We start from the raw sequence: 55,848 nt of genomic DNA, 5'->3' as shown, positions 1-55,848 counted from the left end.
GCCGCGGTGGCATACGCACCCGACCCGCCGGTCCGGGCGGCGCGCGAACACCGTAAGCCGGTGGCGCGCAACCCTGTCGCACCGGCATCCGAGGCCACCGCACCCGGCGTCGAGGCCGGCGCCACACCGGCCACCGGCACCACCGAGTAGAGGAGACCTCCGATGTTCAAGACCCTCATGAGCGTGACAATCGGCGTGCTGCTGGCCATGGGCGCGCCAAAGGCCTGGCGCCTACTCGCCGCGCGCACCAATACCCAGGTGCACCAGGTCAACCCGTGACCGTCGGCGCCGATCCGCTCGCCGGTCTCGACGAGACTCGGCGGCGGTGGACCGAGCAGGCGTGGGCTCGAATCGACCGGAAACGGCTGCGCGACCTGATCGCCGCCATGGTGGACATCGCGAGCCCCACCGGTGATGAAGCGCCGCTCGCGCGGCACATCACCCGGACCCTCGCGGAGCGCGGCATCGAGTCGCACACGATGTATCTCGATGACCGGCAAGCCAATTCGTGGGGGCGACTGCGCGGCGACGGCACCGGACCCGACCTGTTGCTGTACGCGCCGATCGACACCGTCACAAGCGGGAACGTCGAAGAAGACCTGCCATGGGCCGCGGACACGCTGCGACCGGACCTCACCGCGCGAGCGGTGGCCGACGACGACTACGTGATCGGTCTCGGCGCGTCCAACCCCAAGGGCCACGCAGCGTGCGTGCAGGCGGCCGTCGAAGCGATCCGCGCCGCCGAGCTGCCCCTGACCGGGGACCTGCTGGTCGGATTCGGTGCCGGCGGGATGCCGACCAACGCGCGCCCCGGTGTCGGCAACCCGCGCCGCAATACCGGTCAGGGAGTCGGCTGCTCCTTCCTGCTCGAGCAGGGCGTCTGGGCGGATTTCGCGCTCATCGCCAAACCCGGGTGGACGGTGTCGTGGGAGGAGGTCGGTCTGAGCTGGTTCGAAATCACCGTGTACGGCAGCCATACCTATGTCGGGTCGCGGCATCGACTTCCATACCGCAACTCGGTGGCGCTCGCCGGGGAGGTTGCGCTGCGACTGGAGCGCTGGTTTCCGGAGTACTCGGCCGCGCACCGCGACGGGCTGGTGTCGCCGCAAGGCATGGTCGCCAACATTCGCGGCGGTTGGGAGCGCACCGCGTCGTTCACCCCGCAATTGGTGCGGATGATGGTGGATCTGCGGCTGAGTCCGCGCACGACGCCGACAGCGGCGAAACGTGAAATTGTCGCGGCGGTGCGTTCGATTGCCGCCGAACTCGATGCCCGCGTCGATGTCGAACAGATCGTCGCCATTCGAGGTGAGTCATCTGACCCTCGAATGTGGTTGTGCCGCAGCGCTGTTCAAGCATGGGAGGCGGCGGACGGCGGCCCGCACCGCGAGGTACGCGACGGCAGCGGCGCCACCGACGCGAACATCCTGCGCGGCCGCGGCATCCCCACCGTGCGGGTCGGCATGCCCAAGGTCCTCGACGCGCCCTTCGAGGTGGATTTCGCGATGGGCATGAACACGGTGGAGCTACGCGAAGCGGAGCGGCTGACCCGATATCTCGTCCGCGTCGCCGTCGACACAGTCACCCGGACACTCGAGGAAGTAGGAATCAACTGATGGCGAAGATCGTGCTCGGTGTCGGCGCCTCGCACAGCACCCTGATGAACACGCACTGGGAGGAGACCACCCACAAGGCCGAGGCCGAGCGTTTCCGAGACGCACTGTACGCGACCCGCGAGCGCATCGCCGCGGCACGACCGGACGCGGTGATTCTGCTCGGCTCCAACCACTTTCGCGGATTCTGGCTCGACTTGATTCCGCCGTTCACGCTCGGTGTCGGCGAATGCAATGCCAGCGGCGAATCGGGCACGCCCGCCGGACCACAGCAGGTCGATGTGGCACTCGCACAGCACCTGGCGGCCGAGGTCATCGAGGGCGGTCGGTTCGACCTCGCCTTCTCCGCCAGGCTGCAGATCGACCACGGCCAGTCGCACGCCATCCAATACCTGCTCGCGGGACTGGATGTCCCGATCGTGCCCCTGGTGGTCAATGTGTTCGCGCCACCGCTGCCGACGTTCAAGCGGTGCGAAGAACTCGCTCTCGCGCTCGGTGCGGCGATCGAATCCTTTCCGGAAGACAGGCGGGTGGTGGTGATCGCCTCCGGCGGGCTCTCCCATCAGCTGCCGTGGCCGGACTGGCGTGATCCACACGGCGAGGACGAGGACTTCATGGTCCAGGCCTGGCTCGACGGCAGGGAGAATTGGGCCGACTACGACGTTCGCCGCCGCCAGATCATCCGGGCAGCCGAAGCCGCTATCTCCCCGGAGTTCGACAACCGAATCCTCGACCTGTTCGAAACGGGCAAGGCGGCCGAACTGGCCGAGTACACCACCAGCGAGCTGGAGGAAGCGGCCGGAAACGGCGCCCAGGAATTGCGCACCTGGCTGATGATGGCGGCGATCATGAAATACATTCCCGCGCAACGGCTTGCCTACGAAGCGATTCCGGAATGGTTGACCGGTATGGGCGTCGCAGTCCTCGATCCTGCCACGCGGCCGACGCATTGATTCGCTAGCTTTCCCACCCACCATTCGTAAAGGAACAACGCATGACAATCTGGAATGAACTGGCCGGACTCGACTTCACGGTGCGGACCGTCGACGCGGGCGGCGTCCCCACCCGCGCGCTGCAGGCCGGCTCCGGGGACGAGGCGGTGGTGTTCCTGCACGGAACCAGCGGTCACCTCGAAGCCTTCGCCCGCAATATCGCCGCTCACGCCCGGTCCTACGAGTGCCACGCCATCGACATGCTCGGGCACGGTTACACCGGAAAGCCCGACTACCGCTACGAAATTCCGCGCTACGTGGAGCATCTGGTGAATTACCTCGACGCGGTCGGGCTGGCCGAGGTTCACCTGGTGGGCGAGTCGCTCGGCGGTTGGGTGGCGGCACAGCTGGCCAGCGAGCAGCCCGAGCGGGTTCGCTCGCTGCAATTGCTCGCCGCCGGCGGCACGGTCGCCAACCCCGAGATCATGCAGCGCATCAAGACCTCGACCACCAACGCGGTGCGCAACGATGACATCGAGTTGACCCGCGCCCGGCTGCGGTTGCTCATGCACGATCCGGTGCACGCGACCGAGGAACTGGTCGCAGCCAGGCATCGCATCTACCATCAGCCCGATTTCGTGGCGAACATCCACAACCTGCTTTCCTTGCAGGAGATGGAGATCCGGCAGCGCAACCTGCTGCGTCCGGACCGGCTCGCGCGCATCAAGGCGCCCACGCTGGTGGTGTGGGGCCACGAGAATCCCTTCGGCGACGTACCGGAAGCCAAGAAGATGGCCGAGGACATTCCCGGGGCACGGCTGCGGCTGTTCACCGAATGCGGCCACTGGCCCCAGCATGAGCAGGCCGCACTGTACAACCCGCTGAGTCTGGAATTCCTTGCCGAGGCGTCGGCGCGCGCGAAGAGTGTCGCCTGAGGCTGCGGGTGAAATGTTGCCGACCGGTAAGTTTTCGCGAGCGGTCCGCTCGGTGGACCGGATTGGTATTCGTGCCACGGCGGTGCGTTTAGTTTTCTTCATCACACCCCGCGAGTGCGGAACAGATAAGAAATAGCGAAGGTGGGCACATATGGCCTGGCGATCGAAATTCGGCAAGGTAGCCCTTGCCTCAGCAGCGTTGGTTCTCGCGATTACCGCGGTGGCCTGTACCCGGCCGGCTACCAAGACCACCGCGAACGGCAGTGGTGGCGCCCTGCGAATCGCGGTCGGAATCGACGCGTCGTATGCGCCGTTCTTCCTCGCCGACCAGGAGGGCATGTTCGCCGATGCGGGTCTGGACGTCCAACTGGTCCAGTTCGGTCGCGGCGGCGAGGCCGTCGACGCGCTGGCAACCGGACAGGTGCAGGTCGCGGGCAGCTCCGACACCACAACCATCGCGCAGCTGCGCCAGAATCCCTCGCTGCGGGCGATGTATTCCTACGAGGTGTCCGGCGACTACATCAAAGTGGTCCTGCGCAACGGCGTCGACTCCGCCGCGGGCATCAAGAAGATGGGCGTCGTGGCGGGGTTGAGCCAGATCTCCACCACCAAGTACCTCGAGGCAAACCACGTGCCGGCGGGGTCGGTGAAGATGATCGACGCGACGCCCACCGATATGCCCGCGCTGCTGAGCCGCGGCGACATCGACGGCTATGTGCTGTGGGAGCCGTGGCCTGCCGCGGCGCTGTCGCAGGGCACCGGTCACGTTGCCGCCGTCACCGGCGACTACGACTGGTTCTACCACCACTGGGCGATCACCACCGAGCCATGGTTGCGGGCCAACGACGCCACCGCCCGTTCGATCGCCAAGGTGCTCGACGAGGCGACCAAGCGGGTCGAAGCCGACCCGCAGCTCGCGGCCACCACCACCAAGAAGGCGGTCAACGTCGAAGAGGACCAGACCGTCGCCGCGACCGGCGAAATCGACTTCGGCGTCCACAATCTGACCGACAAGGACGTCGCGTCCGCACAGTCGGTTGTCGACTTCTACAAGACGATCGGCGTTCTGTCCGAGCAGCCGGACCTGACCTCCGCGCTCCTGCTCGACTGGTATCAGGAGGGCAAGCCATGACTGCCACCACCACGACCGGTGTACCCATCGATCTGCGCGAGCTCGGCATCAGTTTCGGCGACGCCGAAATAGTCTCGGAAATCAACCTGCGGGTGCGCCCCGGCGAGTTCGTCTGCCTGCTCGGGCCGAGTGGCTGCGGCAAGTCGACCCTGCTCTCGGCCATGGCCGGTTTCGTCAAGCCGAGTGTGGGCGAGATCGTCTGTGCCGGAGACGAGGTCGCGGGCGGGAATCCGCACGCGGGCATGGTCTTCCAGAGCTCCGAGGCGTTGTTCGAATGGATGACGGTGAGCCGCAACGTCAGCTACGGACCGCGGATGAACGGCGCGAACAAGGCCGAGCAGGCCCGCATCGCCGCCGAGTATCTGGCGATGGTCGGGCTGCCGCACTCGGGCAAGAAATTCCCGGCGCAGCTGTCGGGCGGTATGCGCCAGCGCGTCCAGATCGCGCGCGTGCTCGCGAACCAGCCATCGCTCGTGTTGATGGACGAACCATTCGGCGCACTCGACGCACAGACCCGGCAGGTCCTGCAGATCGAGCTCGACAGGATCTGGCGGCACACCGGCTGCACAGTTGTCTTCGTCACCCATGACATCGACGAGGCACTCACCCTCGCCGATCGGGTGGTGGTGATGTCAGCCGGTCCGAAGGCCGGCATCAAGAGCATCTATGAGGTGCATGCGGCGCGACCACGCGACCGTGCCGACCCCGGCGTGATCGAACTGTACGAACAGCTCCGTGACGATATCCGCGCCGAGGTCGTCGCGTCGCTGCGCAATCAGGGCATCGAAGAGGAGCAGCTATGACCGCCGTCGTGCAGACCCCCGCCCCGGTGCGTCCGGCCTCGGCTCGGCGCACCCGCACGAAGAACCGAAGCACCGGCCGTGCAGTGCTGCATACGGCCGTGCTGTGGACGGCCTCGGCGGCCATCGGCCTCGCTATCTGGTCGTTCCTCGCCTGGTGGTACGGGCCGACGACTATCGCGTCTCCGGTCGAAGTGTGGTCGGCCGCACGCGAACTCGCCGCGAGCGGGGTGCTGTGGACCTCGATCTCGGCGTCCGCGCAGCGCATCCTGATCGGCTGGGCTCTCGGCGTGGTGATCGGTGCGCCGATCGGCATCCTGATGGGCCGGGTCAACCTCGTCCGTCAACTGCTCGACCCCTACATCGAGTTCTTCCGGTTCATTCCACCGATCGCGTTCGTGACCCTGGCGGTGGTGTGGTTCGGGATCGGCGAGACGTCCAAGATTGTGCTGATCTTCTACACCTCGGTGTTCATCGTGACCGTCAGCACCATCGCGGCGACCGTGGCGATCAGCGAAAGCAAGCTGCAGGCCGCGACCAACCTCGGTGCGAACAAGCTGCAGATCATGCAAACCGTGGTGCTGCCGTCCTCGGTGCCGGGCATCGTCACCGGCGCCCGCCTCGCCATGGGCAACAGCTTCCTGACCATCGTCTCCGCCGAGATCGTCGCCGCCGACCACGGCATCGGCTCGATGATCTGGCAGGCCCGCAACTACGGGCGTATCGACTGGACCTTCGTCGGCATCATCGTGCTCGGCATCATGGGCTTCCTGTTCGATCGGGTGCTGCGAGTGTTGTCCACCCACTACCTGTCGCGCTACGGCGTCAAGTAGCCGCCAGGTACGTCGAAATAGAAGGGACGCAATGACTTCCGCACCGAATATCGCCGAACTCGCCGGCATCCCCGGCCGGCCCGAATACTCGGATGTCGACGACGAACGCCGCCGCCGCAAACTGGCGGTCGTCGGTGGCTACCGGATCCTGTCGCGCTTCGGGCTCGACGAGGGCATCTCCGGACATATCACCGCCCGCGACCCCGAGCGCCCCGACACATTCTGGACCGCGCCATTCGGCAGGCACTTCGCCTGCGTACGGCCCGAGGAGCTCTTACACGTCGGCTCCGACGGGACCGTCCTATCCGGCGACGGCCCACTCAACCGTGCCGCGTTCGTCATCCATTCGAAGGTGCACGAGGCCCGGCCCGACGTAATCGGTGCCGTGCACGCGCACGGACTGCACGGCAAGGCGTTCGCCGCACTGCATCGGCCGCTGCGCCCGATCACCCAGGACGCCTGCGCGTTTTACCACGATCACTCCGTTTACGAGGAGTACCACGGGGTGGCGCTCGACGAGGAGGAAGGACTGCGGATCGCCGCGGCGCTCGGTGACAACAAGGCCGTCATCCTCGCCAATCACGGGCACCTGACCGTCGGAACCTCGGTGGAGAGCGCGGTGTGGTGGTACGTCTCGATGGAGCGTTCGATGCAGGCCGAGCTCGCCGCGCTGGCCGCGGGTGACCCGGTCGTCCTGCACGACAAGATCTCCGCACAGACCTACGAGGCAGTGGGTACCGAGAAGGTCGGATGGTTCGCGTATTCGACCATTATTCAGAAAATCGCCTCGGATGAGCCGGGGGTGTTCGGCTGACGCGTAGCGGCGACCGGACTGCGACGGCGGGTCCGTCGGCACCTGCCGGGGTGTCGATGGACCCGCCGTTCTTTCGGTCCGGCGGATCCGGTGCGCCTGGTCTGCCCAGCGGACCGATTTCATTTATCAAGCGCCACACCGTTATTACCGTTGCCGACATGAACGGATCGCGCCAAGCCTCGACAGACACCGAACTCGATGTCGACATACTGATCGTCGGGGCAGGCCCTGCTGGGCTCTACGCCGCGTACTACGCCGGGTTCCGAGGGTTGAAGGTGGCCGTGATCGACTCGCTGTCGGAGGCCGGCGGTCAGGTCAGCGCAATGTATCCCGAAAAGGCTATCCTCGATATCGCCGGATTTCCGTCGGTACGTGGGCGCGATCTCATCAGCGGGCTGCTCGAACAAGCCGCCCCCTACGACCCGGCCTACCTGCTCGGCGAGCAGGCACAGAGCCTCATCCATCGCACCGACGGCCGAGTCGTGATCACCACGAGCAAGGACCGCACCATTACCGCCGGTGCCGTAGTGATCACCGGTGGGATCGGGATATTCACGCCGCGACCGCTGACCAAGGGGCTCGACTTCATCGATCGCGGCCTGAGCTACTTCGTGCCCGACCTATCCGCGCACGCGGACAAGGATGTGGTCATCGTCGGCGGTGGCGACAGCGCCTTCGACTGGGCGGTGCACCTCGAGTCGATCGCCGCGTCGGTGACCCTGGTGCACCGACGTGACAAGTTCCGCGCGCATGCCGCGACCGTCACCAAAGTGCGCGACAGCGGCGTACGGATGCTCGTCAACGCCGACATCGCCGCGATACGCGGCAATGGCTGGATCACCGAGGTCGACGTCGCGCACCAGGTCGACAAGACCACCACCACGCTTCCCGCACAGTCGGTGATCGCGGCACTCGGCTTCACCGCCGACCTCGGCCCGATGACGCGGTGGGGCATCGAGATCGACTCGCGCCACATCGTCGTCAACACCCGCATGGAGACCACCGCACCGCGGATATACGCCGCCGGTGACATCACCGACTACCCGGGCAAGGTCCGGCTGATCGCCGTGGGATTCGGCGAGGCGGCGACCGCGATCAACAACGCGGCCGCGGCACTCGACCCGGATGCCGAGATCTTCCCCGGTCATTCCACCGAACAGGAGGGCTGAACAATGGCTTTCGTCATCGGCGAAGCATGCGTCGACTACACCGACCGCTCGTGCATGGAGGAGTGCCCCGTCGACTGCATATACGAGGGTGAACGCAAGCTATACATCAACCCGACCGAGTGCATCGACTGCGGCGCTTGCGAACTCGCCTGCCCCGTCGAGGCGATTACGGTGGATCGCAAGGCCGACCCGGATTTCAAGGAGGACGCCAAGCGGTTCTTCCTCGAGATCCTGCCGACCCGTTCCGAGCCACTCGGCAATCCCGGTGGCGCGGCGAAAATCGACGTGGTCGGCGTCGACACCCCGATGGTGGCGGCGCTGTGACCGGTATCAGCACTGGGACCGGCAGCGGCACTGGGACTTTGGGAGGCACCGAGAGCTCGGATGACACTGGGACACGAGTGCGATTCGGGTACGCCGACACCTCTTTCGGTCAGCTGCACTACGCCGAGCAGGGCAGCGGTCCAGCATTACTGCTTTTGCACCAGACCCCGCGATCCTGGGACGAGTTCCGGGAACTGATTCCGTTGCTCGCCAATGAGTTTCGGGTGATCGCGATGGACATGCCGGGGTTCGGCGCCAGCGCCGCGCTGCCAGCGCCCCAGACGATCGAGGCGTACGCCGGTGCGGCATGGGAACTGCTCGACGCGCTCGGCATCGAGCGAGCCACGGCGTTCGGCCATCACACCGGCGCCGCGGTAGCGATGGAGATGGCGGCCGAGCGGAGTGCGTGCCTCGACGCTGTCGTGTTGTCGTCGTGTCCGTGGGTGGACGCGGCCTATCGGGCCGGACACTCGGGCTCCGGCGGCGTCGACCGCGCCGACCACACACCCGACGGCGAGCACCTACGGACACTGTGGGAGCTGCGCCGGCCCTACTATCCGGAACCGGTGACCGAGCTACTCGACCGGTTCGTTCACGACGCGCTCTCCTTCGGCATCGACCCGGCCGAGGGGCATCGAGCCTGCGGCCGATACCGGATGGAGGAACGGATCGGGGCGGTGACCGTGCCGGTGCTGTTGATGGCCGGGGGCGCGGATCCGTTCGCGCTGCCGAACCAGCCACATTTGCGCAAGCACCTGACCGCAGCGCCGAACGTGGACGAAACGGTCATCGACGACGGCACCGTAGCACTGATCGAAACGCAGGCCGTGCGGGTGGCCGACGCGGTACGCGCGTTCCTGAGCTCGCAGGTAAACAATGTGGAACCGATCCACTGAACGGACCATCGGAAGTGCGCCCCGTCACGGCGACGCCTATAGTCGCATGGGTTGAAGGCATCGTGCTTCAACGTCAGGAGGCACCCCGTGACTCGAGCAGCCGCGCAGCAATCAGCCGATCTCGGTTCGGTGATGCCGATCGACCCCGCCCACGCGCCCGGATCAGACCTGTCCTCGGTCCTCGGCAAGGCCAGGTTGATCCTGGAGGCTTTCGACACCGACCACAGCGACCTCTCGCTCACCGAGCTGGCCCGCCGCAGCGGCGTCGCGAAGGCGTCCGTGCACCGGCTGGCCAGCGAGTTGGTCGAGTGGGGTCTACTCGAGCGAGCGGGCACGAAGTACCGGCTCGGCCTGAGACTCTTCGAGCTCGGCCAGTTGGTGCCACGGCAGCGGATCCTGCGCAGCGCCGCACTGCCCTATATGGAAGACCTCCTGCTCGCCACGCAGGAGACCGTGCACTTCGCGGTCCGCGACGGCATCGACGTGTTGTATGTCGAAAAGATCATCGGGCACCGTGGCCTCAACCAGCAATCACGGGTGGCCGGCCGATTGCCGCTGTACTGTACGGCAACCGGCAAGATGATCCTCGCCTTCTCCCCGCCATCGGTGTTCGACCAAGTGGTCGAACAGGGCTTTACCGCACTGACGACCCGGACCACCATGTCGGTCTCGCTACTGCGTCAGCAGCTCGAGCGGATGCGCAAGGAACAGTTGGCCGTCGAGGTAGAGGAAACCCGCCTCGGCTACATGAGCGTCGCGGTTCCGGTCTTCAGCGGCCCCGCGACCCTCGCCGGCGCGCTATCGGTAACGGGCCCCACCGCCCGGCTCAACGTCAGCCGGGTGACCGGAGCACTGCGCACCGCAGGAGTGGGGATCAGCCGCGCCCTACAGGCGATGAAGTGCACGCATACGGCAAACGGCCCGGCCACTCGCGCACCGTCGTGCAGCCCGACGATGTGCTCGTTCAACGGCTGCGGCAACTAGTTTCGCTGAGGCGCCGTATCACCACGATCACGTCCAAGGTGCTGCCCCAGCGGCTCGCCCACGGCGGGCTCGGTCGCAACGCATTGCCGGGAGTCATCGGCGCCGCGCTCGGACATCGGCGACGGGAAGGTTGATCTAGTCGAGTCGCTCAGCGGAAGTACCGGTTTGCGATTGCTCGGCATCCCAAGTATTCGGGCCGATACCGCGCGCCCGAAGCTCCGATTTGCGGACCTTTCCGGTCTCGGTGAGTGGTAGCGCGTCGACGGTTTCGAAATATCGTGGCACCGCGAACACGGCCAAACGGTCGCCAGCGAACCGGCGTAATTCGTCGGGATCGATCGGTATGCCGTTGTGTGGCACGATCGCGGCCATCACCTCGTCCTCGGCCAGGTCCGACGGCACCGGGAATACCGCTACGTGCTCGACGGTCGGATGCCGGGCGAGCACCTCCTCGACCTCGGCCGCGGAAATATTCTCACCGCGGCGACGGATGATGTCCTTGATACGGTCGACGAAGCGAAACCAGCCGTCGGACTCGCGGACTACCCGGTCTCCGGTGCGCAGCCAGGCATTCGGCGGCTGCGGTGGCTCCCCGATGTAGCCGAGCGCGAAACCGCCGGGCAGTGTGGTGCGGACCGCAAGTTCACCCGCCGTGCCATCCGGAACTGCCCGGCCCGCATCGTCGATCACCTGGGCGTCGTAGCCCGGCATTACGGTGCCGAGATAGCCGGGGCGGCGATCGCCGGGCAGCGTTCCGAGGACGAGATTGGTTTCGGTGCTGGCGAATCCGTCGACCAGTTCGACGCCGAAACGTGCGCGGAACGGGGCCAACAGCTGCTTCGGCGTGGCAGGGGAAAGCGCTCGGGTGACGCGATGGTCGCGGTCGCTGGGCGCGGACGGTGCTGCGGCGAGCATCGCGACCATGGCGCCGAGCAGGTACACCACGGTCGCGTCCGCGTCCGACACTCGACGCCAGTGCTCCCGCACCGAGAAGTGTTGTCCGAGTACGAAGGTGGCGCCGGCGACGAGAGCCTGGAACAGGGCGTTGATGGCGTTGGTGTGGAACAGCGGTAAGCCGTTGTAGAGCACGTCGTCGGGGCCGAGCCCGAGGGAGGCGCCGACTCCGTACCCCCACCAGAGAAATTGGGCGTGCGGGCAGCGCACCCCCTTCGGCGGACCGGTGGTGCCCGAAGTGAACAGGATCGCGGCAGTATCGAGGGCCGACACCGCGTCCGCGGGGTCGGGGGCGGATGGGAAATTCGGTCGGGGCACGGTGTCAGTGCCCAAAACCCAACGGTCGCCGGTGAATCCGGTCCCGTCGAGCCGGTCCAGGAACACCGGCTCGACCAGCACATGACGGGCACCCGAAGCGGTGAGCACATGGGCAAGCGCGTCGGCGCGCAGTGCGGTGTTCAGCGGTACCGCGACCGCACCCAACCATCCACAGCCGAGAATCAGGTCGAGCAACTCGATCCGATTGGCGGACATCGCGGCCACCGCGTCGGTGGCGCGCACGCCGCGAGCCGCCATCGACGCCGCCATCGACGCGGCGCGCTGCGCGAGATCGGCGTAACTCAGGCATAAGTCGCCGACCCGCAGCGCCGGGTGGGCGCCACGACTCTCGGCGCGGTCGATCAGTAGCGCCGGAATGGTCATGGCCACCGGCAACCGCGGTCGATCGGATGCGGGGACGGTGTTGCTGCTGGTCTTCTGTGCACTCATGTGGTGTTCAGGGAACCACAACCGCGCGGCCGGTGACTTTCCCCTCCCGCATCAACCGCAAGGCGTCGGCGATGTCGTCGAGCGGAAACTGTTGCACGGCGAGCCGGATCTCGCCTGCCACGAGCCGATCGATGAGCTGCGGGGCGAGCTCGATTTGGCGGTCGGTGCGGCGCATCATGTTGACCGGCAGGATCGCCACGTCGTTGAGCAGCCAATTGGGCAGGTCGATCCGAAGTTCGGTGCCGAGCGTGTAGCCGATCAGCGCGGCGCGCCCACCCGGCACCACCCATTCCAGCAGCGGTGGCAGACAGTCACCGCCGAGGGTATCGATCAGCACCTCGGCCCCAGGCTCCGACCCGAGCGCCGCGGCCAGCTCCGGCCCGCGTCCGACGACCGGGCGCACGCCGGGCGGCAGCAATGCCGCCTGCTCCTCGCGAGGCACGACACCGATCACCTCGGACGCGCCCGCGAGCAGCGCGAACTGGGCGGCCATAGATCCCACCGCGCCCGACGCGCCGGACACCACGACTCGCTCGCCGGCGGTCACCCGGGCCACGTCGTTGACCGCGACGAAACCGGTCGTGCTCGGCAGGAAGAAGGTGGCGGCAACCTGCGGTTCGAGCCCGGAGTCGAACGGGGTGAACGCCTTGTCGGCGGCAACCAGGTATTCCGCCCAACAGCCGGGCTTGAACAGCCCGATCCCGCCGCCGCGCACGAGAACCCTGGTGCCGGGCGCCAATGTGTCGGACTCGATGACAGTGCCCGCACCGTCGGTCCCGCCGATGTGCGGCAGCGTCGGACGGATATTGAAGGTTCCGCTGGCGACGGTGATGTCGAGGTGACCCAGCGCCGCCGCGTCGATGCGAACCAGCGTCTGTCCCGCGCTCCTGGCCGGGGTCTCGATCTCGTCGATGATCGGGGCCTGGTCGTAGTTGTGCAGTCGCGCAGCGCGCATTGTGTTCTCCTCCAAGGACTTTCGGGTGCGGGTCAGGACAGGACCGAGTCGGCGCGCAGTCGCGCGATGGTCTCCGGCGAGTATCCGGCGACATCGCCCAGCACCGCGTCGGTGTCGGCACCGAGCAGCGGCGCGGCCCGGCGCACCGCGACCGGTTCGCCGATCCGGATGGGTGCGCCCTCGTGCAGGAAGGGGCCGACGCGCGGGTGGACGCCACGCACGTAGTAGCCGCGCGCCCGGAGCTGCGGGTCCGCTTCGACCAGGTCGCGTCCGTTCTGCACCGCGCCCGCCGGGACTCCCACGCTCTGCAGCTGCTCGGCGGCGAGGTCGGCCGACATGGACACAGTCCACGCGCTGACTACAGTGGCGATCTCGTCCTCGTGCTCGCGTCGGGCCTCGGCGGTTCGGAAGCGTTCGTCAACAACCCATTCGGGCCGTTCGATCACCACACACAGCCGCTCCCAATCGTCCTGGTCGCGTACCGCGATCGCGCACCAACGGTCCGGTCCGAGACAGCGGAACACACCGTGCGGGGACATGGTGGGATGCGCGTTACCCATCGGGACCGGAGCCCGTCCGGTACCGGCGGCCCGCACGACACTGGTGCCCATATGCGAGGCCATCGCCTCGTACTGGGACAGGTCGACGTGCTGGCCTCGGCCAGTGCGGTCCCGGTGGCCGAGGGCGGCGAGAACTGCCGTGGCGGCCTGTAATCCGGCCACGATGTCGCCGTGCCCGTAAATCACCCCGACCACTTCGTCGGCGCTCCAACCGGTCATAGCCGTCAAACCCGCTGCCGCGGAGACGATATCGGCGTAGGACACCCAGCCGCGCAGCGGCCCGGTGTGGCCCATCCCGGACATCGACACATACACGATGTCCGCACGCAGCTCGCGCATCCTTTCGTAGCCGAGGCCCATCTTGTCCATGACGGCCGAGCTGAAGTTCTCGATCACCACGTCGCTGTGCGCAATCAGGTCCGCGAGCACGGCCAGTCCCGCCGGGGAGCGGGTATCGAGGGTGATGCTGCGTTTATTGCGGTTGACGTCGTTGAAGTAGCCGCTGGTGTCCGGATCGTCGTGCGGTCCGCGCGACAGATGCATAGCGGGGGCGAAGCGGGTCGGATCCGGCCGCCCGAGCGACTCCACTTTGACGACATCGGCGCCGTGGTCGGCGAGGATACGGGTGCAATAGGGGCCGGCGAGTACCCAGGTGAGGTCGAGCACGCGGATTCCGTCGAGCGGCATCCGGCCGCTGCCCGTGGCTGTGGCCGCATGCCGTGCCGCGCTCTGCGCTCGGCGCGGACCCAGCAGCGCCTGATGCGCACCGAGTTCGGGCACGATCAGCGCACGGACTCGCTCGCCCTCGGGGAAAGCGAATCCGAAACCGAGGTCGCGGGTGACGGATTCGCCGGACAGCACGTCGAGAAAGAAGTCCCGATCGTTGAGCTGCGGGTTGAGTAGCAGTTCGTCGGGGCGGTCCACCGCGGCCCACGGCAGTTTGCGTGCTTGGGCCGCGACCGCGAATTCCTGCTTGGTCCACTTGCCGAGGAAGCGCTGCACAACCTCGAAGACGTGGTCCTGGTGGATCTTTCGTTCCACCGGATCGTGCCAGCGCGGATCGTCGAGGTCCTCGGCGGCACCCTCCTCGATCAGCCAGGCCAGTAGTGCGTCCCACATGCGTGGGCTGCCGCCGAGCCCGCCGCCGAGGTATCCGTCGGCGGCACGGAACAGCCCATGCGGCACCAGCGGATGCACCCGGCCCGGGCGTGGCGGCACCCGATCCTCATGCAGGTAGGCGAGGGCGCCTGCCTCGAGGGCGGCCGCCACGCACTCCTGCGCGGCGATGTCCACCCTTGGGACCGGGCCGTGCGCGCGCATTCGGAGTCCTAGCAGGGCTCCGATCGCGGCGTTCACCCCAGCGAGCTGTTCGGCCTGCCCCTCGGGCAGCGCGAGCGGTGGACCATCCGGATCGCCGACCTGTCCGAGCATGCCGCCGAGCGCCGCGACGACGAGGTCGGTTGCGGCCCAGCGTCGGCGCGGACCGTCCGACCCGAACGGCGTCACTCGGACATGGACGGTCGAACCATGCTGCGGCACAACGGGTTCGGTGCCGACGTCGCTACCGTCGAGGAAGATGTCGGCCTCGGAGACCAGACGGGACAGGTTGCGCCGTCCTGCCTCGGTCGCGAGGTCGATGACCACCGACTTCTTGCCGGCGTGCCAGTGCGCGAAGGCGTGCCCGTCGAACTCGCGGCGGGCCGGGTCACCTTCGGGCGGCTCGACGAGGATGACGTCGTATCCGAGCCCGACGAGAATGCGCCCGGCGGATCGGATGAACGGGCTCGACAGCTCCACAACCCGACCAGCAGATTCGACCATCGCTACTCCGTTCTCTTTGTGTTGTCCCGGTCCGCGTGTTCCCGGCGGCCGAGTTGGCCCGAACCTACGTTCGGTGACGTCGCCGGGAAAGCGTTTTGTTCTGCTGAACGGACCGAACCGGTCGATGATGCAGCAGACTCAGCCCTCAAGCCGGTGGGCCCGCGACATGCTTGCTCACCCAACCGCGCAGCAGCCCGGTGTCGGTGTCGACAGGCCCAGAGATCTTGTTCTGGCCCTGAAAGAACTCCACGAGGGAATCGGCGCGGGTGAGGTCGTCTTCGGTGAAATCCCGTACACCGAAGTCGATCTGGGTGACGGTACGTTTCGCCGCAGCCGGGTCCATTTGGATGGCGGCCGAGACGGCCTTCGCCGCCCTTTCCGGATCGGATTGCACGATGGCGGCAGCGTCGGCGACGACCCGGAATACGCGTGCGGCGGTGTCCTCGTGCTTCGCGAGCCAGGATTGCGAGGCGAGCAACCACTGTGCGTACTTTGCGCCGAAGTCACCGCTCGTCGCGACGACCTTGCCGCCGGTGCCGACGGCCTGGGCGATCCACGGGTCGAACGAGACGAAAGCGTCGATGTCGCCACGCGCGAGCAGCGCGGGCTGTTCCGGCGGGCCGGTATTCACCAGTTTGGTGCTCGCCGGATCGATCCCGAGGCTGCGCAGGTAGATGTCGGTGAAGTACAGACTGATGCCCGGAAACACCCCCATCGTCTTGATCGACTGCGGAGTAACCCCTTGGCGCAGCACCACTTGGAAGTACCGCTGTGAATCCTCGTAAACACCGAGTGCCCGCAAGCCAGGGTTGGCGGCCATGACGGTCAGGGCGGTCGAGTCCGCGTTGCCCGACATTTCGGAGGTGCCGGCGACGACGTTCTGCGCGCTCGCCGCACCACCCTCGGTCTGGACGATCTGCACGTCCAGACCGGCAGTCTTGAACATGCCCTCCTTGTCGGCAAGGAAGAACGGGGCGTAGGAGGGATCGACGCCGACCGAGATGCGGATCGGGCCGTCCCCGGACGCCGCCTCGGTCGCCGGGCGTGAGCAGGCGGTGGCGGCGAGGGCGACCGCAGCGAGCGCGGCGACGGCGACACACGCGGGTCGCCAAAATCTTTGTGTCATAAGTGTTTTCTCCACGGTAGTCGGGACGACGATTCGATTCGGCTAGCGGCCGGTGAACAACGGGGCCCGCTTGTCCAGAAACGCCTGCAAGCCCTCGGCGGTGTCTGCGGTCGTTATCAGTTCCAGGACGGCGGTGAACTCCACGTCCAGCGCTTGCTCGATAGGCAACTCACGTCCCTGCTCGACAATGCGCTTGAGCAGCCCGATCGTTCGGGTCGGCTTGGCCGCAAATGATCGAGCGAGTTCGGCTATGCGGGAATCGAATTCGGCGTCCGGCACGACCTCGTCGACCAACCCGATCCGCAGCGCCCGCTCGGCCGGGAGCCGGTCGCCGTTGATCATGAGCAGCTTCGCTCGGTGCGCGCCGAGCAGTCGGGGCAGGCGTTGGCTCCCACCCGCGCCGGGAAACAGTCCGAGGCCCATCTCCGGGAACCCGATGGTCGCCGAGGACGTCATCACCCGCATGTCGCAGGCCAGTGCCAGCTCGGCGCCGCCGCCGAGCGCGTGGCCGTTGATCGCGGCGAGCACCGGTTTCGGAGCCGTCTCCAGCAGCCGCGCCACCTCGACCCACGGTCGCATCGCATGCTGGGTCTGCTCGGTGAGCTCGCGCATCACGGCGATGTCGGCCCCGGCGACAAAAAATCGTCCGGTGCCGCGGATAACGATGCAGCGGACGTCGGGATCGGTCCGCAGCGGTTCGAGCGCGCCCAGTAACTCGGTGATCAGGGCGGGGTCGAAGGCGTTGGCCGGCGGCCGGTCGATCCGAACAGTGGCCACTGCATCGGAGATGCTCACCCGCACTCGCGGTGCGGTAGTGGGCGGGTTGGACGTCATCACTGGCTCCGAAAGGTCGGGAAACGTCGGATCATCTGGCAGGTCTCGAGTATCGCCTGCAGCGGGGACGTTGGATATCGACCGGGTCCGGTAGGCGAACCGGAAGTCCGTGGTCAGCTCAGCGGACCGAGTGCGTTGACCGGCCGTTCGGGTGCGCGGCAGGCTGCGGTCGACGCCTGCGCGCTGACCGTGCGGGCCCGGAGTACTTATGGAAGGCGCATCCGATGACCAGATCCTCGACAGTGCAGTCCGCGCGCACCGACGCGGCCCAACGGTTGCTGCGGGCCGAACGTGATCGTGTGCCGTGCAATCCTGTTCGTGAACTCATCGGGTCGGCAGACGTGGTCGCGGCATACGCGGTGCAGTCGGCGGTAGTGGCGGATTCGGTGGCGCGGGGACGGGTGCCGACGGGTCGGAAGATCGGGTTGACCTCGCCCGCGGTGCAGGCGCAGTTGGGTGTCGATCAACCGGATTTCGGAGTGCTGTTCGCGGACATGGACCGTTCCACCGACGACGTGGTGCGGATGAATTTGCTCATGCAACCGAAGGTGGAGGCGGAGGTGGCGTTCGTGCTCGGCGCCGACATCGACATCGACGTGGACGCGGACGCGGAGTCGGTGCGTCGGTTCGTGGCGCTCGGGTTCGCGGCGATCGAGATTGTCGATTCTCGGATCGCGGGCTGGGATATCACCCTGGGTGACACCGTCGCGGACAACGCCTCATCCGGGCTGTATGTACTCGGCGACCAGCTGGCGATCGGGGACCTACCGGACTTGGCGGCGATAACTATGTCGATGAGCGAGAACGGCACCGAGGTCTCCACCGGGGTCGGGTCGGATTGCCTGAGCAGCCCGTGGGCCGCGCTGGCCTGGCTGGCGAACACCGCTCGCGAGTTCGGATCACCGCTGCGGGCCGGTGAGGTGGTGCTTTCGGGAGCGCTCGGGCCGATGGTCCCGGTGCGACCGGGCGGGACCTATACCGCGACCGTCAGCGGAATCGGTTCGGTATCGGTGACTTTCGCGGGAGCCGACGCATGAGTGTGCGGGTGGCGATCATCGGGCCGGGCAATATCGGCACCGATCTGCTGATCAAGATCAAACGGTTGGCCGGGTCCGAGCTGGAGACGGTCGCATTGGTCGGCATCGACCCCGCCTCGGACGGGTTGGCGCGAGCACAGCGGTTGGGGATCAACGCGATCGCCACCGGAGTGCAAGGGTTGATCGACCATCCGCGCTTCGCCGAGATCGATATCGTGTTCGACGCGACATCGGCGAAAGCACATGAGCACAACGAGCGACTGCTGCGTCCATTCGGGAAACGACTGATCGACCTGACCCCGGCGGCGATCGGACCGTATGTAGTGCCGCCGGTGAATCTACATGAGCACCTGGACGCACCGAATGTGAACATGGTGACCTGCGGCGGGCAGGCCACCATCCCGATCGTCGCGGCGATCTCCTCGATCACCACGGTGTACTGGGCCGAAATCGTGGCATCGATCTCTTCCAGGTCGGCAGGTCCCGGCACCCGCGCGAACATCGATGAATTCACCGAAACCACCTCCGAAGCGATCGTGCGGGTCGGCGGCGCACAGCGCGGCAAGGCGATCATCATCCTGAACCCGGCGGAGCCGCCGATGATCATGCGCGACACCGTACTGGCGTTGATCGGGGAGGACCGGCGCACGGAAGTCGTGGCGTCGATCGAGACGATGGCAGCGCGTGTCGCCGAATACGTGCCCGGGTATCGGCTCAAACAGCAGGTCCAGTTCTCGAAGATCGACGAGCCGATGGCGACATTGACCGATCACGAAGGGCCGCTGTGGAAAGTGTCGGTGTTCCTCGAAGTGGAGGGTGCCGCGCATTATCTGCCGTCTTACGCCGGAAATCTGGACATCATGACCTCGGCAGCGTTGGCCGTGGCACGCGCGATCGCCGCACGGGAAGAGGGGGTGCCGGCATGAGTCGGTCAATCGACACGGCCGCGAACACGCGTGTCGGCGGACGTGCGTTCGCCGCGGACGGGGCGGCCCTATATATCCAGGATGTGACGCTGCGCGACGGGATGCACGCGATCCGCCATCGCATCACACCGGCGGATGTCGCGACCATCGCGGGCACCCTGGACCGAGCCGGCGTGGATGCGATCGAGGTTTCGCATGGCGACGGACTGGCCGGACACTCACTTACCTACGGTCCGGGCAGCAACACCGACTGGGAATGGCTCGAGGCGGCGGCCGCCGCGATATCCTCGGCGCGATTGACGACATTGCTGCTGCCGGGGATCGGCACGATCCACGAATTGCGGCGAGCCTACGAGATCGGAGTGCGTTCGGTGCGGGTAGCGACGCACTGCACCGAGGCGGACGTCTCGGCCCAGCACATCGAGACGGCGAAGGACCTGGGCATGGACGTATCCGGGTTCCTGATGATGTCGCACATGGCTGCCCCGGCAGAGCTTTCGCAGCAGGCGAAGCTGATGGAGTCCTACGGCGCGGACTGCGTCTATGTCACCGATTCCGGTGGCCGGCTGACAATGGACGGGGTCCGCGACCGGGTCCGCGCCTACCGCGATGTCCTTGACGAACGCACCCAGATCGGGATCCACGCGCACCAAAATCTATCGCTGTCGGTGGCGAATTCGGTGGTCGCGGTCGAGGAAGGTGCGCTGCGAGTGGACGCGTCGCTGGCGGGGCAGGGTGCCGGCGCCGGAAACTGTCCGATCGAGCCGTTCGCCGCAGTGGCCGACCTGTACGGGTGGAAACACTCGTGCGATCTGTTCGCACTGCAGGACGCTGCCGATGATCTGGTGCGGCCGCTGCAGGATCGACCGGTGCAGGTGGATCGAGAGACACTGACTCTCGGATACGCCGGGGTGTATTCGAGCTTCCTGCGGCACGCCGAGACCGCCGCGGACCTCTATGGCCTCGACACCCGCGACATCCTGGTGGAGGTCGGTCGCCGTGGCCTGGTCGGCGGACAGGAGGACATGATCGCCGACGTCGCGCTCGACCTGCGCGCTCGCACCGGCAACTAATCGGACGCGAGGTCGGGTTCACGAAACCGTGGCCTTCGTCATCGTTGCCGATGAGTGCGGCGAAGACGGGTGCATGTCTTTCAGCAGCGGGCTTCGGCGGTGGCCTTCAGGTCCTTCAACCAGGCCTCGAGGCCCGCACTTCGCCGGTCGTGACGAGCTGATCACCGAACTCATCCGCGGTGGTTTCGAGGTGAGCGTCGACGGGTTTGACGCATACGCCCATGGCGAGCACGGCGTGGGAGTAGCGCTTGCGGCCTCGACCAGGAGCAGTTCAGGTGTGCCGCAACGTCTTTGTGGCGATCTCCAGGAAGTCACGCAGCAAGTTCTCGCGCCGGTCAGCGGTCACGGCCAGGCATGTCTCGAACTCCGGGGCATCGGTCACGAGGATATGGACAAGATCGGCGCGGGCGTAGGACCGTGCGAGGCTCAGCGGGATGAGCGTGATGCCGTGCCCGGAAGCGATGAGCTCGAACTTTTCGTCCAGTGACGATGACCGTCTCGTCGTTGTGTCGAGCATCCGCTCGTCCGCGAGGTCCGTGGTGGTGAGCTCGGGACGGCTCGCCAGCGGATGCGCCGCGGGCATGCAGGCGACTCGGGGCTCGTGGCCGATCGGGATGGTCCGCAACCCGGACTCGTCGAACGGCCGCCGCAGGTACCCGACCTGGGCCCGGCCGTCCCGCAGCGGCGCGTCCTGCTCCCACCAGCGCGTCGGAACGACGTCGGTCTCGACATCCGGATGGCGGGATGCGAAGGCCCGGATTGCCTCCGACACACGCAACCCCGGGGAGAAAGCGATCACGAGCCGTTGGACGCCCCGATCGACGTCGTGCACACGCCGCACCCCCGCATCGACTGCCGCGAGTATCCCCTGTGCCTCCTCGTAGAGCTGCTGCCCGGCGGCGGTCAGCTCCACACTGCGCGTGCTCCGCACGAGCAGACTGCACTCCAACTCTTGCTCGAAAGCCCTGATCTGGCGGCTGAGAACCGGCTGAGCGATGTAGAGCTTTTGCGCCGCTCGGCCGAAGTGCCGATGCTCGGCCACTGCCACGAAGTAGCGGAGCTTGCGCAGATCGAGATCCATGCCTTCAAGGTATCAATTGTCAGGAAGGGTATTGGACGACCGCCGGTGGCCGAGCCGAGACTCGGAACCATGATCGTCATCACCGCACCCACCGGCAACATCGGCAGTCGGCTCCTGGACATCCTGCTCGACGATGCGCCCACTCACGGCGAAAAACTGCGCGTCATCGTGCGCGACCCCGCGAAACTCTCCGACGCGGTCCGCGCCCGCGTCGAGGTCGTCACCGGCTCGCACGGCGACGCCGATGTCATCGACCTGGCCTTCGCGGGTGCGGACGCCGTGTTCTGGCTGGTCCCGCCGGACCCGCAAGCACCGAGCTTGGACGCCGCGTACTCCGGATTCACGCGCGCCGCCGCGAAGGCGTTCGCCGGCAACGGAGTCGGGCACGTGGTCGGCGTCTCCGCGCTCGGCCGCGCAACGCCCGTCGCCGACCGCGCCGGGCACGTGACCGCGTCGCTGGCCATGGACGACCTCATCGCTGGTACCGGCGTGGCCTACCGGGCGCTGGCAAACCCGACTTTCATGGACAACCTGCTGTGGCAGGTGACTTCGATCCGCGACGACGGCGTGTTCACGGGCACCGTCACCGCCGACCGCAAAGCCCCGGTGGCCGCCACCCGAGACATCGCCGCGGCCGCCGCCGGGCTGCTGCTCGACCGCTCGTGGACAGGGGCAGGCGAGGTCCCGGTGCTGGGTCCGGAGGACCTTTCGCCAATTGATATGGCCCGCACCATGTCCGAGGTGCTCGGCCGACCGGTGCGGTACGAGCGGCAGTCGATCGACGACTTCCGCGCCGCACTCACCGGGCGCAGCGTCGGGGACGCGCTCATGCAGGGACTCGTCGACATGATGCGCGCCAAGGACGACGGACTCGACGACGGCGTACAGCGCACCCCGAAAACCGCGAGCCCGACAACTTTCCGCGAGTGGTGTGAAGAGGTCCTCGAGCCAGCGGTCCGGCCGTGAGCGAACCGTTCGTCGATGCCGCGATCACGAGGGCAACATTCTGATCGGCGACGTTGCGACGGAGATATTCGTCGAGGTCATGGTCACGACGCGCTCGGCCCGATGCGCGTGGTCGGCGTTCAGGACATCCACTGCGCCAGCAATCTGGCTAAGGCACCAAGACGAGCTTCCCGGTGGCCCGGTTGTCCTCCATGTACCGGTGCGCCGCAACGATGTCCTCCAGGTCGAAGACACGGTCGAGGTTGGGTCGATAGACACCGGCCTCGACCTGGTGGACGACCCGCTGCAACACTGTCGCGCCCGCGCTGCCCTTGCAGTCGTCGCTGTGGAAAGCCGTGAGCTTGGTTCCGGACGGGATCATCGCAATCGGTTCGAAGTCCGGGAGCATCCATCCACTGAGCGAGCCCGTCATGCACACTGTTCCGCCACGACGTACCAGGCGCAGTGAGTCCACTAGCGTGCTCGCCCCGACGAGATCCAGAATGTAGTCCGGCCCCTCGGGCCATATCGCGTAGACACTCGCTGCCAACGACCCACCGTCATCCTCGAATACGACGTCGACACCAGCCGCGGTCAACGCGTCGATCTTGCTGTGCCGCCGAGTCGTAGCCGCGGTTTCGATCCCGTATCCGGACGCTATCGAGGCGGCCGCCATCCCCAGCGACGAGGTCCCGCCACGAATCAGCAAACGCCCCGCGCTACCCGGCGCTACCCCCAGTGCGTCCAGCGAGCCCTGCGCGGTCAAATATGTCTCGGGCAGTGCGGCCAAAACGTCCCAGGGCAGCGTGGTCCTTACCGGCATCAGCAGCGAATTCGGCAGCAACGCGTACTCCGCGTAACCGCCGTCGAACTCCCGGCCCATCTCGCCCATCACCGCCGCGACGGTCGTTCCCTCCGGCAACGTGGGATCGGTCGAGGCCGCCACGATTCCCACGCATTCGATCCCGAGCACACGCGGGAAGGTCACATTCGGCGAATGTCCTTGACGGGTCCGCAATTCCGACCGGTTCAAGCCCGCACCCTTCACTTGCACCAGGCTCCAGCCATCTCGAACCGCTGGGTTCGGCAACTCACGGATCTCCAGTACCTCCGGACCACCCGCCCTCACACAGACCGCCGCTCGCATTGTCGTCGTGTTTTCGCGCATGTGTTCACAGTCGTCGAAAGGCGGCATGTCCGGCCACCGATAGAATGCCAACTTATGCCCGTTGGCCGCCAACCTCCTCGGACCGCTCCGATATCGCGCCTATGGCCGTCCGGAGGGGTACATCTGTGGCAGTCGGGCGGAACAAGCTCAGCGCATTCCCATCCACGCGGACACCTTGTGTACGCAGCCCGTGGCGTCCTATCGGTGCACACCGAAGTGGGCACATCGATCGTTCCCGCCAATCGAGTCGCATGGACCCCTGCCGGTGCTATGCACTACCACCGCGCACACAGCGACACCGATATGCGCATCCTCTTCCTACCGGCATCCCTGGCCAAGCTCATACCAGGCCATCCCGCGGTATTCATGGTCTCCGACCTCGCCCGCGAAATCCTGCTCACCCTCACGGGCTCGCGCAATTACGACCACGTCGCACGCGACTTCGACCGTGCCGCGAGTGCTCGCCTTCGTCGAGTCCTCGTCGATGAACTCCACCAAGCACCCGAGCAGCCGCTACAACTACCGGAACCACGCGACGATCGGTTACAAGCCATTGCGCGGATGCTGTACGCGCAGCCCGCGGATAACACCGCGCTGGCCGGACTCGGACACCGGATCGGAGCGAGCGCACGCACGCTGAGCCGCCTGTTCCACAACGAACTCGGCATGACGTTCTATGAGTGGCGCACCCAGCTACGCATCTATCACGCACTGATCCTGCTCGCCGACGGCCACGACACCACCCACGCCGCCCACGCCTGCGGTTGGGCGAACCCAAGCAGCTTCATCGCGGCCTTCACCAACCTCGTCGGCACCACCCCGGGCCGCTACCGAACCGATCACCAGCGCGGCACCAACCCATGACCTGGCCAACACATTGGAATCGTGCACTGTCCCACTGGTGAGCGCGTTGGTCACCGAAGGCACTTCGGCGCGACCATCTCCGACCCGGAACTCGAGCCTTGGATGACCGGAAACCCGGTCGCAGGCAGCCGTAGAAGTTGCGATGCGCGGGTGCTAGTCGTTCGACGGGTGCGTTGACAAAGCCGACTCCGACGCTCTGGCGATGTCCATGTCGATCTCCTGGATCTGGATCGTCACGCCATCCGGATCGACGACCCGCAAGCTGCGACCGAAGTCCTCGTCGAAGATCTCATAGTCGTAGCCCTGCGCACGCAACCGACTCCCGACTATTTCCAGCTTCTCGTCGGTCGCGAACCCGAGTTCCACCGACCCGGCCGGGCGTCCCTTCGACACGGTGAAAGCGTGCAACCCGACCGCTCCCGCATCAGCCGAAAGTTGTGCCCACACATCGAGACTCGCATTCGAATCGAACACGAGACCGAGACCGGCATAGAACTTACGGCACGCTTGCACATCCGAGACGTACCTGATGGGCAGGACAGTCAACATTTTTCACTCCTTCTTGGACCCGACGAGACCGAGTATCGGCACAAACCCCACGCCGGTGCCCCTTCCTGCCGGACATCCGCCGGGATTCGACAATTTCGCGGTCGATCTGACGGAATCCGTCATGTCGGCAATCGCAGGGCATCAACGCATCGGGGCAGTAGCCGCCGCCTTCCGCAACGGCGACCCTGCCCGCCCGCACCGGCCCCGCGGGCGCTGGACAGTCGCGTCCGACGGTCAGAGCTGGGAGTTGACAACGGCGCAAACCGCGGAGCCGACCGCATCCGGATGGACCAGGACACCCTCCGGCGGCTCGCCACCCGTGACATCACCGTCGAACATGCCCGTCTGCGTACTGTGTTGCGCGGTGACCAGGAACTTGCCGAGTCTGCGACAACAATGCTCGCCGTGTTGGCCTGATTCAGCCCGTCCAGCGGCCTGCCTTGTTACGCCCTCAGATTGAGGGTGTTGCTGTTGAACTGGCAGGTCAATCCCCCACTGGAGCTTTCGAGCGAGGCGCGGAAGAAGACCTGTTCGTCGGACGGTTCAGTCCGCGGCAGTGTTACCTTCAGGGTGAGCATGTCTTCGATCTGCTGCCGCGCCGTATCGCGGGAAGACCGCATCGTCGAGAAACGCGCCGGACAGGTCACAGGGTAGGCGCGCGAACCCTCAGCTGCGTGTACAAACACGCGCTCCAGGATCCGGCCTCGGGCTCCTAGCTGCCTCGCACGGGCGGCTGAAGCGTGAGGCACCCCCTCTCGGCGATTCATCAGTCCGTCCAGTCGGTTTTGAGGCAGGGTAGATAGCGTGACCGCCTCCGACGCCGTTGGCCTGCCGCTGACATACCGGGTCGAGCTTTCCGAGCCAGCCAGCCGCCGAGGGTGGTGGCGGGTCGCCAATACCGGTAGCGGCGTTCAGGTCGCCGCTGCGCTGAACGAACTGGCGACACGGGTCGACCTCGACAACGCGGGCCACGCAGCCGATGGCCACTGCTGGTATTCCTACGAAGTTCGCTGGCCGGATGGAGTGATGCTGGAAGCCTTCGCGGGCTCGATAGACGCGGTGTTGATCCCCGGCGAACTGCGCGGCCTGGCCGCAATCTTGGTGTCGGCGACCGCGCATGGCCGGGGCGATAGCTGATCGGTGCGGTGACGTCATCACCACCCTCGAACCCGAACTCCCACACCGGCACCCCGACAATCGGTTGACATCCGTGAAAGGCGAGGAGCTCACTTACTCGCGGCCCGGGTTGTCGGAGGCGAGGGCGACGGCGATCTCGATCAGCCGAGCGACCCGTCGCAGGACAAGCGCGGGCACAGCCGGGTCGATACCAGCGGGGATGCCGGCGCCGATGTCGAAGAACAGTGCGTGCACGTCGGCTTCGGTCACAGGTCCGTGCCCAGGCGCCAGAAGCTTCTCGGCGAAACGCCGAACAACGTCCCGCAGTGCCTTATTCAGCGCGGCGAGTTCTTCGTCGTTGCACCGCCATCCGATCTCTTCGGTCAGCGCGAGCAGCTCGGGGTCGACCGGTGCCAGCTCGGCGTCGAGGCGGGTGAGGATATCGAGGTGACGCGCGTCCATCCCTCCAGTGTCGGCCCGAAATGTCGCGATTACGTCGCACCGGCCCGCCACCGAAGAGGCTGAACGCAAGGAGTTTTCGCTCGCGCCGCGGTCATCGAGCTGACCGGAACCCTCCTCCCGGGGACTCCGATAGACGCAGGCTATCGACATGTTTCTGCCGATCCACATCAAATCGACGCCGAGACCGCGGCGTTCAGAGGCCGCCGATATCGGACAGCACGATGAAGGCGGCATCGGCACTGCGCCACAGCACATCAATTTCGGTCCGCGTGGCCGTTTCCAGCGCCGGGTCCTGCTGGGCCAGACCGTTAGTGAAGATCACCACGTTCGCCCCGACGTCGGCCAGCCGCAGCAACGCACCCGATCCCACCCCGGCACCGAACACCGCGTCGAGCCCCTCGCCCAGGAAGTAGAACCGCCACAATGGCCCGAGATCACCACCGTATTCGGTGTTCGTCACCTCGACTATGCGTGATCCCTTGCTAGCGATAGCATCCACGATCTTGAAGTAGTCCGGCGCGTTCGCCGCGGTGGCGTGCACGGCGGCGACCGCGTTGGCCAAATCGACGGAGAGATGCGCGTTGTAACCCGCCATCGCCACTCGTGCCGCGGACAACTCGCAGTCGCGAGTCAGCGCGAAGTAGTGGGCCCACTGCGGTTCGGGTGCACCGCCGGTGAATTCGGCGTGCACATTACGCAGGAACCGCAGGAGCAAATCCAGACTGATCCGATGCGCGAACTCCGGGTCGGCGAAGGCGCTCGGATCACGTTGCAGCGGCATGACCGCGGCCTGTTCGACGGCATCGAGCCCGACAGCGAGCAATCCGCGTCGATCTCGGTGCCGTACCAGGATTTCGGTGACCTGCCGATGCTGTTGCACCGCCTGCTCCAAACGTTGCAGCGAGGTTCCGGCCAGGGTCGTCGTATCGGTGAGCCGCACGATCTCGGCTACCGCCTCGACCGGCAACCGGCTCCCGCAAGCGACATCGAGCTGTGCGGCGGACGCGATCGTCGGAGTAATGAGCGCCACTGTCACGCTCGCCAGAAGCATGACCATCACTGACCGGAGGGAGCGAACCCGCGGACGCCGAAGCGAGATCGGCTCGGCATCGAGGTGCATGTCTGCTGGCCTTCGTTCGGTGTGCGAGTCGACGACTGGCGCCTACTGGGCACCAGCGATGGCGGTCCGTGTGCGCACAGAGTAACCCTCAGAGATCGGAGGACTGCCCCCAGTTCGGCTGACACGCGGGGGTGTGGACTTGCGAGCCGTCAGTGCAGGCCGTATTCGGCCATGATGTTCACCGCGATTCGCGACGGCCCATTCTGGCCGCGGTGATCGGTTCAGGCACTCTGACGTTCGGCCCGCTGCCGGATCAGCTCCTCGACCGCCGTGGGGAGAGTGGTGTCGAAGTCTATGAGTTTGACCCACGTCGGGGTGATGACGATCCGGACCATGCCGTCGTAGAGCGAGCGGACCTCGGCCTCCCACTCGACGCGCTGCTCGGGAGTCATTTCGTAGCTGCCGTTCATCTGCAGGTACTCCTCCGGGATGCCATCCACCACGTCCAACTCCGCTCGACCGCGGATGAGCAGGATCTTCGGCGGGTGCACCTCGGTGTCGATCGTCAACGCAACCTGAGGGTTGTGCCGCAGGGAGGGCAGCTTCGGGGCGTTCTTCGTGGTGCAGACGACGATCTCCGAGCCGTTCCAGGCGAATGCGATCGGGACGTTGCGGGGTGTGCCGTCCTTGGCGACGTAGGCCATCCGCAGCAGGTCGCGGGCCAGGAGTTCCTGGCTGATCCGGAGTTTCAGGATCGCGGCGATCTCGTTCGGTTGCATGGTGGTCGCTCCTTCGTCGCTGTCGTCGAGGCCCGTTCGGCTGCTCGTACCCCTGGGACGCGGCCGCCCGAACGTTCTCGACATCCACTGCAACGGGCTTGTGAGGCCCCCGACTCGGCCAGCAGAGACGAACAGGCACTGCGGGCACCGCGACCAGAGCCGTCGGCCTCGCGAGTCACAGATGTAGTTGCGTCTTCTGCACCTTGCCCATGGCGTTGCGAGGTAGGGCTTCGAGGAAGATGACGTCGCGGGGGCGTTTGTGGCGCGACAGGCTCTGGGAGACGTGCTCGATCAGCGCCTTGTCAAAGTTCCGGGGCGAGGCGCCTTCTGGGACGATATAGGTGATTATGCGTTGGCCGAGGTCGGTCGGGGTGGCCGACGACCACTCAACCGACGCGGTGGCACCTGACCTATCGAGCGTTCTCGGTCGGCGTCCGAGCACGCGACCATCAGCAGATCCGCGAGGCAGCTCTGCCGTTTCTCAACGAATTCCAGTTGGAGACAACCGAAACCATTCACCTGTGCGCGCCCGATGGCGACGAGCTGGTACAGATCGAGCGTCTCGACACCGCGCACCCCCCTGCGCGCATTCCTACCCTTGGGCCAGCGAATCCCCTTGCACGCCTCCGCAACCGGGCTCGCCTTCCTCGCGGCAGGCCCCGACGAGTTCGTCGACGGCCACGTCGCGGGCGGCCTGCCACCCCGAACTCCGCGCACCATCACCGATCCCGATACCCTGCGCCGCACCCTCGATGAGATACGCACCCGCGGCTACTCGATCAACGACCAAGGGCTCAGCACCGGCATCACCGCCATCGGAGCAGCCATTCTCGACGCGCACGGACAACCCGTCGGCTCGATATCGGTATCGGGACCTACGAGCCGATCACCGCGGAAAAGTTTGAAACCTAGGGCAAGGCCGTTCACGAAACAGCTCGAAAGATCCACGCGACACCGTGAATCCAACACAACCCACGGATCGCGGTACGGCTGCTTCCGACGGCCCGCGGCGCCGATTTGTTGTAACAGCTTCCGCCGCAGACGTTTCGGCCTACCGCAGTAGATGGAAGAACCGCAGAACCGTTGCCGCAACCGGACAGCAGCAGGGATGCCGGTATTGATTGCCGCACTGTTCCTATGTGTCGGGTTCGGGTCCACGAACACGTCATCGCAGGTCAGACGTTTGCAGTCGAGTGACCTGAACCACAAAGAGCGTTAGGGTTCGTGTCGGAGTCCTCCTGCCGTCCGGATCGCACGTCGGTGGATTGATCCCTGGCCGGTCACCTGTCCAGGTACCGTGGCTATCTCTCCCCATATCTCGAAAAGAGTTAGGGGCTCGACATTAAAATCAAGACAGCACGTTCACGGCTCACGACCACGTCGTTGTGTGTACCCGCCTTCGCCGCGGCGGTACTCCTCGCCGTTGCACCGCCTGTCTATGCCGCGGCAGGCGTTCCCGGTGCGGACGGCGCGACGGGCACCAGTGAGCACATCGACGGGTTCCCCGGTGGAGACGGCCAGAACGCGACCCCCGACGGCGCGGGGGGCGCGGGCGGTAAGGGTGGTGTCCCGTTGGTCGGCGGGGCCGGCGCGGCAGGCGGTGACGGCGCGGGCACCGGCGCTGGCGGTCCTGGCGGTGCTTCCGCAGCCTCGGGCGACAGCGGTGGCGCGGGTAACGGCGGGAATGGTGGTGTCGGTGCGGGAGCAGGCGCCGGTGGCGCAGGCGGTGCAGGCGGTGCAGGCGGCGGCGGTGCAGTTGGCCGCGGCGGGGATGGCGGTGCCGGCGGAAATGCCAACGGGAATGGCGCAGGCGGCCCTGGCGGCGCAGGCGGATTCGGAGTTGACGGCAGTGGCGTCGGCGGGAATGGCGGCTCCGGCTGCAACGGCCGCAATCCTGGCCAACCTGCCCACGGTAGCGCTGGCGGTGCCGGCGGCGAAGGCTGCTGAAAGTTCGACTCGGTGATGTAGGTCCCGCAGCGGTCATTCTGACGCTGCGGGACTGCGGTCACCAATGATGTTCTACGGCAGCAAGGCCCGCTCAGTCGGTGCGACTTCGCCTGCTCATGGTCGTCGCTGACAGCCCCACCGACTCAATCCAGGGCGGCGCGACCTCGTGCGTACGCGATGAGGTTCTCGGCGTAGGCCGACCCGTCGCGGTCCTCGAAGCACGCCCGGAATCGCATAAAAGCGTCGTCCAGCTGCGGTCCTGGTCCACGGTCGGCCAGCAGCACGACGATCGCCTCCCACGTCCCGACCCCCGGGTCTGGGGCGGCCAACAGTTCGTCGAGGTACCGGTCCGGTTCCAGCAGCCGTAGCGCCCGGCGCGCGTAGGCGTGCACGCGCCGGGGCAACTCGGCGCGGATGTCGTCGATGTCTGTCTGCAGTGTGTGTCCCGGTTGCGTCGGATCGAGGTGCAGACCCCACAACTGGGTCAGGTCATCCGGCATTCCGTGGTCGTCGATCAGGCCAGGCCCGGTCGCCTGATCGAACGGCGTGAGCGGCAGACCCAGCTGCGCATTGCGCCAGTTACGGAATTCCCACCAGGCGGTCGGTGTTGCGCTCGAATCCAGGCCGAATCTGAGCACCTGCTGCCCGCCGGTCCAGGTGCGCAATGTCCGGGTGCGCCCGACCGACGCCACACCACCCGGCACGACTCGCACCCATCTAGCCTCCGAGCCGTGAAAGCCATACGGCTGCAGCAGCTTCCCTGCCTCGCGCATCAGTCGGCGCAGCGCCGAGTCCGGTCCGACCATGCCAGCAGACTAGCGGCATGCACCGACATGCCGAGGTCGGCGACCGGCCAGCGTCCACGCCGTGTGCTGGTGCTCACCGTGGCGGCCTGCTCGAAAACGTTTGTCGGACCACAAATTCGAGCGCAAACCATGTCCTCCCGGGAGTCGCGCGCCTACGCTGCTTACCGTCATCGGCGGTTGCCCAAATCGGACAAGCGCGCCGCGGCGGTGCCGGTTTACTCGGCCGACACGCGATGCGGTGTGGTGTTTCCGCAGGGTCGCGAGAGCATGGCTAATGGTCCGCTTTGCTCATATCGACAGGATTGATCACGGTATCGACAGGATTTATCTGGACTACGGTTATTCGCAGTTCACTCAGAGCTACCATCTAGCGCCATGGACGACCTCGAACTGCAACCACCGACCGTCGCCTCTGCGCGACACACCGGCATGGTCATGGACGTCGTTGCCATCGGCTTGGCCGACCCGCTGGCCGCGGCAGACGAAACCACCCGGCCCTACATCCGCTGCACGGACAACACCATCTTTCGACTGCCCAAGCCTTTGCACGACTGGGCGTTCACCGTGATCACCGCTACCGATGCCCACGGCGCAGCTCGTCACCCAGCGATGTTCCCTCGCCAGATCGAGTTCGGGATTCTCGACGGCACCATGTACGCCGAACTTCTTTGAGTGGTCGTCTGACGGAGCAGTGGATCGCGCGCGAACATGGAAGGCCGGAACAGCCGCACCACCGCAGGTATCGACGACCTGGGCGGTATCGGGCCGCGCCAGCGCAGGCAGCTCGCGCGGGCGGCCGGTTACCGCCCGCGCGATCAGTTCAGTTGTTGGTCAGCCACTCCGACAGCCGGGTCTGCGCCAGTTGAGCGTCACTGCCCGGCAGCAACTCACGCTCCGGCACCGCCCCGAAATACCGGGCCTTGGGATCGGTGACCACCGTGCGCGAATCCGAACGCGCGCTCAGTACAGTCCTGATCCACTGATCGAGGGCGATAACCTCGGGGCCCCCGACCTCGATGGTGCCGTTCTTCGGGTCACCCGCCGCCGTGCGACCGACGGCCGCCGCCACATCGTCCGCGGCCATCGGCTGCATACTGGAACCCGGGAGCCGCACCTGGCCATCAACGGTCGCGGAATCGGCTATGCCACCCGCGAATTCGAAGAACTGCGTAGCGCGCACGATCGAGTACGGCAAGCCCGATCCCTCGATCAGCTCCTCTTGCGCCACCTTCGCACGCAGGTACCCCGAGTCCGGCAACCGTTCCGAACCAACCACCGACAAGGCGACATAGTGTCCGACACCGGCCGCGGCGGCGGCCTCGAGCAGGTTGGTCGTGGAGGTCCGGAAGAACTCCATGACATCATTGTCGGCGAACGACGGCGAATTGGAAACATCGATCACCACGTTCGCGTCCTGCAGGACCTCTTTGACTCCCGCACCCGTGAGGGAGTTCACGCCCGTACTGGGTGCGGCCGGAACCGCTTGGTGGCCGTGCTCACTCAACCTTGCGACAAGCTTCGAGCCGATCAGCCCGGTGCCGCCGATAACGACGATCTTCATGCTCAATCCTTCCGTTCGAAGATTGCTGTGGGGCCGGCGAAACTCCCCTGCATCAAGGACAGGGCGGGTGGTGATTTCGTGACAGCGCCTGCTCAGAAGTGGTCGACATCGATGATCGCCTGGGCGAACGGGCGCGGCGCCTCCTGCGGGACGTTGTGCCCCAGGGTTCCCCGACGCCAGGCTCAGCCGCCAGCGGCATTCGGGAAAGACGTTGCGCCGTTGTCATTCGGTCACACCCGATCTTCCGGTGCTACGTATTCGAAGGTCGGGCCCGCAGTGGTTCGTCCGTTGCCACTGGGCACTTTCATGAGCGCCTGGGCTCGGGATTTCAAGGCGTATATCGCCCGTACGTGTCCCTCATCTGCAATGGGCTGCCGCTGGAGGTGTCCTCCAACAAGTACAGCAGCAGGCAGTAGGCAGTAGGTGTTGTTGAATTCTTCCTGTGCGAAGCGGACCGCGCCGCCTCCAGGATAGTCGGCCGTGCGTGGGTTGGGGCGCATCGACAGAACTTTGTTCGGCTCGAACAGCACTGTTTCACCGGTCGGCCCGGTGGCCTCATCCGGGCTGCATCCGTAGACCATGATCCGGGTTGTCGGGACAGACACGGAGGTCGACGACTTCGGCGATCGGGTGCGGCAAACCGCACTTGGTTCTGATTCGCTGTGAGCCATGCCTCGAGCAAGGAGCCCACGTCCGGCACTTCAATCGATGAGTCGACGCGCGATCTCCCGGGTAAGTTCTTATGATCATCTGACCCCCCTGAGAGGAATGTCCCATGACACACAATCCGGAAGCCTTCGATGCGAATGCCCAACTCCACGTTGCGGATCAGGTCGAGTCTGTGTTGTCGGTGAAGAAGGTCCAGCAGCTCAGCACCAAGCCGACGACGCGCCATCTCGATTCGGATGTCCGGTTGAAGAAGGACATCGAAACAGCTTGACACAGAAGCCCTCTGACACGCGGGAGGGATGCGCGCCATCAGGGCTGCCGCTGTGGCTCGAGCCATCCCTTCCGCGTCTCGGATCGCTCACTGACGAGCAAGCTTTCGGCGCGGTACAAGGAATCCGCGCGATCAGCTGGAAGTGGCGATTCTGGTCGGCACTGCGCAGGCCGCGTCTACTGAAGGGCCTTGGGCGGCGACACTATGGGGTCGCCGCCCAAGACGTAGACAACCAGCTGAGCGAGGCGATTCCCGGCATCGTGGTGTGTAGCCATGGAACGCGTTGCCCCCGGCACGGCGGCGTGGGTGGCGAATGCACCGGACGACTCGCGGTGCACTACGAGTTGGTGACACTGGTCGTGCTGGCCGCAGCCCGGTACCTCAACAGCACGCCGACCGAGAATTGGGTGGACGCGCTGAGTAACGTGCCCCGATTCCCGTCACCCGCGGTTGAGAACTACTGCTATCACATGATTGCCACAATCCACCGCGCCGCAGCGCAAGCTGGTGACGTGTGAGCGTGCAGAGTTCGCCACGCACCGTACTGGTGTGCATGCCGTGGCACGAGTTGACCCGCCCCTCACTCGCGTTCGGCCTTCTGAAGGCGAGTTGCGTGGAGCACGGCATGGCCGAACCTGCCACGTACTACGCCAATATCCGTTGGGCCGAAGTACTGCTGGACGCAGGGTTCACGGTGCGTGACTATCTCAGGGTCTCTGATGGCGGGTTCGCGCACGCGCTCGGCGAATGGGTGTTCGCCGGCGCGTTGAACGGCCAGGACTTCGGAATCGACCAGATGGCGGACTACGCGCGGCGACACCGGATCGACCTCGATCCGATCTCCCGAATGCGGGAACTCGCGGACGATTTCGTCTCCTCGGTCACCGACGCGGTGCTGGCCATGGATCCGGAAATAGTCGGGTTCACCTCAACGTTCAGCCAGAGCGTCCCGAGCCTGGCCGTGGCGAAACGGATCAAGCAACGCGCACCGGAAATTCGCACCCTGCTCGGCGGCTACAACTGCGACGGGATCATGGGTGCCACACTGCACCGGGAATTCGAATTCGTCGACCTGGTGCTGCGCGGCGAATCCGACAAGACCTTTCCGGAATTGCTCGGCGTACTCAGCTCGGACCATGGCGAACTCGGGTCGATTGCCGGACTGTGCTGGCGGGACGCCGATGGCGTGCAGCAAGTGAACGATCAAAGAGGTATCCCGGTCGGTCCCGCCGACATGCACGTCCCATTGTTCGACGATTGGTTTCAGACTTACGACAATAGTGAGGTCAGTGAGGTCACCGAGCCCGAGTTGGTGCTGGAAAGTTCGCGTGGATGCTGGTGGGGTGAGAAGCACCATTGCACCTTCTGCGGCCTGAACGGGTCGACTATGACGTACCGGGCGAAGGAACCGTCCCGATTCGTCGCCGAACTCGACCACCTGGTGCGCAAGTACCGCACGCTGGACGTCACCGTGGTCGACAACATCCTTGATGTCTCCTACCTACGTACCGCGCTCCCGGAGATCGCCGCGATGGACGTCGACTGGCGACTGCATTACGAGATCAAAGCCAACATCACTGCGGAACAAGCGGCGACTCTGCGGGCGGCGAAGGTGTGGAGTGTGCAGCCGGGCATCGAGTCTCTTGTGGACGATGTGTTGCGGAGAATGGACAAGGGCATCGATGGAGTTCGCAATGTGCGTGCGTTGCGGGACTTGGAAACCGAGGGAATCACCGTCGGATGGAACTGGCTGTACGGATTCCCCGGCGAACGCGAGGATGACTACCGCATAGTGATCGATCAGGTTCCCGCGCTGGTGCACCTTCAGCCGCCAGGTGGCACCGGCCGGATCTTCCTCGAACGGTTCTCTCCGAATTTCGACGATCCGGCCATCGGCTTCGCCGAACGGGCTCCCGCTGAGCGATACCACGCGGTGTACGACCTCGAACCGCGGGTGCTGGCCGACCTCGTCTACGAGTTCGACACTCCGGATCAGGGGATTACCGACGAGCAGGTTGCCCCACTGGACGCGGCGATTACTGTATGGCGAGCGCGTTACTCGGAGAGTTCCTTGCTGCGCAACGATATCGACGGCGTTCTGATCATCAGGGATCGCCGGTTGGGCTGGGCAGCAGACGATTACGTGTTCACCGATCCGAGGGATAAAGAAACCTGGGCCGAATTGGAGCATGGCCGCACCATTCCTGCGCTGCGCCGCAGCCTAGCCTGCGCTGGGTTCCTTTGGGATGAGGCGGAACTGGATGAATGGCTCGCCACCCAACTGGCGAACGGGCTGGTATTCACCGAAGGTGGACGCTGGCTCGGATTGGCGACTACGCCGGGTGGGATCGAACGCTCGATCGTGCGGCCGGAACAGCCGGAGCCGGTGCTGTTGCGCATCGAGGAGCCGACATGACCGATCCACTGCTGTGGTGGCCGGAAACCGTCCTCGCCGACCTCACGAAACCGACCGCGACGGTCGCCGACGCCCGGCGGCTCGGGCAGGTTGTCACCATCGCCGATCCGGTGCGATTCGGTGGTGGGGCGGACGATTTCGCAGTGCTGCGGTTGCTGGGTGCGGCAATGGAGACCGGTGTTCGGATCGACTGGACACTTGGCTCCGCGGCGCCGCACGGACTGGACTGCGTTGTGCATTTGCCGCCACCCGCGCGCGCGGAGGGCAACACCGCGAAAGAGACGCTGGCGCGGTGGCGGGAACGCCACCAGGTCGGCCTGTGTTCTTACCGGTACGGTCCGGATTTCATCGCCATCAGGGACATTCGCCGAGCCGAAGCGAGCTTTCGCGCCACACTCGATGAGCCGCACACCACCCGGTTCCGTGCGCTGGCCGAGGCAACCCGCGTCGATGAGCTGACCGGCGATGAGTTCATGCTGCTGGCCGACTTGCGGAACAATGGCCTTGCCTTCATCGACGGTGCGCATTTTCTGTTATCGCCATACCGAGTCCGGACCTTCCCCATTCCGTGCACCACCTTCTGAAACGACAATCTGAATCCCCTGGCCGAGCGCTCGAGCGAGGCGGTTGAACGGACCTCAGTCGGCGAGGAAGCGCAGCATCACCACAGTGTCGAAGTGCCTCGTCTCGGCCAATCGGAGCTGGATGCGCTTGTCCAGTGATGGCAAAAACGGTGTCCCGCCACCGAGCACCACGGGCGAGAGGAACAGCTGGTACTCGTCGATGAGCCCGTGCGGCATCAGCGAGGCCGCGAGGCTCGCGCCACCGACCTCCATGACACCATCACCTCCGGCCTTGAGCCTGCGGACCTCCTCGACCGCGTTCGCACTGACCAGGGTGCTGTTCCAATGGACCTCGGTGAGCGTGCTGGAGAAGACGACCTTCGGCTTCTCCGTCCAGAGCCCGCCGAACTCGCGCTCGACGCGCGGCGCGTTCTCGGGCACGTGCGGCCAGCACCCGGCCATCAGCTCGTAGAACCGGCGGCCGTGCAGCGAGACCTCGATCTCGCGGTACCTGTCGTTGTGGAACTGGTGCAGCTCTTCGTCCGGGACAGTCCAGTCGATGCTGCCGTCGCGGTCGTTGATGTAGCCGTCCACGGACACGGCGAACCCGTAGGTCAGTTTCCTCATGACCGGGTAGACGTCCTACACGCTCGAAACTCATCGGTACTCACCGGATCTCATATCCGTTGAGTCAGCTTCCGCTCCCCCCGCCGGTGTACGCGCCGCCCAGGAGGCGACGCCGACGGCGGCGCTCCACTTCCTGGTCGGGTCGAGGCTGCGCCGCTGCGGGCTGCTGCTCGGCCTGCTGTTCGGGGTCACGCTTGGTCTTGCGAAAGATTCCCATGTCGAGCTCCTGTCAGGTAGGGCGATTCGAAACGATCGGCGGCGCAACCCCGCCTCCGAATCAGGGCGGTGTGGCCAGGTCCACAGGTGTCGCGGCGGCGACGATTTCTTGCAGGGCGGCGATATGACCGGTGAAGGCGTCCCGGCCGCGCTCGGTCAGGTGGGCGCGGACCTTGCGGCGGCTGCCGTCCAGACGGCGTTCGGTGGTGACATAGCCGACGTCCTCGAGGGTCGCGAGCTGCTTGGACAGGGCCGAATCCGACAGCCCCAGGCGATCTTTGAGGAAGGCGAACTCCGCCCAGTCGGCGGCTGCGAGCGTCGCGACCAGCGAGAGCCGGGTGCTGGGGTGGATGAGTTCGTCGAAGCGGGCCTGTGTCACGAACGGAACCAATGCCGCAGGACGCGAAGGATTTCCGGGCCGCCGAAGCCGATGATCGCCGCCACCAGCACTGCTGCCCAGATTCCGGGGTTGCGGTCGCCGTCCGCGTCCAGAGCCATCGCCACGCCGATGGTGAGGGCGACGAGCGCAAACAGCATGCCGATAACCACGATCGCGGTGCGGCGTCCGGCCACGGCCGCGCTGACCTGCACCTGATCGGTGCGGCGACGCCCGTTGAGCAGCCGCGAGGCGAGGAAGGAGTGCCCGGCGCCGAAGATCAGCGTCGCGGCGATGATCAGCCATTGTGGCCCGAGGTCCCCGATCAGGCCCAGCACGACCCAGCCGGCGGCCATTGCCCACCAGTATCCGCGCGGCAGCCCGACCTCGTCGGCCACTCGGCGGCGTGCACGCTCGACCGCATCCAGCGCGGCGCGTGCCTGATCCGGAGCGACGTTTTCCATGGTTCCCTCACTTTCCTGGCGGGAAAGTAAGACTCCGCTTTCCCACCAGGAAAGTCAAGAGGTCTGCGCGAATCGATACCTGCGGCTGAACGGCGCCGGCCTGACTGCCCGGCGAGGAAGACGGCCCCTGGTTCAGGTCCGCCGCCACTTCACGACGGCCGCGAGCGCTGAATTCGGCACGCGATATCCAGTCGCGCAAAGCTTTTCGCCACCTTCTTCGAAAGCCTTCTGTGAGAGTAGTTGTGGCCGAACAGCTCTCGAGACTCGCTCATGCTAACTCTGCTGAGGCACTGGGTCGTTCACAAACGGCAACAGCACTTCGGCCCGATCATCACCGAGCCCAGCTCCGAGGCTGGAGTCGCCGCGGGAAGGGCAGTAGGGCGGCTACGTTCAGGATGATGAGCGCCTAGCGCGGGCGCTCACCGGTACCCATTGGCCAATCCGGTGTCGTAAACCGTTCGATTCGTCGACATCGCTCCCGGGTGAGGAAATCACTGAGACGACCTCATCGGATGGGTGTCGAAAAAGCGGGCGGCGGCGAGGTGACGCGGCTTCGGACCACCGAGGTTGCGGGTGCGGGCGGCGGCATAGGAAACGGGGGGAACACTGGCAACGGCGGGAGCATCGGCAGCTGGATCACCGGCGGTGGGGGCGCGGGCGCGGGCACCGGCGCGGGCACCGGCGCGGGCACCGGCGCAGGCGCAGGCGCGGGTTCCGGCGTGTACTCGGGTTCCGGCGGATAGACGTGCTGCGGTGGATTCACCGGTTGCGGTGCGTACACCTGCGGCGCTGGCGCAGGCGCAGGCGCAGGCGCAGGCGCAGGCGCAGGCCGTGGCGCTGGTGCTGGTGCTGGCTCCAGGGTCGCAGGGTCCGGCACCAGTGGCACGCAATTCCAGCGGCCGTCGGGCCCGCGACCCCACTGCGCGACGATGGCGTCGTGCGAGCAGTCGTCACCGATGCGGTGCGGCAAGCCGCCCCCCGGTTGTGCGACGCACGTCCACTTGCCGTCTTGCATATCGAACTGGGCGGCGACGCCACCGCTGGAGCAGTCGTCGCCGATTCGACGGCCTGCCGCTTGCGGCCGCAGGGCGGGGTTCGAATGCATGCTGGACGATTGCTGTCCGGTCGAAATGGGGGGCTTCGAGGTGCCGGACAGGGGCGGCGGGTCGCTGTCGGAGCCCCGAGTCGCGTACAACAGCAACCCGGTCGCGACAACCAACGCGATGACGGCAGCGAGCACGGCGATGGCCACGACACGGGAGTTGTTCGGAAGACCTGGCGCGCCTTCGGGCGTGTAACTGCCGTTTTCGACCATGCCGAGCACCTTCGCTTCCGAGTAGGAACAACCGACACGAAAAGCTCACCTGCCAAAGGCAGGTTACCCAAGTTTGCCCATTTGAAGATCGACTTCTTTATGACTGATTGCCACAGATCAGAAACTCGCATCATGAATGCCATTGAATAGCTGTCGCATTTGCTTGGTCGCTACTCGCACGCGGATCGCGTCGCCACCCGTCTCGTGCGCCGTCTGACCGATCAGCGCACCGAGGGACGGTGGCGGCGACCGCGTCGGTCGACCGTTGGAGCCCAGGCAGCGCATTCACCTCGGGGCCGATCTCGGTCATCCAGTCGGTGATCCGCTCGAGGAACGGCAGCAGGGCTGGTGCCATCGAGCTACATGTCGGGGCTGTATCCGGTGGCGCCAAGTCGACAGACGGATTCGACGAGGTCGACAAGTACGCGCCGACCTACCTCGACGGCGTCCTGTTGGCCTGCGCCGTCATAACTGCAGTCACCGCCTTATGCGCAGAAACTTGCGGCCGCATCAATGTCTAATCCGGTGTATTCGAGCAGGGTTTCCCGGTTGTTCTCGATCACAGCGACCTGGTTTCCGCTTTTCTCCAATGCGGTGGATCCGCACCTTGGCGACCACAGGTCGCGCTAGCGAATGCGATCGCGAAATCCAGAACATCGTCCAACTCGGAACCGTTGATGGCCGCCAATTGCTCTCGGCGGGACCCACCCAGTAGTCCGATCTTGCCGAGCGCATCGAGGAGGCCCGCTGTGAAGGCGTCGCCCGCCCCGACCGTGTCCACTACGGCGACCCGCGGGGAAGACCGGGTCGCCGCGAATTGGGTGGTGCGGGCGTAGGCGCCGTCCGCGCCGAGGGTAACCACGACCAGCGCCGGCCCCGTGGCGAGCCAGTCCCAGGCCACAGTTCGGGGGTCCGCACCCGGATATAGCCACCGCAGGTCCTCCGCGCTGACCTTGACGATGTCGGCAAGACAGACTTGGCGCTCGACTCTGACACGTTCACCGTCGATTGATCCCAACAGGGACGGGCGAATGTTCGGATCCAGCGATACCGTCACCGCCCCGCTACCGCGCAGATTCCGCATCAAATCTTCGACGACGGCAGCTCCGGGGTATAGGGCGGTTGCGATCGATCCGGTATGCAGGCACTGGCAGTCCGGCGAGATCCGCGGCGGTTCGGTGACATCCCAGGCGATCCGGAAGTCGTAGGTAGCGCCGCCGTCGCTGTCCAATACAGCGAGGGCGATGCTCGTCGACGACGTCTGGGCGGGCAATCGCTGGACAGCCACATCGTTTGCCCGCAGATGCTTGCCGACGATGCGGCCGGGCAGGTCGTCCGCCAGCTGGGTGGCCAAGAGGACCTGTCCTCCCAGCCGTGCCAGTCCGACCGCCACGTTCGCCGGGCTACCGCCAGGACGAGATGCGAAGATTTGCGAACCCGGCTCGGCGATGAGGTCGAGCAGCGCTTCTCCAACCACGGTGATCACCGGTGTGGTCCTCCTCGTACCGGTATCAGTCCGCGATTCGGGTTCCGTTCCCGGGATGGAACAAGTGCACCGAGCCGGAATCGTTGACCTGCAGCGTGAGTGATTCGGCGAGCTTGGCCGGCGCGCGAGTCGCCGAGCGAGCAACGAAGGTGAACGGCTCGCCGTCGAGGCCGGTGATCGGCCCACCCGGAATGCGCGCGTACACATAGGATTCGCTGCCGAGCTCTTCGACGAGTTCGACGGTGACCGCGAAACCAGTATCGTCGCGGCGGAGTTCGAGCTGTTCGGGCCGGATTCCGATGGTCACCCTTTCCAGACCCGCCTCGGCGAGACGAGTCATCTTCTCGCGCGGCAGTTCTATCGTGGTGCCTGCGATGTCGACGCCACCAGCGGTGATGGGCACCTCGAACAAGTTCATCGACGGTGATCCGATGAATCCGGCCACGAAGGCGTTGACGGGCCGATCGTAGAGTTCCGCGGGGGTGCTGAACTGTTGCAGTTTGCCGTCACGCAACACCGCGACGCGGTCGCCCATCGTCATGGCCTCGACCTGATCATGGGTGACGTAGACGGTAGTGGTGCCGAGCCGCCGCTGAAGTGCGGCGATCTGAGTGCGGGTCTGCACGCGCAGTTTGGCGTCGAGGTTGCTCAGCGGCTCGTCCATGCAGAACACTCGCGGCTCACGCACGATGGCACGGCCCATTGCCACGCGCTGCCGTTGTCCGCCCGAGAGTTTTCCCGGTTTGCGATCCAGATACGGGGTGAGACCGAGCAGTTCGGCGGCCTCGGCGACGCGACGCTTGCGTTCGGCAACCGGCACTTTCATCATCTTCAGCGCAAAACCCATATTCTCGCCGACGGTCTTATTCGGATACAGCGCGTAGTTCTGGAAAACCATGGCGATATCGCGATCCTTGGACGACACACCGACCATGTCCTGGCCGTCGATGCGAATGGACCCGTCGTCGATCTCCTCCAGACCGGCGAGCATGCGTAGCGCGGTGGATTTGCCTGAGCCGGACGGCCCCACCAGGACGATGAACTCGCCGTCGGCGATGTCGAGGTCGAGCGAGTCGACCGCGAGCGCGTCAGCACCTGGGTAGACACACGACGCGGAGTCGTAATGGATTGTGGCCATGGGGTTTTTCCTTACTTGATGGCGCCGAAAGAAAGGCCGCGTACCAGCTTGTTCTGTGCGAACCAACCGGCGAGGACAACGGGCAGGGCGGTGAGCACAGCGGCCGCCGACAATCGCGCCCAGTACAAGCCCTCACCGGTGATGAAGCCGACCAGGAACACTGGAATCGTTTGCGCCTGTACGGCGGTCAGGTTCACCGCGAAGAAGAATTCATTCCAGGAGAAGATGACACAGATAAGTGCGGTGGCTGCGATACCGGGGGAAACCAGCGGCAAGATCACCTCGCGCACCGCAGTCCAGGTGGTCGCGCCGTCCATGCTCGCGGCTTCGAGCAGTTCGCTCGGCACCTCGAGGAAGAACGACCGCATCATCCACACCGCGATCGGCAGATTCATCGCGGTGTAGAGGATGACCAGTGCCCAGATATTGTCCAGCAGACCGATATCGCCGACGATCACATAGAGGGGCACGATCGCCGCCACAATCGGCAGCATCTTGGTGCCGATGAAGAACATCAGCGCGTCCCGGGTGTTGCGCACCGGACGCAAAGACAACGCGAACGCAGCCGGAATCCCCAGGGCCAGAACGAGAATCGTCGACATTGCCGTGGCGAAAGTCGAGTTGAGCAGCGTTGTTCCGATGCCGCTGTCCAGCACGGCGGAGAACTGGTCGAGCGTCGGGGTGAAGAACAGTTTCGGCGGGTCGGTGTAGGCGTCACCCTCCTGCTTGAACGCCGTCAGCACCATCCACAGCACCGGGAAGAACATTCCGATGCCGATCACCCAGGCCAGCGCACCCCACAGCATCCCCGCCCGGCCGCGTCGTCGGCGGATCGGAACCTGCCGTGCCGCAGTGGGTTTGTCGGCAATCGCATGCGCATTCATGCCGCCTCCTCTTTTCCGGTGAACGACTTGAACAGCAGTCGCAGCGCGAGCGTCGCGACGATGGTTGTGGCGATGACAGTGACGACACCCATCGCGGCGGCCTGACCGATATCGAAACCGAGGAAGGCACGCTGGTAGATGTAGAAGGGCAGGTTCGAGCTGGCGACTCCCGGCCCGCCCGAGGTCATCATGTACACCGCGTCGAATGTGTTGACCAGGTAGATCGCACCCAGCACCGCACCCAGTTCGATGAACCGGCGCAAATGCGGCAGGGTGAGTTCGCGGAAGATCTGTAGGGCGTTCGCGCCGTCGACTCGGGCGGCCTCCACGATGTCACGCGGCATGGACTGCAGCCCGGCCAGGATCAGCAGCATCATGAACGGCGTCCACTGCCACACCAGGTCCGCCATCACCGCGGGCAGTGGATATTTACTCACCCAATCGATCTGCCCGACACCGAACGGTTTCAGTACGAAATTGACGAGTCCGAACACCGGGTCCAGCATGGCGGTCTTCCAGATCAGCGCCGCCGCAACGGGAGTCACCAGAAACGGCGTGATCAGCAGGGTGCGCACGATGCCGCGACCGAAGAACGCGCGGTCGAGCAGCAACGCCAGCAGCAGCCCGAGTATCACCGAGATGATGACGGTGCCGACGATCATGATGACGGTGTTGAGCGCCACTTGCCGGAACTGGCTGTCGCGGAATACATCCGCGTAGTTCTGCAACCCGATGAAATGCTGTGATCCGGGCCGAACCAGGTTCCAGGATTGCGTGGAGTAGTACAGCGTGAACACGAACGGTACTTGGGTGACCACGACCATGAAGATCAGAGCGGGTAGCAGCGGACCGCGTCTGCGCCAGCCTTCGGCGCGGGAGAGCCGGTCGCGCCGCGCGACGATCGTCGGTCGCGATGCGGCGGGGAGGGAAGCGGAAGCCACTGGGGCGATGGTTGTTTCGGACATAGCTACTGGTTCTCCCGGTACGACCTACCGACGGCGTCGGCATACTGCTGGGCTTGTTCGAGTGCGTCACGGACGCTGATCCGGCCGGCGACCGCGGCACTGATCTGCTGGCTCACTCGGGTTCCGAGGTCCTGGAATTCGGGTATGGCGAGGAACTGGATTCCCGTGTACGGCACCGGCGCCACGGTGGGATGTTCTGGATCGACACCCTGCATGGACGACAGCGTCAACGGGCCGTATGCCTTCGACGCCGCCGCGTATTCAGGGATCTGATAGGTCGACATCCGGCTGCCCGGTGGCACATGTGACCAGCCGAGCTTCTCGCCGACCATCCTGATGTACTGCTTGCCGGTCATCCAGGAGATGAATTTCCATGCCGCATCGGGCTTATCGCTGGATGCCGGAATACCCAGCGACCAGGTGTACAGCCACCCCGAATTCGACTTCTGCACGACCGGCGCCGGCGCGTACCCGATCTTGCCGACCACCTTGCTCGATGCGGGATCTTCGAGCACCGAGACAGCCGATGTCGCGTCGTACCACATGGCGGTGTTGCCCTGTGAGAGCTGGGTGGCGCATTCGCTGAATCCGCTGGTGGCGGCGCCGGGTTCGCCGTGTTCGCGGACCAGATCGATATAGAACTCGACGGCACGAACCACTTCCGGACTGGTCAGCTGGGCGTGCCAGTTCTCGTCGAACCAACGCCCACCGAAGGTGTTGATCACCGTATCCAGTGGAGCGAGCGTTTCGCCCCAACCAGGCTTGCCGCGCAGGCAGATTCCGGATCGGCCGTTTGCCGGGTCGTCGAGTTTCGCGGCGGCCGCGGCGACCTGGTCCCAAGTCGGTTCGGCGGACAAGACGATTCCGGCTTGTTCGAACAGATCCTTGCGGTACATCAGGAACGAGGATTCGCCGTAGAACGGCACGGAATACATGTCCCCCTGATAGGACAGGGATTTTTGCAGTGATGGAATGAAGTCCGCCACTTCGTAGCCCGGTGTTTCGCGCTGATACTTCGACAGGTTGACGAGCCAGCCGTTCTTTGCCCACTGCGGGGTCTCGTAATTGCTGATCATTACGACATCGAATTCACCACCGTGAGTGGCGACCGAGGCGGTGATCTTGGCGCGTGCCTGATTCTCCGAAAGCGATACGAATTTGAGTTTGGTGCCGGGGTTTTCGCGTTCGAACTCACCGGACAGCGCGATGGCGTCCTGCATCTGCGAGTTCGAGACCATCGCGATTGTCACGGTATCGCTGCCGGAGTTGAACGATCCAGCGCCCGCGCAGCCGCCCGTTCCCATCGCGGCCGCGACGACCAGTGCCACCGCGGCTTTCGCATGCTTTCTCATCGGGCAGAGCTCTCTTTCTTTTCCAGCAGCCACCGCGCGCACTCGATATCGGTAACGAGGATGGTGGCCAGTCCGCCTCGTAGTGCGCCGAGGACGGCTTCGTGCTTGGTCTCGCCACCGGAGATCAGCAGCGTGGTGCGGCAGGCCCGGATGGCGTCGAGACCGACCGAGACCGTGCGTTCGACAAGCGATCCCGCTACGTCGCTACCGTCGGCATGGAAGAACCGACCGCCGATCTCACCGACGGCACCGAAGGCACGCAGTTCGTCGAGAATCGCGGTGTCGATATAACTGCCTTCGAACAGGGTCGTGGCGGTGGTGACCGGTCCGACGCCGAACATCATGACGTCGGCGCTACGGCCCAGCTGCATGGCGCGGCCGAGCACCGAATCGTTTTCCAGCGCGGTGACAGTCGCCGGATCCGCGTACAGCGGGGCATGTAACCGAACGGGAGTGGCCTGTAGTTGGGTGGCGCAGCGGCCGAGCGTGAAGTCGACGCCGCTCTGGTAGTCGCCCGAGGTCATCGAACCGTCCAGCTGAACAACGGTCGAGCATCGTGCCGATTTCGTCCACAGTTCATGCGCTACGGCGACGGTATCCGGTCCCCACGTGAATCCGAGCGTGTCGTCCGGCTGCAGCCGGCGATTCAGGACGCCGACCGCCGCGCGCCCGAACGGCAGCAGGCTCGTCTGGGACCGGTCGGGCACTTCACCGAGCACGACCGCCTCGTCGAGACCGAAGGCCGTCTCGAGCTCGCGCTCGATATCGATATGCACGGCCGAGCGCAGATCGTCCGGAACGGCGATCTCGATGCGCACCAGTCCCTGGGCCCGTGCCCGAGCGATGAGTCGGCCCGCGGTCGGGCGCGAAACGCCCATTTTGGCGGCAATCTCCGCCTGCGTGGCGCCCTCCAGGTGATAGAGCTGCGCGGCTCGCAAAGCGAGTCGGACATCATCCGGTGCACCCGGCCGGGATGGTTCGGTGGCCACACGAGCTCCTCATCGAGAGTGATCACCTGCTCAGTAGCTGAGCCAGTGCTCAGTAGCGTAGCATCGAGATGTGACGTACACAACAGCATGGGGGCGGCTATGACTCGAGCCATAGGTACCGCGCTCGACGCCAAGGCGATCGACGGCCGCGTCGCCGGGGTCAACGGGCCCACCTATGACCGGTCCCAGATCTCCACCGGCATAGTCCATTTCGGCGTGGGTGGCTTCCACCGGGCCCATCAGGCGATGTATATAGACCGACTGCTGGAACGCGGCGGCGCCCGCGAATGGGGCATCTGTGGGGTCGGCGTGCTGCCCGCCGACCGGCGGATGCGCGATGTGCTAGCGGCACAGGACGGGCTATACACGCTGTCGGAGATCGAGCCCGACGGCACATGGAACACGCGCGTCATCGGCTCGATCGTCGAATATCTCTATGCGCCCGACGATCCCGAGGCCGTACTCGACAAGCTCGTCGATGCCGCGACCCGGATCGTCTCGCTCACGATCACCGAGGGTGGCTACAACTTTTCCGAGACAACCGGCGCATTCGACGCCGCGAATCCGGCCATTCGCGCCGACCTCGCACCGGATGCGGTGCCAGCCACAGTGTTCGGCCTGATCACCGAAGCGTTAGCGCGACGGCGGGCGCAAGGAATCGCGCCGTTCACGGTCATGTCGTGTGACAACATCGAAGGTAACGGGCGCGTCGCCCGCGCAACATTCGGTGCGTTCGCACGGCTACGCGATCCCGAACTCGGTGATTGGGTCGAGCGCGAGGTGCGGTTCCCGAACTCGATGGTCGACCGCATAACACCGGTGACGCCACCGCAGGCAACGGCCGAGATCGCGCGGCGCTACGGCCTCGATGACCGGTGGCCGGTGGTGACCGAGCCATTCACCCAATGGGTGCTCGAGGATTCGTTCAGCCTCGGCCGCCCGGACCTCGACGAGGTCGGCGTGCAACTCGTCACCGACGTCGCGCCGTATGAGCTGATGAAACTTCGGCTGCTGAACGCAAGTCACCAGGCACTTGCCTATCTGGGCTACCTGAGCGGCTACCGACTGGTGCACGAGGCGGCACAGGATCCGAATTTCCGCCGATTCCTGTTGCGCTACATGGACCGTGAGGCAACACCCACCCTGCACCCGATGCCCGGCGTCGACCTGAACCGCTACAAACACACCCTCATCGAGCGGTTCTCCAACCCCGCGATCGGCGACACCATCGCACGGCTATGCGCCGAATCCTCCGATCGTATCCCGAAATGGCTGCTACCGGTCATCCGTCAACAGCTCGCCACCGGCGGTGAGATCGACTGCGCGGCAGCCATTGTCGCCAGCTGGGCTCGCTATGCCGAAGGCATCGACGAGCAAGGCGAGCCGATCGAGATCCTCGACCGTCTTCGCGACCGGTTGACGCCGCTCGCGCGCCGCCAGCGCGAAGACCCCACCGTATTCCTCAGCGACCGTGCGGTATTCGGTGATCTGATCGACCAGCCCCGGTTCGTCCGCGCCTACGTCGCGGCACTGCGTTCACTGCACGCCCATGGCGCCCAGGCGACCGTGGCCGAGTTCGCACACAGCGAAGGGCAGCGACAATGATGCGCGCAGCGGTCTTGGAAGCGATCGGAAAGATCGCGATCGTAGAACGCCCCGTTCCCGAACCGGGCCCGGCCGAAGTGCTCATCAAGGTCAGCGCGGTCGGCGTATGCGGCTCCGACATGCACTACTTCGAGCACGGACGGATCGGCGGCCACGCGGTCGACCAACCGTTGGTGCTCGGCCACGAAGCCTCCGGTGTGGTGGTCGGACTCGGCGCCGGCGCGCGACGCCATCATCTCGGGCAACGAGTCTCGCTCGAGCCCGGGGTGCCCGACTTCACGTGCGACCAGTGCCGGGCAGGCCGGTACAACCTATGCCCGGACATGCGGTTCTTCGGTACACCCCCGATCGATGGAGCCTTCTGTGAATATGTGGTGCTGCATGAGGAATTCGCGCATCCAGTGCCAGATTCACTGACCGACGACGCCGCTGCCCTGCTCGAACCACTGTCGGTCGGAGTGTGGGCATGCCGCAAAGGGCTGGTAAACGCGGGCGACCGGGTCTTGGTCAACGGCGCGGGGCCGATCGGGCTCGTCACCGCGCAAACGGCGCTCGCCTTCGGCGCTTCCGAAGTCGTCATCGCCGACGTGAACCCGCAGCGGCTGGCATTGGCCGCCGAACTGGGTTGCACACAAGCAGTGGACGTCGGCGCTACCCCACTCAGTGACATCGGATTCGAACCAAATGTCCTAGTGGAGTGCTCCGGAAATCCCGAAGCAATCGGCGCTGCGGTACGCACCGTGGGCAGAGCCGGGCGGATAGTGCTCGTAGGCATGGGAGGCGACGACGTACCGCTCCCATTGCCCTACTTGCAGGAACGCGAACTGGTGCTGACCGGAACATTCCGCTATGCGAATACCTGGCCGACCGCGATCGAACTCGCCGGCGCCGGACGGGTCGATCTCGACCGCTTGGTCACCGGACGGTTCGGCCTCGATCAGGTGGCAGCGGCATTGACCATCGGCCGCCACGACCCCGGCTCGATCAAACCGATTGTGCTACCCAGCGGATAGTCAGCCACCAGCGACGATTTCAGCCCCGGTCATCGACGGCCCGGCGCAGCAGACCTGGGGTGACATGTGAATCGTTACAGGCCACCTCGCCGACGTTCTACCTCGCACCGCTCAGGCAATACTCGTCTAGTCGGCAGATAGTTTGACAGGCATGGAACGGTAGCTGTTGAGGTTTACCAGGCCACGCGGGATCGGCGGCCCGTCCAGGCGCAGATGCGGGTACCGCTCGAAAAGGGCTGGCAGCGCGATGGTGCCTTCCAGTCGGGCGAGGCTGGCTCCCAGGCAGCCGTGCACACCGCCGCTGAACGAGAGATGTTCCGCGGCGTTGGCCCTGGTCACATCGAATCGTCCGGGATCAGGGAAGACGGTGGGGTCCTTGTTGGCGCCCGCCAGCAACAGCAGGATCAGGGAACCGGATTTGACGTGCTGATCGGCGATATCGACGTCACAGCTCGCGATACGGCCCGTTATACGTATGGGACCGTCGTAGCGCAGGATTTCCTCGACCGCGCCCGGCCACAGCTCCGGCCGCGACATCAGCATTTCCAGCTGGTCCGGATGGCTTTTCAGCAGGGCAATTCCGTTGCCGAGCATATTCACCGTCGTCAAGAATCCGGCGTCCAGCAGCAGGGCCGCGTTGGCCACCTGCTCGCGGCGGGTGAGTTCGCCGCCCGTCACCAGCAGGCTGAGCACGTCGTCGCCCGGTTCGGCGGTGAGTCCGGCGATGTGCTGCTCGAAGTACCGCTGTCCCTCGGCCAGATCTTCGATGGCGCGGCGGAATGTGGCCCAGGTCAAGCCACGGTCGAGCAACGGCGCACCGGTATCTCCCCACTTCAGCAGCGTCGAATGCATATCGGCGGGCAACCCGAGAATCTCGGCGATGATCGCGATAGGCAACTGCTCGCAAAAATCGTCGATCAGATCAGGTCGGGGCGTCGATTTCAGGCTTTCGAGCAGGTCATCGGTTACTTCGACAACCCTCTCCCCCAGTTTGGCTACCGCCTTCGGGGTGAACGCCCGGCCGACCAGGCGTCGGTAGAGGGCGTGTTCCGGCGGGTCGGTCACCAGCATCGAGGGCGGTTCCGCGAGGTTGGGAAGTTCCAGATCCGTCTTGGTCAACACCCAGCGGATCGGCTTCGGCAGGGCTCGATTGTTGGGCGTGACCACGCCGAACCGACGGTCCCGCAGGATGAGCCGGCACAGTTCGTGGTCGGCGGTCACGCGAATCCTGGAGATCGTAGGCATCCGGCCCCGCCGCCGGATCTCCTCGACGGAGTGTGGCGATCCGAGCCCGCGATCCGGTCCGACCAGGATCTGCGCAAGGGGATCGCCCCGTCGCACCGCCCACAAGAGATAGGTCCGTACCAGGCGATGCAGGACCAGCCATCGAATCCACGCGCGTGCCGACATTGTCATCTCCCACACTGGACTTTCCCTATGGTAAGGCGACGCCGCCGATACGGATGGCTAATCCTCGGCTAGCCTCTGTCGGCGATGTGTGCGAGGGAGACCGGAAGGCGCCGAACAAGGTCTCACGCTGGTCGAACGCATCGATCCATGGTCGCGTTCCGGCCAACTGGGTAAGGTGGTCGAGCGAACCTTTGCCTGGATCAGCAAGCTCCGGATGATGAATTGCGACGATCCTCGGAATGTCCCGACGACCCGCACGCGCGAACCGAATTTCCGAACGCAGACCACGAGGTGTGGGGATGTGATGAAGCGAGGTTCAAGTCAGATCAGCGGCACGGTGGACCGGCGCGGTTTCATCAAGGGCGTCGGCCTGGCCGCGATGCTGGGTCTTGCGGGTGGCAGCACCCTGGCGACGACCACGTCTCCGGTGTGGGCCGACGACTACCCCCTGAGCCCGAATGCGTTGATGTACCGCACACTGGTGCCGGAGATCTTCGCGCCGCTGCCGGATCCGGACGACCATATGCCTGCGATCGTCATCGGGTCCGGATTCGGGGCGTCGATCACCGCGCTGCGCCTCGCGCAGTCCGGGACCGAGGTTGCGGTGCTCGAGCGCGGGTCGCGGTGGCCGAATGATCCATGGCGCGCCATCTTCGCCGTCGACACGATTCCGGACGGCCGCGGCTTCTGGCATCGCACCAGTTTTACCGGCGTGACCAGGATTTCGGTATCTCTCGATCCGTTCGGCGGGGTCCTCGACGTCTCCAGTTACCCGGGCATGGACGTGTGGCGCGGTGCGTGTGTCGGCGGTGGCTCGGTGCTGTTCACCGGGGTAATGATCGAGCCGGAGCAGCGATTCTTCGACCACGTGTTCCGCGGTGTGGTCGACTACGGCGAGATGCATGAGGTCTACTACCCCAAGGTCCGAAAGACGTTGCGGCTGAGCCCGATGCCGGACGACATCTATCATTCCAGCGCGTTCGCGCACGCACGGGCCTGGGACGATCAGGTCCGCGCGGCCGACTACATACCGGAGCGAATCGACAGCATTTGGAACTGGGACGTCATCCGCGACGAGCTGGCCGGGCGATCGAGGCCGTCGGCGACGGTCGGCTGTTCGAACCTCGGCAATTCCAACGGCGCGAAGTTCGATCTGAACCAGAACTACCTGCGCTATGCCGAGGACACCGGCCGTGCCCGGATCTACCCCGGCCACCGCGTGGACGCCATCGCCAAGGAACCGGGAGTGTCGGGTCGCTATATCGTCACCGTAACCAAACTCGCGCCGACTGGCGAGGTGCTCCGAATCCGCACGCTGACCTGCGACAAGCTATTCCTCGGTGCGGGCTCCATCGGCACCTCCGAGCTGCTTGTGCGCGCGCGGGAGACCGGCGCGCTGCCGAACCTGAACGAGCACATCGGCGAAGGCTGGGGCAGCAACGGTGATGTCGGTTTGGCGCGGCCGCTCAGCTCGTTCGACCTGGGCTCACAGGGCGCGCCGTCCGCGAGCCGGATTCTGGACGAGGCGGGCGCACCTGTGTCGCTGGAGAACTGGTACATCCCCGGCGCGACGCCTTTCGACATCGGCACTCTCGCATCGCTGGGCATCGTGCTCGACGACACTCGCGGCCGGTTCGTCTACGACCCGACCACCGGGCAGGTGGAACTGCAGTGGCCGGACGCCGGCGCTGCCGGCTACCTCGCGCGAGCACAGGAAGTCAACGACAAGGCGGCCTGCCATTGCCTGTCCATCGCCCCACCAGTCGTGGGTGGGGACGCCTCATTCACTTCGCATCCGTTGGGCGGCGCAGTGATCGGACGCGCAACAGATGGGTACGGTCGGGTGTTCGGTTATCGAGGCCTGTACGTGATGGACGGGGCGGCTGTGCCCGGCAGCGCCGGAACCGTGAACCCGTCGTTGACGATCAGCGCGCTGGCTGAGCGCAATATCGAACAGATCATCAGTTCTGGGGAGTAGAACACCAAGGCAATACCCGCATCACATTCGTAGAATACGGACAAATGAGACAAATGTTCAAGGCGAAGTGCGCTGGACCGGTCCTTGCTTTTTGTCCGAACATAACAGCCGAGTGAAGGGACCGAAGGTTCTGTATCTCGCTTTCGAAAAGCCGCTGATCCACTGCTTGCTCTGTCAGATGTCACCAGTTCTCGAGCGCATCGAAGTCACTTCGGACTACTTCGACCCAACCCCGCAGCTCATCTAATGTCGCCGTAAACGCACAGTTCAGGACGCTAATCGTCCTCGTTGTCGATGGCCGCGTCAGCAATCCTGACCGTCGAAGACCGATCGCGACCAAGCAGAAAAAGCTCGCAATTGGGCAACGAAGTAATTGCATTGAGGCATCCAAGTAATTGCATCGAGGCATCGCGCCGAGGTGTGGCTCATTCGGGCGAGAACGTGTCTCTCACCTTCATAATTCAGACATTATTTCGCGGCGCGGATCTCGAATCCGGGGGTCACCTATACCGATCAGGCGGTTTATAATGGGTCGCGGTCGGGTCTGGAGGCGAATGATGACCGCGCGACCACAGTTCCCGCATAACTCCTACTCGGGCGGGGATGCCGAGCCGAACGCGTCGGTCACGCAGCCGGTGCCGCTGTCTGCGGGGCAGCGGGGGCTGTGGCTGGCGCAAAAGCTGAGCCCGGATGTGCCGATATGCGAGGCCCAGTATCTCGAGTTCGTTGGTGACTTGGACCTCGCGATACTTCGTCAGGCGTCGATTCAAACGGGCCACGAATTCCAAGCGGGGTATCTGCGGCTGATAGAGGTCGACGGCGAGCCGCATCAGTTGTTCGACCCGTCGCTGGATTCGCAGGGACCGGTTATCGATATGCGGGGTGAACCGGACCCCATGGCGGCGGCCTTGGAGTGGATGCGCCGGGAGTTCACCGCACCTTTGGATATGACCCGAGACCGGTTGGTCGCATGGACGGTTGTGCAGGTCGGGGATCGGCATTTCCTGTGGTACCTCAGGATTCACCACGTCGTATTGGACGGCTACGCCGCGATGACGATAGTGAACCGGGTCGCGGCGCTATACACAGCGGCGGTGCGGGGCCAGACAGCAGAGCCGAACCTCACTGCGGACCTGCGCACCCTCTACGAGGCGGACCGCAGTTACCGGGAGTCCAAGCGGTTCACCACCGACCAGGCATATTGGGTGGACAGACTCGCCGACGTCGAGGACGAGTCCAGCTTGGCCGCCGCGCACGCACCCGCGCGCGCGGACAGCGTGGTCGTAAAGGCCGAACTGCCCACCGTGACGGTCGAGCAGATTGATCATTCCGCGAAAGTATCGGACGCGACCCCGGCCGCGGTGGTGATCGCCGCATTCGGAAGCTATTTGGCCCGGATGACCGGCCGAGACCAGGTCCTGGTCAATATTCCCGTGTCGGGTCGCACAACCGCGGTGCTGCGGCGATCCGGGGGCGTCTTCGTCAACGTTGTGCCGCTTCCGATCGTGCTCGGTACAGGGGACACGGTCAGGACGCTGGTGCGGCGGGTGCAGTCCGATTTGGTAGGAGCGTTGCGGCATCAGCGGTGCGGCCTCGCCGACATTCGCGCCGCCGCGGGGCATAACGGGCAGCGGCGTTTCGCGGGCCCGGTAGTGAATGTCATGTTTTTCCCCCAGGAGCTCCGGCTCGGGTCGATGACCGCGGAGTTCCATATCCTCAGCTCCGGACCGGTCGAAGATCTGCTGGTCGACCTGTATCAGGCCGGAGACCCGCCGAAAACGATCCTGCACTTCTTGGCCAATCCCAACCTCTACACCGGCCCCGAACTATCAGCGCATCACACCAGATTCGTGCAGTTCCTCGACGAGTTCGCCGCCGCTGCACCGGACACCGATCTCGGGCAGGTCCACCCCGACAGCGCCCACCATGGCGCCGGGATGCGGCGCCGCCGCGAGAACCTGGCGTTCTGGCGAGCCACGCTCGCGAACCTTCCTATTGAGCTTTGTCTGCCGACTGATAGGGCGCGGCCGGTAGTGATGTCGAATCGGGGCGCCACCATCGACTACACACTGGACGCCGAGCTGGTCCAGGTCTTGGAACGATTTGCGCGACAACATAGTTCGTCACTGTTCATGGTGATCCACAGCGCATTGGCAGTACTGCTCGCCCGAATGAGCGGGACCACCGATATTCCGATCGGCACACCGATCGCCGGGCGCGGCGCAGCCGAACTCGACGACGTGATCGGCATGTTCGTCACCACTCTAGTATTGCGAACCGAAATCGATCTCGACGAATCGTTCACCGACCTACTCGGCCGGACCCGACAAACCGATCTAGATGCGTTCGAACACGCCGATGTTCCCTTCGAACAACTAGTAGACCAACTCGCTCCACAACGGACCCAATCCCGGCACCCCCTGTTCCAGGTGATGTTGGCATTCCAGAATCTAGAACAGGTGAACCTGGAGCTACCCGGCCTCGACATATCGGTCGTCGACCTCCCCAACGAGGTATCCCGATTCGATCTGCAGTTCGTCTTGTCGGACGACCGCAACAGCGGCGGAATGTCAGTAACAGTCACCTATGCCACCGATCTATTCGACACCGCGACGATCGACTCTCTGATCCATCGATGGATCCGAATACTGCAGTCGGTAGCCACCGATCCGACAGTTCCGGTCGGGACAATCGACATACTCGAGCCCGCTGAACGAACCGATCTACTAACGCACTCCGGTACACCCGCAACGACGCCCACCACACTGGCCGACATGTTGACCGCCGCAGCGACACGGAATCCTGATGCTACGGCGATTGTTTTCGATGGGCGCCAAATGAGCTACCGAGAGCTGGACGAGCATTCCAATCGGTTGGCCCGACTGTTGATCGAGCGAGGTGTCGGTCCGGAAGATGTTGTGGCGATCGGTATTCCGCGTTCTCTGGAATCCATACTCGCGGTATGGGCTGTCGCTAAGTCGGGAGCCGGGTTCCTGCCCATCGATCCGACCTACCCCACCGAACGCATGACTCACATGATGGTCGATTCGAAAGCGGTTATCGGTTTGACCGCGGCATCGGTGCGCGCGCGGTTACCCAACGCTATCGACTGGTTGACAGCCGACAATCTCGACGATGCCTTCAGTGCCCAGCCGATCTCCGACAGTGACCGGGTGCGTCCGCTGCATATCTACGATATCGCCTACGTCATCTACACCTCCGGATCGACCGGACTACCCAAAGGCGTCGCAGTCACCCACCGAGGACTCTCCAGCTGCGCCACCGAG

The 55,848-nt window shown here is 65.2% G+C and carries 59 protein-coding genes (1 of these 59 only partly in view); 31 read left to right on the top strand and 28 right to left on the bottom strand.

Annotated elements, in window-relative coordinates; all coding sequences use genetic code 11:
* From ACLMAJ_RS36070 to ACLMAJ_RS36015, 12 genes are all read left to right on the top strand, one after another.
* Positions 1-150, top strand: partial view of a Rieske 2Fe-2S domain-containing protein gene (locus ACLMAJ_RS36070; protein WP_412018393.1) — the final stretch only. The gene continues 1,173 nt to the left of window position 1, outside the view; 150 of the gene's 1,323 nt are visible here — the last part of the coding sequence; its start codon lies beyond the left edge, outside the window; it ends in the stop codon at positions 148-150.
* Between the two features lie 125 nt (positions 151-275).
* The gene (locus tag ACLMAJ_RS36065; RefSeq protein WP_412018392.1) at positions 276-1,616 is read left to right on the top strand and encodes a M20 family metallopeptidase; all 1,341 of its coding nucleotides are present in this window, start codon (positions 276-278) and stop codon (positions 1,614-1,616) included.
* Positions 1,616-2,566 carry a DODA-type extradiol aromatic ring-opening family dioxygenase gene (locus tag ACLMAJ_RS36060; protein ID WP_412018391.1) on the top strand — a complete coding sequence of 317 codons (951 nt, stop codon included), beginning with the start codon at positions 1,616-1,618 and terminating at the stop codon, positions 2,564-2,566. The genes ACLMAJ_RS36065 and ACLMAJ_RS36060 overlap by 1 nt, the downstream gene beginning before the upstream one ends.
* Positions 2,567-2,607: 41 nt before the next feature.
* Complete coding sequence (locus ACLMAJ_RS36055; protein WP_412018390.1) at positions 2,608-3,480, top strand: alpha/beta fold hydrolase; 873 nt, start codon at positions 2,608-2,610, stop codon at positions 3,478-3,480.
* A 151-nt stretch (positions 3,481-3,631) separates the two neighbouring features.
* Positions 3,632-4,612 (top strand): ABC transporter substrate-binding protein, encoded by a 981-nt coding sequence (locus ACLMAJ_RS36050; protein WP_412018389.1) that lies wholly within the window; start codon positions 3,632-3,634, stop codon positions 4,610-4,612.
* Positions 4,609-5,415: an ABC transporter ATP-binding protein gene (locus ACLMAJ_RS36045; protein WP_412018388.1), complete on the top strand. Its 807-nt coding sequence runs from the start codon at positions 4,609-4,611 to the stop codon at positions 5,413-5,415. Before ACLMAJ_RS36050 ends, ACLMAJ_RS36045 begins: the two co-directional genes overlap by 4 nt.
* Positions 5,412-6,245: an ABC transporter permease gene (locus ACLMAJ_RS36040; RefSeq protein ID WP_412018387.1), complete on the top strand. Its 834-nt coding sequence runs from the start codon at positions 5,412-5,414 to the stop codon at positions 6,243-6,245. The genes ACLMAJ_RS36045 and ACLMAJ_RS36040 overlap by 4 nt, the downstream gene beginning before the upstream one ends.
* A 31-nt stretch (positions 6,246-6,276) precedes the next feature.
* Positions 6,277-7,059: a class II aldolase/adducin family protein gene (locus tag ACLMAJ_RS36035; protein ID WP_412018386.1), complete on the top strand. Its 783-nt coding sequence runs from the start codon at positions 6,277-6,279 to the stop codon at positions 7,057-7,059.
* Positions 7,060-7,217: 158 nt separating this feature from the next.
* Complete coding sequence (locus ACLMAJ_RS36030) at positions 7,218-8,228, top strand: NAD(P)/FAD-dependent oxidoreductase (protein WP_412018385.1); 1,011 nt, start codon at positions 7,218-7,220, stop codon at positions 8,226-8,228.
* A gap of 3 nt (positions 8,229-8,231) precedes the next feature.
* Entirely contained in the window at positions 8,232-8,552 is a 321-nt protein-coding gene (locus tag ACLMAJ_RS36025) for a DUF362 domain-containing protein (protein ID WP_412018384.1), read from the top strand.
* Positions 8,553-8,629: 77 nt separating this feature from the next.
* Positions 8,630-9,448, top strand: coding sequence for an alpha/beta fold hydrolase (locus ACLMAJ_RS36020; protein ID WP_412018383.1), 819 nt, complete (start codon positions 8,630-8,632; stop codon positions 9,446-9,448).
* 132 nt (positions 9,449-9,580) lie between these two features.
* Entirely contained in the window at positions 9,581-10,432 is an 852-nt protein-coding gene (locus ACLMAJ_RS36015) for an IclR family transcriptional regulator (protein WP_412018415.1), read from the top strand.
* A gap of 135 nt (positions 10,433-10,567) precedes the next feature.
* Here ACLMAJ_RS36015 and ACLMAJ_RS36010 read toward each other — a convergent pair whose 3' ends face one another.
* From ACLMAJ_RS36010 to ACLMAJ_RS35990, 5 genes are all read right to left on the bottom strand, one after another.
* Positions 10,568-12,154 (bottom strand): AMP-binding protein, encoded by a 1,587-nt coding sequence (locus ACLMAJ_RS36010; protein ID WP_412018382.1) that lies wholly within the window; start codon positions 12,152-12,154, stop codon positions 10,568-10,570.
* 7 nt (positions 12,155-12,161) lie between these two features.
* Positions 12,162-13,109 carry a quinone oxidoreductase family protein gene (locus ACLMAJ_RS36005; protein ID WP_412018381.1) on the bottom strand — a complete coding sequence of 316 codons (948 nt, stop codon included), beginning with the start codon at positions 13,107-13,109 and terminating at the stop codon, positions 12,162-12,164.
* Between the two features lie 32 nt (positions 13,110-13,141).
* Positions 13,142-15,490 (bottom strand): CaiB/BaiF CoA-transferase family protein, encoded by a 2,349-nt coding sequence (locus tag ACLMAJ_RS36000; RefSeq protein ID WP_412018380.1) that lies wholly within the window; start codon positions 15,488-15,490, stop codon positions 13,142-13,144.
* A gap of 145 nt (positions 15,491-15,635) precedes the next feature.
* Entirely contained in the window at positions 15,636-16,616 is a 981-nt protein-coding gene (locus ACLMAJ_RS35995) for an ABC transporter substrate-binding protein (RefSeq protein ID WP_412018379.1), read from the bottom strand.
* A 42-nt stretch (positions 16,617-16,658) separates the two neighbouring features.
* Positions 16,659-17,450, bottom strand: a complete 792-nt coding sequence (locus ACLMAJ_RS35990; protein ID WP_412018378.1) for an enoyl-CoA hydratase/isomerase family protein — start codon at positions 17,448-17,450, stop codon at positions 16,659-16,661.
* Positions 17,451-17,674: 224 nt separating this feature from the next.
* On the opposite strand from ACLMAJ_RS35990, the gene ACLMAJ_RS35985 reads away from it, so the two are divergent.
* The 3 genes from ACLMAJ_RS35985 to dmpG are packed head-to-tail and all read left to right on the top strand — an operon-like array spanning position 17,675 to position 20,486.
* Positions 17,675-18,487, top strand: a complete 813-nt coding sequence (locus ACLMAJ_RS35985; RefSeq protein ID WP_412018377.1) for a 2-keto-4-pentenoate hydratase — start codon at positions 17,675-17,677, stop codon at positions 18,485-18,487.
* Positions 18,484-19,413 (top strand): acetaldehyde dehydrogenase (acetylating), encoded by a 930-nt coding sequence (locus tag ACLMAJ_RS35980; protein WP_412018376.1) that lies wholly within the window; start codon positions 18,484-18,486, stop codon positions 19,411-19,413. Before ACLMAJ_RS35985 ends, ACLMAJ_RS35980 begins: the two co-directional genes overlap by 4 nt.
* Positions 19,410-20,486, top strand: a complete 1,077-nt coding sequence (gene dmpG, locus ACLMAJ_RS35975; protein ID WP_412018375.1) for a 4-hydroxy-2-oxovalerate aldolase — start codon at positions 19,410-19,412, stop codon at positions 20,484-20,486. Before ACLMAJ_RS35980 ends, dmpG begins: the two co-directional genes overlap by 4 nt.
* A 271-nt stretch (positions 20,487-20,757) precedes the next feature.
* Here the strand turns inward: dmpG and ACLMAJ_RS35970 are convergent, their stop codons facing one another.
* On the bottom strand, positions 20,758-21,567 hold the full coding sequence (locus ACLMAJ_RS35970) for a LysR family transcriptional regulator (protein ID WP_412018374.1): 810 nt from the start codon (positions 21,565-21,567) through the stop codon (positions 20,758-20,760).
* Positions 21,568-21,636: 69 nt separating this feature from the next.
* Between ACLMAJ_RS35970 and ACLMAJ_RS35965 the strand changes: the two genes are divergently transcribed.
* Positions 21,637-22,533 (top strand): NAD(P)H-binding protein, encoded by an 897-nt coding sequence (locus ACLMAJ_RS35965; protein WP_412018373.1) that lies wholly within the window; start codon positions 21,637-21,639, stop codon positions 22,531-22,533.
* A 148-nt stretch (positions 22,534-22,681) separates the two neighbouring features.
* Here the strand turns inward: ACLMAJ_RS35965 and ACLMAJ_RS35960 are convergent, their stop codons facing one another.
* Positions 22,682-23,680 (bottom strand): zinc-binding dehydrogenase, encoded by a 999-nt coding sequence (locus ACLMAJ_RS35960; RefSeq protein WP_412018372.1) that lies wholly within the window; start codon positions 23,678-23,680, stop codon positions 22,682-22,684.
* 54 nt (positions 23,681-23,734) lie between these two features.
* Between ACLMAJ_RS35960 and ACLMAJ_RS35955 the strand changes: the two genes are divergently transcribed.
* The gene (locus tag ACLMAJ_RS35955) at positions 23,735-24,544 is read left to right on the top strand and encodes an AraC family transcriptional regulator (RefSeq protein ID WP_412018371.1); all 810 of its coding nucleotides are present in this window, start codon (positions 23,735-23,737) and stop codon (positions 24,542-24,544) included.
* Between the two features lie 153 nt (positions 24,545-24,697).
* On the opposite strand, the gene ACLMAJ_RS35950 is transcribed toward ACLMAJ_RS35955, so the two are convergent.
* Complete coding sequence (locus ACLMAJ_RS35950) at positions 24,698-25,093, bottom strand: VOC family protein (protein WP_412018370.1); 396 nt, start codon at positions 25,091-25,093, stop codon at positions 24,698-24,700.
* 285 nt (positions 25,094-25,378) lie between these two features.
* On the opposite strand from ACLMAJ_RS35950, the gene ACLMAJ_RS35945 reads away from it, so the two are divergent.
* On the top strand, positions 25,379-25,510 hold the full coding sequence (locus tag ACLMAJ_RS35945; RefSeq protein WP_412018369.1) for a hypothetical protein: 132 nt from the start codon (positions 25,379-25,381) through the stop codon (positions 25,508-25,510).
* A gap of 26 nt (positions 25,511-25,536) precedes the next feature.
* Here the strand turns inward: ACLMAJ_RS35945 and ACLMAJ_RS35940 are convergent, their stop codons facing one another.
* Positions 25,537-25,779, bottom strand: a complete 243-nt coding sequence (locus tag ACLMAJ_RS35940) for a hypothetical protein (protein ID WP_412018368.1) — start codon at positions 25,777-25,779, stop codon at positions 25,537-25,539.
* A gap of 118 nt (positions 25,780-25,897) precedes the next feature.
* Here ACLMAJ_RS35940 and ACLMAJ_RS35935 point away from each other — a divergent pair, with 118 nt between their 5' ends.
* Entirely contained in the window at positions 25,898-26,230 is a 333-nt protein-coding gene (locus ACLMAJ_RS35935; protein ID WP_412018367.1) for a hypothetical protein, read from the top strand.
* A gap of 93 nt (positions 26,231-26,323) precedes the next feature.
* Here ACLMAJ_RS35935 and ACLMAJ_RS35930 read toward each other — a convergent pair whose 3' ends face one another.
* The 4 genes from ACLMAJ_RS35930 to ACLMAJ_RS35915 form a co-directional block, all read right to left on the bottom strand.
* On the bottom strand, positions 26,324-26,671 hold the full coding sequence (locus ACLMAJ_RS35930) for a hypothetical protein (RefSeq protein WP_412018366.1): 348 nt from the start codon (positions 26,669-26,671) through the stop codon (positions 26,324-26,326).
* Positions 26,672-26,864: 193 nt separating this feature from the next.
* Positions 26,865-27,728 (bottom strand): DUF5995 family protein, encoded by an 864-nt coding sequence (locus ACLMAJ_RS35925; protein ID WP_412018414.1) that lies wholly within the window; start codon positions 27,726-27,728, stop codon positions 26,865-26,867.
* 284 nt (positions 27,729-28,012) lie between these two features.
* Positions 28,013-28,510 (bottom strand): pyridoxamine 5'-phosphate oxidase family protein, encoded by a 498-nt coding sequence (locus tag ACLMAJ_RS35920; protein ID WP_412018365.1) that lies wholly within the window; start codon positions 28,508-28,510, stop codon positions 28,013-28,015.
* A gap of 175 nt (positions 28,511-28,685) precedes the next feature.
* Positions 28,686-28,952, bottom strand: coding sequence for an AMP-binding enzyme (locus ACLMAJ_RS35915; protein WP_412018364.1), 267 nt, complete (start codon positions 28,950-28,952; stop codon positions 28,686-28,688).
* A gap of 90 nt (positions 28,953-29,042) precedes the next feature.
* Between ACLMAJ_RS35915 and ACLMAJ_RS35910 the strand changes: the two genes are divergently transcribed.
* Together ACLMAJ_RS35910 and ACLMAJ_RS35905 are read left to right on the top strand one after the other, a co-directional pair.
* Positions 29,043-29,573, top strand: coding sequence for an IclR family transcriptional regulator (locus ACLMAJ_RS35910; protein ID WP_412018363.1), 531 nt, complete (start codon positions 29,043-29,045; stop codon positions 29,571-29,573).
* Positions 29,574-30,074: 501 nt separating this feature from the next.
* Entirely contained in the window at positions 30,075-30,473 is a 399-nt protein-coding gene (locus ACLMAJ_RS35905) for a hypothetical protein (protein WP_412018362.1), read from the top strand.
* A 127-nt stretch (positions 30,474-30,600) separates the two neighbouring features.
* On the opposite strand, the gene ACLMAJ_RS35900 is transcribed toward ACLMAJ_RS35905, so the two are convergent.
* Positions 30,601-31,263, bottom strand: a complete 663-nt coding sequence (locus tag ACLMAJ_RS35900) for a hypothetical protein (protein WP_412018361.1) — start codon at positions 31,261-31,263, stop codon at positions 30,601-30,603.
* Positions 31,264-31,638: 375 nt separating this feature from the next.
* Between ACLMAJ_RS35900 and ACLMAJ_RS35895 the strand changes: the two genes are divergently transcribed.
* Positions 31,639-31,935: a hypothetical protein gene (locus ACLMAJ_RS35895; protein ID WP_412018360.1), complete on the top strand. Its 297-nt coding sequence runs from the start codon at positions 31,639-31,641 to the stop codon at positions 31,933-31,935.
* A 148-nt stretch (positions 31,936-32,083) separates the two neighbouring features.
* Here ACLMAJ_RS35895 and ACLMAJ_RS35890 read toward each other — a convergent pair whose 3' ends face one another.
* Positions 32,084-32,824 (bottom strand): SDR family oxidoreductase, encoded by a 741-nt coding sequence (locus tag ACLMAJ_RS35890; RefSeq protein WP_412018359.1) that lies wholly within the window; start codon positions 32,822-32,824, stop codon positions 32,084-32,086.
* A 230-nt stretch (positions 32,825-33,054) separates the two neighbouring features.
* Complete coding sequence (locus tag ACLMAJ_RS35885) at positions 33,055-33,405, bottom strand: hypothetical protein (RefSeq protein ID WP_412018358.1); 351 nt, start codon at positions 33,403-33,405, stop codon at positions 33,055-33,057.
* A 194-nt stretch (positions 33,406-33,599) separates the two neighbouring features.
* Between ACLMAJ_RS35885 and ACLMAJ_RS35880 the strand changes: the two genes are divergently transcribed.
* From ACLMAJ_RS35880 to ACLMAJ_RS35865, 4 genes are read left to right on the top strand one after another with little or no spacing between them, the layout of a single operon-like run.
* On the top strand, positions 33,600-33,764 hold the full coding sequence (locus ACLMAJ_RS35880) for a hypothetical protein (RefSeq protein WP_412018357.1): 165 nt from the start codon (positions 33,600-33,602) through the stop codon (positions 33,762-33,764).
* Entirely contained in the window at positions 33,761-34,282 is a 522-nt protein-coding gene (locus ACLMAJ_RS35875; RefSeq protein WP_412018356.1) for a hypothetical protein, read from the top strand. Before ACLMAJ_RS35880 ends, ACLMAJ_RS35875 begins: the two co-directional genes overlap by 4 nt.
* Entirely contained in the window at positions 34,279-36,180 is a 1,902-nt protein-coding gene (locus ACLMAJ_RS35870; protein ID WP_412018355.1) for a RiPP maturation radical SAM C-methyltransferase, read from the top strand. Before ACLMAJ_RS35875 ends, ACLMAJ_RS35870 begins: the two co-directional genes overlap by 4 nt.
* Positions 36,177-36,764: a DUF5825 family protein gene (locus ACLMAJ_RS35865; protein ID WP_412018354.1), complete on the top strand. Its 588-nt coding sequence runs from the start codon at positions 36,177-36,179 to the stop codon at positions 36,762-36,764. Before ACLMAJ_RS35870 ends, ACLMAJ_RS35865 begins: the two co-directional genes overlap by 4 nt.
* A 54-nt stretch (positions 36,765-36,818) precedes the next feature.
* On the opposite strand, the gene ACLMAJ_RS35860 is transcribed toward ACLMAJ_RS35865, so the two are convergent.
* From ACLMAJ_RS35860 to ACLMAJ_RS35840, 5 genes are all read right to left on the bottom strand, one after another.
* Positions 36,819-37,370 carry a dihydrofolate reductase family protein gene (locus tag ACLMAJ_RS35860; RefSeq protein WP_412018353.1) on the bottom strand — a complete coding sequence of 184 codons (552 nt, stop codon included), beginning with the start codon at positions 37,368-37,370 and terminating at the stop codon, positions 36,819-36,821.
* A 64-nt stretch (positions 37,371-37,434) separates the two neighbouring features.
* Entirely contained in the window at positions 37,435-37,587 is a 153-nt protein-coding gene (locus ACLMAJ_RS35855; RefSeq protein WP_412018352.1) for a hypothetical protein, read from the bottom strand.
* Positions 37,588-37,647: 60 nt separating this feature from the next.
* Positions 37,648-37,965: a transcriptional regulator gene (locus ACLMAJ_RS35850; protein WP_412018351.1), complete on the bottom strand. Its 318-nt coding sequence runs from the start codon at positions 37,963-37,965 to the stop codon at positions 37,648-37,650.
* Positions 37,962-38,426 carry a hypothetical protein gene (locus ACLMAJ_RS35845; protein ID WP_412018350.1) on the bottom strand — a complete coding sequence of 155 codons (465 nt, stop codon included), beginning with the start codon at positions 38,424-38,426 and terminating at the stop codon, positions 37,962-37,964. Before ACLMAJ_RS35845 ends, ACLMAJ_RS35850 begins: the two co-directional genes overlap by 4 nt.
* Positions 38,427-38,931: 505 nt before the next feature.
* Positions 38,932-39,741: a hypothetical protein gene (locus ACLMAJ_RS35840; RefSeq protein ID WP_412018349.1), complete on the bottom strand. Its 810-nt coding sequence runs from the start codon at positions 39,739-39,741 to the stop codon at positions 38,932-38,934.
* 239 nt (positions 39,742-39,980) lie between these two features.
* Here ACLMAJ_RS35840 and ACLMAJ_RS35835 point away from each other — a divergent pair, with 239 nt between their 5' ends.
* Positions 39,981-40,262 carry a hypothetical protein gene (locus tag ACLMAJ_RS35835; protein ID WP_412018348.1) on the top strand — a complete coding sequence of 94 codons (282 nt, stop codon included), beginning with the start codon at positions 39,981-39,983 and terminating at the stop codon, positions 40,260-40,262.
* A 38-nt stretch (positions 40,263-40,300) separates the two neighbouring features.
* On the opposite strand, the gene ACLMAJ_RS35830 is transcribed toward ACLMAJ_RS35835, so the two are convergent.
* The 6 genes from ACLMAJ_RS35830 to ACLMAJ_RS35805 form a co-directional block, all read right to left on the bottom strand.
* Positions 40,301-41,227, bottom strand: coding sequence for a carbohydrate kinase family protein (locus tag ACLMAJ_RS35830; RefSeq protein WP_412018347.1), 927 nt, complete (start codon positions 41,225-41,227; stop codon positions 40,301-40,303).
* 25 nt (positions 41,228-41,252) lie between these two features.
* Positions 41,253-42,365 carry an ABC transporter ATP-binding protein gene (locus tag ACLMAJ_RS35825; protein WP_412018346.1) on the bottom strand — a complete coding sequence of 371 codons (1,113 nt, stop codon included), beginning with the start codon at positions 42,363-42,365 and terminating at the stop codon, positions 41,253-41,255.
* A gap of 11 nt (positions 42,366-42,376) precedes the next feature.
* A complete protein-coding gene (locus tag ACLMAJ_RS35820) occupies positions 42,377-43,171 on the bottom strand; it encodes a carbohydrate ABC transporter permease (RefSeq protein ID WP_412018413.1) in 795 nt (264 codons plus the stop codon).
* 74 nt (positions 43,172-43,245) lie between these two features.
* Complete coding sequence (locus ACLMAJ_RS35815) at positions 43,246-44,214, bottom strand: carbohydrate ABC transporter permease (RefSeq protein ID WP_412018345.1); 969 nt, start codon at positions 44,212-44,214, stop codon at positions 43,246-43,248.
* 2 nt (positions 44,215-44,216) lie between these two features.
* Entirely contained in the window at positions 44,217-45,566 is a 1,350-nt protein-coding gene (locus tag ACLMAJ_RS35810; RefSeq protein WP_412018344.1) for an ABC transporter substrate-binding protein, read from the bottom strand.
* Positions 45,563-46,555 (bottom strand): sugar-binding transcriptional regulator, encoded by a 993-nt coding sequence (locus ACLMAJ_RS35805; protein WP_412018343.1) that lies wholly within the window; start codon positions 46,553-46,555, stop codon positions 45,563-45,565. The genes ACLMAJ_RS35810 and ACLMAJ_RS35805 overlap by 4 nt, the downstream gene beginning before the upstream one ends.
* Before the next feature lie 99 nt (positions 46,556-46,654).
* On the opposite strand from ACLMAJ_RS35805, the gene ACLMAJ_RS35800 reads away from it, so the two are divergent.
* Positions 46,655-48,160, top strand: a complete 1,506-nt coding sequence (locus tag ACLMAJ_RS35800; RefSeq protein WP_412018342.1) for a mannitol dehydrogenase family protein — start codon at positions 46,655-46,657, stop codon at positions 48,158-48,160.
* Complete coding sequence (locus tag ACLMAJ_RS35795; protein ID WP_412018412.1) at positions 48,160-49,173, top strand: NAD(P)-dependent alcohol dehydrogenase; 1,014 nt, start codon at positions 48,160-48,162, stop codon at positions 49,171-49,173. The genes ACLMAJ_RS35800 and ACLMAJ_RS35795 overlap by 1 nt, the downstream gene beginning before the upstream one ends.
* A gap of 126 nt (positions 49,174-49,299) precedes the next feature.
* On the opposite strand, the gene ACLMAJ_RS35790 is transcribed toward ACLMAJ_RS35795, so the two are convergent.
* On the bottom strand, positions 49,300-50,589 hold the full coding sequence (locus tag ACLMAJ_RS35790; RefSeq protein ID WP_412018341.1) for a cytochrome P450: 1,290 nt from the start codon (positions 50,587-50,589) through the stop codon (positions 49,300-49,302).
* A 298-nt stretch (positions 50,590-50,887) separates the two neighbouring features.
* Here ACLMAJ_RS35790 and ACLMAJ_RS35785 point away from each other — a divergent pair, with 298 nt between their 5' ends.
* Together ACLMAJ_RS35785 and ACLMAJ_RS35780 are read left to right on the top strand one after the other, a co-directional pair.
* Positions 50,888-52,561: a GMC oxidoreductase gene (locus tag ACLMAJ_RS35785; protein WP_412018340.1), complete on the top strand. Its 1,674-nt coding sequence runs from the start codon at positions 50,888-50,890 to the stop codon at positions 52,559-52,561.
* Positions 52,562-53,118: 557 nt separating this feature from the next.
* The coding region (locus ACLMAJ_RS35780) for a condensation domain-containing protein (RefSeq protein ID WP_412018339.1) at positions 53,119-55,848 on the top strand (2,730 nt) is incomplete at its 3' end.

The sequence above is a fragment of the Nocardia arseniciresistens genome (assembly GCF_046764875.1).
Classification (GTDB): Bacteria; Actinomycetota; Actinomycetes; order Mycobacteriales; family Mycobacteriaceae; genus Nocardia; species Nocardia arseniciresistens.
Note: the sequence above shows the minus strand (reverse complement) of the source record. Positions and strands in the feature narration are given on the sequence as shown.

Coding starts and splice junctions, on each gene's coding strand:
- ACLMAJ_RS36060 (WP_412018391.1), top strand. CDS start 1,616: ATGGCGAAGATCGTGCTCGGTGTCGGCGCCTCGCACAGCACCCTGATG.
- ACLMAJ_RS36055 (WP_412018390.1), top strand. CDS start 2,608: ATGACAATCTGGAATGAACTGGCCGGACTCGACTTCACGGTGCGGACC.
- ACLMAJ_RS36050 (WP_412018389.1), top strand. CDS start 3,632: ATGGCCTGGCGATCGAAATTCGGCAAGGTAGCCCTTGCCTCAGCAGCG.
- ACLMAJ_RS36045 (WP_412018388.1), top strand. CDS start 4,609: ATGACTGCCACCACCACGACCGGTGTACCCATCGATCTGCGCGAGCTC.
- ACLMAJ_RS36040 (WP_412018387.1), top strand. CDS start 5,412: ATGACCGCCGTCGTGCAGACCCCCGCCCCGGTGCGTCCGGCCTCGGCT.
- ACLMAJ_RS36035 (WP_412018386.1), top strand. CDS start 6,277: ATGACTTCCGCACCGAATATCGCCGAACTCGCCGGCATCCCCGGCCGG.
- ACLMAJ_RS36030 (WP_412018385.1), top strand. CDS start 7,218: ATGAACGGATCGCGCCAAGCCTCGACAGACACCGAACTCGATGTCGAC.
- ACLMAJ_RS36025 (WP_412018384.1), top strand. CDS start 8,232: ATGGCTTTCGTCATCGGCGAAGCATGCGTCGACTACACCGACCGCTCG.
- ACLMAJ_RS36015 (WP_412018415.1), top strand. CDS start 9,581: ATGCCGATCGACCCCGCCCACGCGCCCGGATCAGACCTGTCCTCGGTC.
- ACLMAJ_RS36010 (WP_412018382.1), bottom strand. CDS start 12,154: ATGAGTGCACAGAAGACCAGCAGCAACACCGTCCCCGCATCCGATCGA.
- ACLMAJ_RS36005 (WP_412018381.1), bottom strand. CDS start 13,109: ATGCGCGCTGCGCGACTGCACAACTACGACCAGGCCCCGATCATCGAC.
- ACLMAJ_RS36000 (WP_412018380.1), bottom strand. CDS start 15,490: ATGGTCGAATCTGCTGGTCGGGTTGTGGAGCTGTCGAGCCCGTTCATC.
- ACLMAJ_RS35995 (WP_412018379.1), bottom strand. CDS start 16,616: ATGACACAAAGATTTTGGCGACCCGCGTGTGTCGCCGTCGCCGCGCTC.
- ACLMAJ_RS35990 (WP_412018378.1), bottom strand. CDS start 17,450: ATGACGTCCAACCCGCCCACTACCGCACCGCGAGTGCGGGTGAGCATC.
- ACLMAJ_RS35985 (WP_412018377.1), top strand. CDS start 17,675: ATGACCAGATCCTCGACAGTGCAGTCCGCGCGCACCGACGCGGCCCAA.
- ACLMAJ_RS35980 (WP_412018376.1), top strand. CDS start 18,484: ATGAGTGTGCGGGTGGCGATCATCGGGCCGGGCAATATCGGCACCGAT.
- dmpG (WP_412018375.1), top strand. CDS start 19,410: ATGAGTCGGTCAATCGACACGGCCGCGAACACGCGTGTCGGCGGACGT.
- ACLMAJ_RS35970 (WP_412018374.1), bottom strand. CDS start 21,567: ATGGATCTCGATCTGCGCAAGCTCCGCTACTTCGTGGCAGTGGCCGAG.
- ACLMAJ_RS35965 (WP_412018373.1), top strand. CDS start 21,637: ATGATCGTCATCACCGCACCCACCGGCAACATCGGCAGTCGGCTCCTG.
- ACLMAJ_RS35960 (WP_412018372.1), bottom strand. CDS start 23,680: ATGCGCGAAAACACGACGACAATGCGAGCGGCGGTCTGTGTGAGGGCG.
- ACLMAJ_RS35955 (WP_412018371.1), top strand. CDS start 23,735: ATGCCCGTTGGCCGCCAACCTCCTCGGACCGCTCCGATATCGCGCCTA.
- ACLMAJ_RS35950 (WP_412018370.1), bottom strand. CDS start 25,093: ATGTTGACTGTCCTGCCCATCAGGTACGTCTCGGATGTGCAAGCGTGC.
- ACLMAJ_RS35945 (WP_412018369.1), top strand. CDS start 25,379: ATGGACCAGGACACCCTCCGGCGGCTCGCCACCCGTGACATCACCGTC.
- ACLMAJ_RS35930 (WP_412018366.1), bottom strand. CDS start 26,671: ATGGACGCGCGTCACCTCGATATCCTCACCCGCCTCGACGCCGAGCTG.
- ACLMAJ_RS35925 (WP_412018414.1), bottom strand. CDS start 27,728: ATGGTCATGCTTCTGGCGAGCGTGACAGTGGCGCTCATTACTCCGACG.
- ACLMAJ_RS35920 (WP_412018365.1), bottom strand. CDS start 28,510: ATGCAACCGAACGAGATCGCCGCGATCCTGAAACTCCGGATCAGCCAG.
- ACLMAJ_RS35910 (WP_412018363.1), top strand. CDS start 29,043: ATGGCGACGAGCTGGTACAGATCGAGCGTCTCGACACCGCGCACCCCC.
- ACLMAJ_RS35900 (WP_412018361.1), bottom strand. CDS start 31,263: ATGGTCGGACCGGACTCGGCGCTGCGCCGACTGATGCGCGAGGCAGGG.
- ACLMAJ_RS35895 (WP_412018360.1), top strand. CDS start 31,639: ATGGACGACCTCGAACTGCAACCACCGACCGTCGCCTCTGCGCGACAC.
- ACLMAJ_RS35890 (WP_412018359.1), bottom strand. CDS start 32,824: ATGAAGATCGTCGTTATCGGCGGCACCGGGCTGATCGGCTCGAAGCTT.
- ACLMAJ_RS35885 (WP_412018358.1), bottom strand. CDS start 33,405: ATGGTCTACGGATGCAGCCCGGATGAGGCCACCGGGCCGACCGGTGAA.
- ACLMAJ_RS35880 (WP_412018357.1), top strand. CDS start 33,600: ATGACACACAATCCGGAAGCCTTCGATGCGAATGCCCAACTCCACGTT.
- ACLMAJ_RS35865 (WP_412018354.1), top strand. CDS start 36,177: ATGACCGATCCACTGCTGTGGTGGCCGGAAACCGTCCTCGCCGACCTC.
- ACLMAJ_RS35860 (WP_412018353.1), bottom strand. CDS start 37,370: ATGAGGAAACTGACCTACGGGTTCGCCGTGTCCGTGGACGGCTACATC.
- ACLMAJ_RS35855 (WP_412018352.1), bottom strand. CDS start 37,587: ATGGGAATCTTTCGCAAGACCAAGCGTGACCCCGAACAGCAGGCCGAG.
- ACLMAJ_RS35845 (WP_412018350.1), bottom strand. CDS start 38,426: ATGGAAAACGTCGCTCCGGATCAGGCACGCGCCGCGCTGGATGCGGTC.
- ACLMAJ_RS35840 (WP_412018349.1), bottom strand. CDS start 39,741: ATGGTCGAAAACGGCAGTTACACGCCCGAAGGCGCGCCAGGTCTTCCG.
- ACLMAJ_RS35825 (WP_412018346.1), bottom strand. CDS start 42,365: ATGGCCACAATCCATTACGACTCCGCGTCGTGTGTCTACCCAGGTGCT.
- ACLMAJ_RS35820 (WP_412018413.1), bottom strand. CDS start 43,171: ATGCTGTGGGGTGCGCTGGCCTGGGTGATCGGCATCGGAATGTTCTTC.
- ACLMAJ_RS35815 (WP_412018345.1), bottom strand. CDS start 44,214: ATGTCCGAAACAACCATCGCCCCAGTGGCTTCCGCTTCCCTCCCCGCC.
- ACLMAJ_RS35810 (WP_412018344.1), bottom strand. CDS start 45,566: ATGAGAAAGCATGCGAAAGCCGCGGTGGCACTGGTCGTCGCGGCCGCG.
- ACLMAJ_RS35800 (WP_412018342.1), top strand. CDS start 46,655: ATGACTCGAGCCATAGGTACCGCGCTCGACGCCAAGGCGATCGACGGC.
- ACLMAJ_RS35795 (WP_412018412.1), top strand. CDS start 48,160: ATGCGCGCAGCGGTCTTGGAAGCGATCGGAAAGATCGCGATCGTAGAA.
- ACLMAJ_RS35790 (WP_412018341.1), bottom strand. CDS start 50,589: ATGACAATGTCGGCACGCGCGTGGATTCGATGGCTGGTCCTGCATCGC.
- ACLMAJ_RS35785 (WP_412018340.1), top strand. CDS start 50,888: ATGAAGCGAGGTTCAAGTCAGATCAGCGGCACGGTGGACCGGCGCGGT.